This is a genomic window from Kitasatospora sp. NPDC048715 (genome assembly GCF_043198905.1).
In the GTDB taxonomy this organism is placed as follows: Bacteria; Actinomycetota; Actinomycetes; order Streptomycetales; family Streptomycetaceae; genus Kitasatospora; species Kitasatospora lactacystinica.
This window is the reverse complement of record NZ_JBICVH010000007.1, coordinates 1-55211: the sequence shown is the minus strand read 5'-3', so window position 1 is coordinate 55211 and position 55211 is coordinate 1. Positions and strand designations below refer to the sequence as shown.

General features: G+C 73.3%; 51 protein-coding genes and 1 pseudogene. 27 read left to right on the top strand and 25 right to left on the bottom strand.

The window, feature by feature from the left end; all coding sequences use genetic code 11:
- Positions 1-89 precede the first annotated feature (89 nt).
- On the top strand, positions 90-782 hold the full coding sequence (locus tag ACGFSC_RS15400) for a response regulator (RefSeq protein WP_380631003.1): 693 nt from the start codon (positions 90-92) through the stop codon (positions 780-782).
- A 112-nt stretch (positions 783-894) separates the two neighbouring features.
- Here ACGFSC_RS15400 and ACGFSC_RS15395 read toward each other — a convergent pair whose 3' ends face one another.
- Positions 895-2610 (bottom strand): acyl-CoA dehydrogenase family protein, encoded by a 1716-nt coding sequence (locus ACGFSC_RS15395; RefSeq protein ID WP_359900433.1) that lies wholly within the window; start codon positions 2608-2610, stop codon positions 895-897.
- 62 nt (positions 2611-2672) lie between these two features.
- The gene (locus ACGFSC_RS15390) at positions 2673-3248 is read right to left on the bottom strand and encodes a PadR family transcriptional regulator (RefSeq protein ID WP_359900435.1); all 576 of its coding nucleotides are present in this window, start codon (positions 3246-3248) and stop codon (positions 2673-2675) included.
- A gap of 185 nt (positions 3249-3433) precedes the next feature.
- Here ACGFSC_RS15390 and ACGFSC_RS15385 point away from each other — a divergent pair, with 185 nt between their 5' ends.
- The gene (locus tag ACGFSC_RS15385; RefSeq protein ID WP_359900437.1) at positions 3434-3907 is read left to right on the top strand and encodes an SPW repeat protein; all 474 of its coding nucleotides are present in this window, start codon (positions 3434-3436) and stop codon (positions 3905-3907) included.
- 185 nt (positions 3908-4092) lie between these two features.
- On the opposite strand, the gene ACGFSC_RS15380 is transcribed toward ACGFSC_RS15385, so the two are convergent.
- Positions 4093-5499 (bottom strand): class II fumarate hydratase, encoded by a 1407-nt coding sequence (locus ACGFSC_RS15380; RefSeq protein ID WP_359900439.1) that lies wholly within the window; start codon positions 5497-5499, stop codon positions 4093-4095.
- A 191-nt stretch (positions 5500-5690) separates the two neighbouring features.
- Positions 5691-6524: a carbon-nitrogen hydrolase family protein gene (locus ACGFSC_RS15375; protein ID WP_359900441.1), complete on the bottom strand. Its 834-nt coding sequence runs from the start codon at positions 6522-6524 to the stop codon at positions 5691-5693.
- 353 nt (positions 6525-6877) lie between these two features.
- On the opposite strand from ACGFSC_RS15375, the gene ACGFSC_RS15370 reads away from it, so the two are divergent.
- Positions 6878-8893 (top strand): cholesterol oxidase substrate-binding domain-containing protein, encoded by a 2016-nt coding sequence (locus ACGFSC_RS15370; protein ID WP_359900443.1) that lies wholly within the window; start codon positions 6878-6880, stop codon positions 8891-8893.
- A gap of 31 nt (positions 8894-8924) precedes the next feature.
- On the opposite strand, the gene ACGFSC_RS15365 is transcribed toward ACGFSC_RS15370, so the two are convergent.
- Entirely contained in the window at positions 8925-9602 is a 678-nt protein-coding gene (locus ACGFSC_RS15365; protein ID WP_359900445.1) for an XRE family transcriptional regulator, read from the bottom strand.
- 159 nt (positions 9603-9761) lie between these two features.
- Between ACGFSC_RS15365 and ACGFSC_RS15360 the strand changes: the two genes are divergently transcribed.
- Entirely contained in the window at positions 9762-10499 is a 738-nt protein-coding gene (locus ACGFSC_RS15360; RefSeq protein WP_359900447.1) for an AzlC family ABC transporter permease, read from the top strand.
- On the top strand, positions 10499-10807 hold the full coding sequence (locus ACGFSC_RS15355) for an AzlD domain-containing protein (protein WP_392863514.1): 309 nt from the start codon (positions 10499-10501) through the stop codon (positions 10805-10807). Before ACGFSC_RS15360 ends, ACGFSC_RS15355 begins: the two co-directional genes overlap by 1 nt.
- A gap of 121 nt (positions 10808-10928) precedes the next feature.
- Here ACGFSC_RS15355 and ACGFSC_RS15350 read toward each other — a convergent pair whose 3' ends face one another.
- Positions 10929-11255 carry a hypothetical protein gene (locus tag ACGFSC_RS15350; protein ID WP_359900450.1) on the bottom strand — a complete coding sequence of 109 codons (327 nt, stop codon included), beginning with the start codon at positions 11253-11255 and terminating at the stop codon, positions 10929-10931.
- A gap of 173 nt (positions 11256-11428) precedes the next feature.
- Here ACGFSC_RS15350 and ACGFSC_RS15345 point away from each other — a divergent pair, with 173 nt between their 5' ends.
- The 5 genes from ACGFSC_RS15345 to ACGFSC_RS15325 all read left to right on the top strand — a co-directional run bounded on the left by ACGFSC_RS15345 (position 11429) and on the right by ACGFSC_RS15325 (position 16893).
- On the top strand, positions 11429-12616 hold the full coding sequence (locus tag ACGFSC_RS15345; protein WP_359900452.1) for an acyl-CoA dehydrogenase family protein: 1188 nt from the start codon (positions 11429-11431) through the stop codon (positions 12614-12616).
- Positions 12617-12710: 94 nt separating this feature from the next.
- Positions 12711-13088 (top strand): ADP-ribosylation/crystallin J1, encoded by a 378-nt coding sequence (locus tag ACGFSC_RS15340; protein WP_359900454.1) that lies wholly within the window; start codon positions 12711-12713, stop codon positions 13086-13088.
- Positions 13089-13384: 296 nt separating this feature from the next.
- Positions 13385-14263: an alkaline phosphatase family protein gene (locus tag ACGFSC_RS15335; protein ID WP_359900456.1), complete on the top strand. Its 879-nt coding sequence runs from the start codon at positions 13385-13387 to the stop codon at positions 14261-14263.
- Positions 14264-14779: 516 nt separating this feature from the next.
- A complete protein-coding gene (locus ACGFSC_RS15330) occupies positions 14780-15262 on the top strand; it encodes a hypothetical protein (protein ID WP_359900458.1) in 483 nt (160 codons plus the stop codon).
- Positions 15263-15558: 296 nt separating this feature from the next.
- Entirely contained in the window at positions 15559-16893 is a 1335-nt protein-coding gene (locus ACGFSC_RS15325) for a multidrug effflux MFS transporter (RefSeq protein ID WP_359900460.1), read from the top strand.
- A 154-nt stretch (positions 16894-17047) separates the two neighbouring features.
- On the opposite strand, the gene ACGFSC_RS15320 is transcribed toward ACGFSC_RS15325, so the two are convergent.
- The 10 genes from ACGFSC_RS15320 to ACGFSC_RS15275 all read right to left on the bottom strand — a co-directional run bounded on the left by ACGFSC_RS15320 (position 17048) and on the right by ACGFSC_RS15275 (position 28993).
- Positions 17048-19105 (bottom strand): glycosyl hydrolase family 18 protein, encoded by a 2058-nt coding sequence (locus ACGFSC_RS15320; protein WP_359900462.1) that lies wholly within the window; start codon positions 19103-19105, stop codon positions 17048-17050.
- 554 nt (positions 19106-19659) lie between these two features.
- Positions 19660-20229, bottom strand: a complete 570-nt coding sequence (locus ACGFSC_RS15315) for a hypothetical protein (protein WP_359900464.1) — start codon at positions 20227-20229, stop codon at positions 19660-19662.
- A gap of 246 nt (positions 20230-20475) precedes the next feature.
- Positions 20476-21423 (bottom strand): ABC transporter substrate-binding protein, encoded by a 948-nt coding sequence (locus tag ACGFSC_RS15310; protein ID WP_359900466.1) that lies wholly within the window; start codon positions 21421-21423, stop codon positions 20476-20478.
- A 45-nt stretch (positions 21424-21468) separates the two neighbouring features.
- Positions 21469-22146 (bottom strand): ABC transporter permease, encoded by a 678-nt coding sequence (locus ACGFSC_RS15305; RefSeq protein WP_359900468.1) that lies wholly within the window; start codon positions 22144-22146, stop codon positions 21469-21471.
- Complete coding sequence (locus ACGFSC_RS15300; RefSeq protein ID WP_359900470.1) at positions 22143-22814, bottom strand: ABC transporter permease; 672 nt, start codon at positions 22812-22814, stop codon at positions 22143-22145. Before ACGFSC_RS15300 ends, ACGFSC_RS15305 begins: the two co-directional genes overlap by 4 nt.
- On the bottom strand, positions 22801-24006 hold the full coding sequence (locus tag ACGFSC_RS15295; protein ID WP_359900472.1) for an ATP-binding cassette domain-containing protein: 1206 nt from the start codon (positions 24004-24006) through the stop codon (positions 22801-22803). Before ACGFSC_RS15295 ends, ACGFSC_RS15300 begins: the two co-directional genes overlap by 14 nt.
- 214 nt (positions 24007-24220) lie before the next feature.
- Complete coding sequence (locus ACGFSC_RS15290) at positions 24221-24607, bottom strand: rhodanese-like domain-containing protein (protein ID WP_359900474.1); 387 nt, start codon at positions 24605-24607, stop codon at positions 24221-24223.
- Positions 24601-25311: a cysteine dioxygenase family protein gene (locus ACGFSC_RS15285; RefSeq protein ID WP_359900476.1), complete on the bottom strand. Its 711-nt coding sequence runs from the start codon at positions 25309-25311 to the stop codon at positions 24601-24603. Before ACGFSC_RS15285 ends, ACGFSC_RS15290 begins: the two co-directional genes overlap by 7 nt.
- 196 nt (positions 25312-25507) lie before the next feature.
- Positions 25508-25585, bottom strand: coding sequence for a putative leader peptide (locus ACGFSC_RS15280; RefSeq protein ID WP_107086570.1), 78 nt, complete (start codon positions 25583-25585; stop codon positions 25508-25510).
- Positions 25586-25747: 162 nt separating this feature from the next.
- Positions 25748-28993 (bottom strand): hypothetical protein, encoded by a 3246-nt coding sequence (locus ACGFSC_RS15275; protein ID WP_359900478.1) that lies wholly within the window; start codon positions 28991-28993, stop codon positions 25748-25750.
- A 432-nt stretch (positions 28994-29425) separates the two neighbouring features.
- Between ACGFSC_RS15275 and ACGFSC_RS15270 the strand changes: the two genes are divergently transcribed.
- The 4 genes from ACGFSC_RS15270 (at position 29426) to ACGFSC_RS15255 (ending at position 34678) form a co-directional block, all read left to right on the top strand.
- Positions 29426-30268 carry a nitrilase-related carbon-nitrogen hydrolase gene (locus ACGFSC_RS15270; protein ID WP_359900480.1) on the top strand — a complete coding sequence of 281 codons (843 nt, stop codon included), beginning with the start codon at positions 29426-29428 and terminating at the stop codon, positions 30266-30268.
- 11 nt (positions 30269-30279) lie between these two features.
- Complete coding sequence (hydA, locus tag ACGFSC_RS15265; protein WP_359900481.1) at positions 30280-31728, top strand: dihydropyrimidinase; 1449 nt, start codon at positions 30280-30282, stop codon at positions 31726-31728.
- A 170-nt stretch (positions 31729-31898) separates the two neighbouring features.
- Complete coding sequence (locus tag ACGFSC_RS15260; protein WP_359900483.1) at positions 31899-32912, top strand: TIGR03842 family LLM class F420-dependent oxidoreductase; 1014 nt, start codon at positions 31899-31901, stop codon at positions 32910-32912.
- A 209-nt stretch (positions 32913-33121) separates the two neighbouring features.
- On the top strand, positions 33122-34678 hold the full coding sequence (locus ACGFSC_RS15255) for an NCS1 family nucleobase:cation symporter-1 (protein ID WP_359900485.1): 1557 nt from the start codon (positions 33122-33124) through the stop codon (positions 34676-34678).
- Positions 34679-34809: 131 nt separating this feature from the next.
- On the opposite strand, the gene ACGFSC_RS15250 is transcribed toward ACGFSC_RS15255, so the two are convergent.
- Entirely contained in the window at positions 34810-36057 is a 1248-nt protein-coding gene (locus tag ACGFSC_RS15250; RefSeq protein ID WP_359900487.1) for a glycosyltransferase, read from the bottom strand.
- Positions 36058-36326: 269 nt separating this feature from the next.
- Between ACGFSC_RS15250 and ACGFSC_RS15245 the strand changes: the two genes are divergently transcribed.
- Both ACGFSC_RS15245 and ACGFSC_RS15240 read left to right on the top strand, forming a co-directional pair.
- Positions 36327-36593 (top strand): GlsB/YeaQ/YmgE family stress response membrane protein, encoded by a 267-nt coding sequence (locus tag ACGFSC_RS15245; RefSeq protein ID WP_359900489.1) that lies wholly within the window; start codon positions 36327-36329, stop codon positions 36591-36593.
- 206 nt (positions 36594-36799) lie between these two features.
- Positions 36800-37063: a GlsB/YeaQ/YmgE family stress response membrane protein gene (locus tag ACGFSC_RS15240; protein ID WP_359900491.1), complete on the top strand. Its 264-nt coding sequence runs from the start codon at positions 36800-36802 to the stop codon at positions 37061-37063.
- Here ACGFSC_RS15240 and ACGFSC_RS15235 read toward each other — a convergent pair.
- The 5 genes from ACGFSC_RS15235 to ACGFSC_RS15215 all read right to left on the bottom strand — a co-directional run bounded on the left by ACGFSC_RS15235 (position 37050) and on the right by ACGFSC_RS15215 (position 41231).
- Positions 37050-37994 (bottom strand): ADP-ribosylglycohydrolase family protein, encoded by a 945-nt coding sequence (locus ACGFSC_RS15235; protein WP_359900493.1) that lies wholly within the window; start codon positions 37992-37994, stop codon positions 37050-37052. The two genes, ACGFSC_RS15240 and ACGFSC_RS15235, sit on opposite strands and share 14 nt — an antisense overlap.
- Positions 37995-38101: 107 nt before the next feature.
- Positions 38102-38689, bottom strand: coding sequence for a TetR family transcriptional regulator (locus ACGFSC_RS15230; protein ID WP_359900495.1), 588 nt, complete (start codon positions 38687-38689; stop codon positions 38102-38104).
- 71 nt (positions 38690-38760) lie between these two features.
- Positions 38761-39696 carry an aldo/keto reductase gene (locus ACGFSC_RS15225; protein ID WP_380348452.1) on the bottom strand — a complete coding sequence of 312 codons (936 nt, stop codon included), beginning with the start codon at positions 39694-39696 and terminating at the stop codon, positions 38761-38763.
- A 296-nt stretch (positions 39697-39992) separates the two neighbouring features.
- A complete protein-coding gene (locus tag ACGFSC_RS15220; RefSeq protein WP_359900498.1) occupies positions 39993-40295 on the bottom strand; it encodes a GNAT family N-acetyltransferase in 303 nt (100 codons plus the stop codon).
- Positions 40296-40304: 9 nt separating this feature from the next.
- Entirely contained in the window at positions 40305-41231 is a 927-nt protein-coding gene (locus tag ACGFSC_RS15215) for a translation initiation factor IF-2 (protein WP_359900500.1), read from the bottom strand.
- Positions 41232-41428: 197 nt separating this feature from the next.
- On the opposite strand from ACGFSC_RS15215, the gene ACGFSC_RS15210 reads away from it, so the two are divergent.
- The 8 genes from ACGFSC_RS15210 to paaE all read left to right on the top strand — a co-directional run bounded on the left by ACGFSC_RS15210 (position 41429) and on the right by paaE (position 50425).
- Complete coding sequence (locus ACGFSC_RS15210) at positions 41429-42778, top strand: histidine kinase (RefSeq protein ID WP_359900502.1); 1350 nt, start codon at positions 41429-41431, stop codon at positions 42776-42778.
- Positions 42775-43434 (top strand): response regulator transcription factor, encoded by a 660-nt coding sequence (locus tag ACGFSC_RS15205; RefSeq protein WP_359900504.1) that lies wholly within the window; start codon positions 42775-42777, stop codon positions 43432-43434. The genes ACGFSC_RS15210 and ACGFSC_RS15205 overlap by 4 nt, the downstream gene beginning before the upstream one ends.
- An 817-nt stretch (positions 43435-44251) precedes the next feature.
- Positions 44252-45928, top strand: a complete 1677-nt coding sequence (locus ACGFSC_RS15200; protein WP_359900506.1) for a M20 family metallopeptidase — start codon at positions 44252-44254, stop codon at positions 45926-45928.
- Between the two features lie 193 nt (positions 45929-46121).
- A complete protein-coding gene (gene paaA / locus ACGFSC_RS15195; protein ID WP_380348310.1) occupies positions 46122-47279 on the top strand; it encodes a 1,2-phenylacetyl-CoA epoxidase subunit PaaA in 1158 nt (385 codons plus the stop codon).
- On the top strand, positions 47276-47593 hold the full coding sequence (gene paaB, locus ACGFSC_RS15190) for a 1,2-phenylacetyl-CoA epoxidase subunit PaaB (RefSeq protein WP_359900510.1): 318 nt from the start codon (positions 47276-47278) through the stop codon (positions 47591-47593). The genes paaA and paaB overlap by 4 nt, the downstream gene beginning before the upstream one ends.
- 13 nt (positions 47594-47606) lie before the next feature.
- Positions 47607-48545: a 1,2-phenylacetyl-CoA epoxidase subunit PaaC gene (gene paaC, locus ACGFSC_RS15185; protein ID WP_359900512.1), complete on the top strand. Its 939-nt coding sequence runs from the start codon at positions 47607-47609 to the stop codon at positions 48543-48545.
- Positions 48546-48625: 80 nt separating this feature from the next.
- The gene (gene paaD / locus ACGFSC_RS15180) at positions 48626-49201 is read left to right on the top strand and encodes a 1,2-phenylacetyl-CoA epoxidase subunit PaaD (RefSeq protein WP_359900527.1); all 576 of its coding nucleotides are present in this window, start codon (positions 48626-48628) and stop codon (positions 49199-49201) included.
- A complete protein-coding gene (paaE, locus tag ACGFSC_RS15175; RefSeq protein WP_359900514.1) occupies positions 49202-50425 on the top strand; it encodes a 1,2-phenylacetyl-CoA epoxidase subunit PaaE in 1224 nt (407 codons plus the stop codon).
- 6 nt (positions 50426-50431) lie between these two features.
- On the opposite strand, the gene ACGFSC_RS15170 is transcribed toward paaE, so the two are convergent.
- Together ACGFSC_RS15170 and ACGFSC_RS15165 are read right to left on the bottom strand one after the other, a co-directional pair.
- Positions 50432-51556, bottom strand: coding sequence for an NAD(P)-binding domain-containing protein (locus tag ACGFSC_RS15170; protein WP_359900516.1), 1125 nt, complete (start codon positions 51554-51556; stop codon positions 50432-50434).
- A 207-nt stretch (positions 51557-51763) separates the two neighbouring features.
- Entirely contained in the window at positions 51764-52135 is a 372-nt protein-coding gene (locus tag ACGFSC_RS15165; RefSeq protein WP_359900518.1) for a YbjQ family protein, read from the bottom strand.
- A gap of 124 nt (positions 52136-52259) precedes the next feature.
- Between ACGFSC_RS15165 and ACGFSC_RS15160 the strand changes: the two genes are divergently transcribed.
- From ACGFSC_RS15160 to ACGFSC_RS15150, 3 genes are all read left to right on the top strand, one after another.
- Entirely contained in the window at positions 52260-53189 is a 930-nt protein-coding gene (locus ACGFSC_RS15160) for a hypothetical protein (protein ID WP_359900520.1), read from the top strand.
- 94 nt (positions 53190-53283) lie between these two features.
- On the top strand, positions 53284-53481 hold the full coding sequence (locus ACGFSC_RS15155; protein WP_359900522.1) for a hypothetical protein: 198 nt from the start codon (positions 53284-53286) through the stop codon (positions 53479-53481).
- Positions 53482-53629: 148 nt separating this feature from the next.
- Complete coding sequence (locus ACGFSC_RS15150) at positions 53630-54400, top strand: peptidyl-tRNA hydrolase (RefSeq protein WP_359900524.1); 771 nt, start codon at positions 53630-53632, stop codon at positions 54398-54400.
- A 192-nt stretch (positions 54401-54592) separates the two neighbouring features.
- Here ACGFSC_RS15150 and ACGFSC_RS15145 read toward each other — a convergent pair.
- A pseudogene (locus tag ACGFSC_RS15145) lies at positions 54593-54868 on the bottom strand (DNA-binding response regulator); the annotation flags it as partial.
- Positions 54869-55211 lie beyond the last annotated feature (343 nt).

Here is a 55211-nt window from a genome sequence, read left to right as displayed (position 1 = left end):
CCCCGACACGCTGAGGACTTCACGAGCACGTCACGGAAAGTCACGCGATCGCCGCTGCTAGTGTCGACCGGGTGGATGAAGAACAGCCGTTGGCACCTGTGGGTCCGGGTGGCACTCCGGCCGTCCGTGTGCTGATCGTCGACGACCACCCCCTCTTCCGGGAGGGGCTCAAGGCGGCACTGGAGAGCGCCGAGGGTGTCCTCGTGGTGGCCGAGGCCGAGCGGGTCGCCGATGTCCCGGAGGCGGTCGCCCGGTACCGCCCGACCGTGGTGATCATGGACCTCTCGCTGCCCGACGGCTCCGGGCTGGAGGCCGTCCGGCAGCTCGCCACCCAGGAGGCGCCGCCGCCGGTGCTGATGCTGACCATGTCGGACGACGACGGAAACCTGCTCGCGGCCCTCCAGGCCGGCGCGCGCGGCTACCTGGTCAAGGGAGCGGGGCGGGAGGAGGTGCTGCACGCGGTGCGGACGGTCGCGGCGGGCGGCGCGGTGTTCGGCGGCGAGGTGGCGGGACGGATCACCGCCCTGCTGGCCGGGGCGAAGATGCGCGAGGCGGGACAGCTCTTCCCCGAACTCACCGCCCGCGAGGCCGAGGTGCTGGACCTGGTCGCGCGCGGGCTGGACAACCGGCGGATCGCCCGGGAGCTGGTGGTCGCGGAGAAGACCGTCCGCAACCACATCACCCACATCTTCGAGAAACTGCACGTCGCGACGCGCGCCGAGGCGGTCGCCCGGGCCCGCGACATGGGCCTCGGCGACGACCGGACCAACCCGGAGAGGTGAGCCGGGTGTCGCGAACCGGGTGTCGTGAGCGGGGAGCTGTGAACCGGGGGTGCCGGTCCGCCGACCGGCACCCCCGGAGTCCTGCCGTCCCCGCCCTACGGCTGCATCCCGCTCACGGCCGCATCTCGTACGCGCCGGAGAGCGACTCGACCTGCGTCCACACCCGCGCGTCCCGCGCCGGGTCGGCGACCGGGCGACGCACGTTCGCGAGTGCCCAGGCGGCCTGCTGCTCGGTGGCCGAGGCCTTGCCGTGCAGCTCGGTGGCGTGCGCGGAGAAGTCGCGGACCAGCGCGTCGAAGACCCGGTCCAGCACGTCGCCGCCGTGCTCGGAGGCGGCCAGGCCGGTCAGCTCGGCCTGCTCCAGCACCAGCTGGCCGTAGACGATCAGCGCGAACAGCTGGCCGATCTCAAGCAGGAAGTCCAGGTCGGCCTGCTGCTCCTTGCTCGGCGCGTTCTGGAGCAGCAACTCGCAGAAGCCGTCGGCCTGTTCGCGGAAGCGGGCGACATTGGGCAGCTCGGCGTGGCGGTCGTAAGCGGTGCGCCAGTCGTGGAAGCGGATCGCGCCGAGGCCGCGGGCCGGGCCCTGCCGGAACAGGAAGGCGTCGTCGGCGGCGTCCACGCGGCTCGGCACCGGGGCGTAGTCGGCCGGGGCGAACAGGTAGTTGCCCATGAACTTGAGGATCAGCGCCAGGTTGACGTGGACGGTGCCCTCCAGCTTCGGCAGGCCGCGGATGTCCTTCGCGGCCTTGTCGAAGTAGGTGTCCGCCTCGAAGCCCTTGGCGGCGATGACGTCCCACATCAGGTCGATGACCTTCTCGCCCTCGGTGGTGACCTTCATCTTGGTCATCGGGTTGAACAGCAGGTAGCGGCGGTCCTCGGGGGAGGCGCTGCGGAAGTAGTCCACCGCCCGGGCGCTGAACAGCTTCATCGCCACCAGGCGGACGTAGGCGTCGGTCAACTCCCGCTTGACGTGGGGGAAGTCGGTGACCCGCTTGCCGTACAGCACCCGGTTGTGGGCGTGCGTGACGGCCTCGTACATCGCGTGCTCGCAGATGCCGATCGAGGCGGTGCAGAGGTTGAACTTGCCGACGTTGACGGTGTTGAGCGCGGCGTCGAAGGCGGCCTGGCCGGTGTGCAGCACGTCCTCGGCGCGCACCGGGTAGTCCTCCAGGCGGAACTCGCTGACGTACATCTGCGCGTTCACCACGTTCTTGACCAGGTGGTACGCGTCGTGGCGGCTGTCGGCGGCGAAGAAGACGTAGCCCTCCGGGCCCTCGACGTCCGAGCGGCGGCCGAACACCGAGACCAGGCCGGCCACGTTGCCGTTGCCGATGTAGTACTTCGAGCCGGTCGCGGTGAAGCCGCCCTCGCCGTCCGGGGTGAGGATCATGTCGGTGGAGTAGATGTCGGCGCCGTGGGTGCGCTCGGAGAGGCCGAAGGCCATCACGTGGCCGTCCGCGAGGAGCTGGGCGGCGCGGGCGCGGACGGCCTCGTTCTCGCTCTGCCAGACCGGGCCGAGGCCCAGGATGGTGACCTGCCAGGTGTACCAGTAGCCGAGGCCGTAGAAGCCGAGGATCTCGTTCAGCTCGGCGATCCGCGCGGTGTCCCAGCGCTTGTCGGGGTCGGCCGCGGCGGGGGTCAGGAACTCCGCGAAGAGGCCCTCCTTCGCGGCGAAGTCCAGGAAGTCGGCGTACCAGCTGCGGTCGATGTAGGTGTCGATCAGCGCCTTCTTGCCGCGGGACTCGAACCAGTCCACCGTCGCGCGCAGCAGTCGGCGGGTCGGCTCGTCGAACTGTGCGGGGTCGTAGTTGCGCGGGTTGAAGAGCATCGAGGGGCTCCCGGGGGTCGAGGGTGTGAAGAGGGCGGGTGACAGGGTTCGGGTGACAGATTTCAAACTCTGTCAGTTGTCATCCGTCGGCCGCCGTCGGCGGAGAGGCGGCGCAGGGTGGCGAGTACGTCGTCGAGCCAGGCGAGGGTCATCCGCTCGTACTCGATGCCGCCGCGCAGCACCACGTGCTGCAGTTGCTCGTGCGCATCGAGTGCGGTGGTGTCGGGGAAGTCGCGCTGCTCGCCGTGCAGGTAGCGGGCGAGCAGGGCGGCATGGCTCTCGCGGTGCCGTTCCACCTCGGAGACCAGCGCGGCCGGGTCGTCGAAGGCGGCGGCCCGGATCTTGACCGCGAGTTCGTGCCGGACGGTCTCCGGCTCGACCGGTTCGCGCAGCCAGCCGGCCAGCGCGGCCCGTCCGGCCCCGGCAGCCGAGTAGACCTTCTTGTCCGGGCGCCCGTCCTGGGGGACCTCCTGCGCGGCCACCCAGTCGTCCGCCTCCATCCGCCGCAGCACCCGGTAGATCTGCTGGTGGGTGGCGGTCCAGAAGCGTCCGATCGAGCGGTCGAAGCGCCGGGCCAGCTCGTAGCCGGAGCCGGGCTGCTCCAGCAGCGAGACGAGGATCGCGTGCTCCAGTGCCATGGCCCGCATCCTGCTATGCAACGAGTTGCATAGGCAATGGCGGCCCGGACGGTTGAGACGCAGGTCACCGGCGTGACCGGATGGTTATCGGTCATTCCGGACTATCGGGTGCAAAACGTTGGATAAGCGCCAGAATGGGTACGGGGCAAGCGCCTTACCGGTTCCGACCACAGGAGGTGGTATCGGTGGCAACCCATATCCCGACGACGGGCATGGAGCACCATCCGGACATCGTCGAACTCCGCGAACGCTACGAGCGGGTCACCTCGACCCCCCGTGCCCAGGGCGTCGAAGCCCTGGCCGTCCTGGCCGGTCTCTTCCTGGCGGCATCGCCATGGATCGTCGGCTTCACCGCGTACAGCACCCTGACCGTGACCTGCCTGATCGTGGGTCTGGCCTACACGGCCCTGATGGCCGGCTACGGATCGGCCTACGAACGCACCCACGCCCGTGCCTGGGCGGCCGCTGCGCTCGGTGTCTGGACGATCATCTCCCCGTGGGTCGTCTCCGGGTCCGTCGCGCACGGCAAGAACATCGTGACCTGCATCATCGTGGGCGCCGTGATGTTCCTGCTCGGCCTCGCGGCGATCTCGATGGCGACCATGACGTCGAACGGGGCGTCGATGCGGCGCGGCCGGGCCGGCCGCGCGAAGGGCTGATCTTCCCCGCAGCCCGTGACCGGGGCGCGGAGGGCGCGAGTGCCCCCCGCGCCCCGGCGCGAGCCCGAGGCGCGCGCCCGAGGCGTGACCCGGGCGCGGGCCCGGTACGTTCCGGCCCGATCCCAACCCGGCTCCGGCCCGATCCCAACCCGGCTCCGACCCGATTTCGACCCGGCTCCGACCCGCTAGGGGTGGGTCATCCGCAGCACGTCCAGTGCCTCGTCCAGCTGCTCCTCGGTGAGCCTGCCCTGCTCGACGTAGCCGCGCTCCAGTACCACCTGACGGATCGTCTTGCGTTCGGCCAGCGACTGCTTGGCGACCTTCGCGGCCTCCTCGTATCCGATGTAGCGGTTCAGCGGGGTCACCACCGAGGGCGAGGACTCCGCGTACTCCCGGGCCCGGTCCACGTTGGCGGTGATGCCGTCCACCGTCCGGTCGGCCAGCAGCCGGGCACTGTTGGCGAGCAGCCGCACCGACTCCAGGACGTTGCGGGCGATCACCGGGAGCATCACGTTCAGCTCGAAGTTGCCGCTCGCGCCCGCCAGCGTGACCGTCGCGTCGTTGCCCACCACCTGGGCGGCGACCATCAGCACCACCTCGGGCAGCACCGGGTTCACCTTGCCCGGCATGATCGACGAACCGGGCTGGAGGTCCGGCAGGTTGATCTCGCCGAGCCCGGTGCGCGGACCGGAGCCCATCCACCGCAGGTCGTTCGCGATCTTCGTGAAGCCCACCGCCACCGTGCGCAGCTGACCGCTCAACTCGACCAGGGCGTCCCGCGCGCCCTGCGCCTCGAAGTGGTTCCTGGCCTCGGTCAACGGCAGGTCGGTGGCGCGGGCGACCTCCGCGATGACGGCCGCCGGGAAACCGGGCGGGGTGTTGATGCCGGTGCCCACCGCCGTCCCGCCGAGCGGGAGTTCGGCCACCCGGGGCAGGGTGGCCAGCAGCCGCTCCCGCCCGTGCCGCACCTGAGCCGCGTAGCCTCCGAACTCCTGGCCGAGCGTGACGGGCGTGGCGTCCATCAGGTGGGTGCGGCCCGATTTGACCACCCGGGCGAACTCGGCGGCCTTGCGCTCCAGCGACTCCGCGAGGTGCTCCAGCGCCGGGACCAGGTCATGGGTGACGGCGGCGGTCGCGGCGATGTGGATCGAGGACGGGAAGACGTCGTTGGACGACTGGCTGGCGTTGACGTGGTCGTTCGGATGGACCGGTCGGCCCAGCCGCTCCCCGGCCAGGGTGGCGATCACCTCGTTGGTGTTCATGTTGGACGAGGTGCCCGAGCCGGTCTGGAACACGTCCACCGGGAACTGGTCGTCCCAGCGCCCCTCCGCGACCTCCTCGGCGGCGGCCGCGATCGCCTCCGCCGTCTCCTCGTCCAGCACCCCGAGCCGGGCGTTCACCCGGGCCGCAGCGGCCTTGATCCGGGCCAGTGCGGCGATGTGCGCCCGCTCCAGCCGCTGGCCGGACACCGGGAAGTTCTCCACCGCCCGCTGCGTCTGCGCCTGCCACTTCGCGTCGGCCGGCACCCGGACCTCACCCATCGAGTCGTGCTCGATCCGGTACTCCTGCGCCTTCTCCTGCTCGCCACCCATCGCGCGCTGCACCTCCTGTACGGGCCCGACCGGCCCGGAACGGATCTTCGGTCAGCACAGCCGCGAACGAGGCCCGGGTATTTCCGGTCGGGGTGATCCGGTTCCGTTCCGCCCGTTCCGCCCGTTCCGTTTCGGTACGGGGCCGGGTGCCCGCGGCCGGTGCGGCCCGGTTCCCGGCCCCGGCTCGGCTCCTACCGGCGGGGCAGCTCGGCGCGGACCAGCTCGCCCGGGTCGGTACCGGCCTGGACGACGAGCTCGCCGCCCGGGGCCCAGACGCCGGAGCCGCCCGAGCTCTCCGGGTACTCGCCGGTCGCCCCGGCACAGGTCGCGAGCACGCACCACACCCCGTGGGCGGCGGCCCGGTCGCGGACGTGGCCGTCCCGGCGCTCCGCCTGGGCGGCGCCGGGCCCGTAGAGGGTGGAGGCGACGTAGGCGTCGATGCCGAGCGCGGCGGTCTCCTCGGCGTGCGCCGGGTCGGCGGCGTCCGCGCAGACGGCGAGGCCGAGCCGCAGGCCGTCCAGCTCCAGGACGACGGGCTTCCCGCCGGGGGCGAAGCGCTCGACCTCGGCGCCGTGCAGGCGCATCTTCCGGTAGGCGACCTCGGCGCCCTGCCCGGTGACCACCAGCGTGGCGATGGACTCGCGTCCGTCGGCCTCGGTGACGGGCGCCCCGACCAGGGCGACGGCGCCGGTCGCGGCGCAGGCGGCCACCAGCGGCGAGAGCCGGACGTCCGCCGGGTCGACGGCCGGTGCGGTCAGGTCGTAGCCGGTCAGCGACAACTCGGGGAACACCACCAGCCGGGTGCCCGCCTTCCGCACCGCCTCGGCGTGCAGGGCGACGTTCTCGGACACGGTGTCCGGACGGCCGGCGGCGGCGCAGACGGGCTGGGCGACGGCGACGGTCAGGGCTCCGCGGGCGGGCGGGTTCGCGGACGGGGCGGAGGCCGAGTCCGTAGCCGAGTCCGGCCGCGAGTCCGCGGGCGAGTCGGCGCGCGAGGACTCGGGTGAGGGCGTGGACGAGGGCATGGCGAAGCCTCCGGCGGGCGGGGTGGGGTGGGGCGATCGTGATCAACCGTGACCGTGATCAACCTATGCGCCCGTCGAGGACGTGGGCAACGGAGCCGGGACGAGGAGCGGTGCAGGTGGACGGGGCGCCCGGGGCCGATCGGGCCGATCTCACTCGAAGGAGTGAGATCCCCGGCGGGCGCTTCAAACTGCCGTGCGCCCCTTCATACGCTCCAGACCGGGCCGGGCGGACTCCGGCCGGACCCGGATCGGCGCAGCTCGGCCCGGGGGACCAGGACGAGGGGGCGGACGGACGGATGACCACAGGACACGGCCCGATGGGCGGAACGGGTGACGGAGCGGTACGGGAGGGGATGACCCCACTGAATGTCCCGGTGGAGGCCCCGACGGACGCCCCGACCGACGCTCCGGCGAAGACCTCGGCGAAGACCGCCCCCGGTGGCCTCACCCGGCGGCAGCTGCTGGGTGCGTCGGCGGCGCTCGGCGGCGCGGCCTGGCTGCTGCGCGGCACCATCGGCCCGGACAGCGCCGAGGCCGCCGCGCCGGTACCGCCCGCGCTGCCCCCCGGCACCGAGCTCTACCAGCGGGTCTTCCAGAACTGGTCCGGCGAGATCCGCACCGACCAGCTGTGGACCTGCGCGCCCCGCACCCCCGAGGAGGTCCCGGCCCTCGCCGACTGGGCGCACGCCAACGGCTGGCGGCTGCGCGCCTCCGGGTACCGGCACACCTGGGCACCGCTCACCGTCGCCGCCGGGACCCCGGAGAGCGCCAGGGTGCTGCTGGTGGACACCAGTCGGCACCTCACCGCCATCGGCGCCGACTCGCCCGACACCGTCCGGGTGCAGACCGGCGCCACCATGGAGGCCCTGCTCGCCCACCTCGCCGACCGCGGCCTCGGCCTGACCGCCTGCCCGGCCCCCGGCGAGATCACCGTAGGCGGTGTACTCGCCATCGGCGGCCACGGCACCGCCGTCCCGGCCGCAGGGGAGGTGCGACCGGAGGGGCACGGCTACGGATCGGTCAGCAACCAGGTCGTCCGGCTCACCGCCGTCGTCCTCGACCCGGCCACCGGCCGCTACACGCTGCGGACCTTCGACCGCTCCGAGGCCGACAGCGCCGCCTTCCTGGTGCACCTCGGCCGTGCCTTCCTGACCGAGGTGGTGCTGCGGGCCGGCGCCGACCGGCCGCTGCGCTGCGTCAGCCGACTCGACATCCCGGCGAGCGAGCTCTTCGCCCGCCCCGCGGCCGGAACGGGAACCGGAACAGGCGCCGGCAGCGGAACAGGCGCCGGCACCGGGGCCGGTGCGGGTACCGGCGGGGGCGGGGGTCTCGGCGGAGTGCTCGGGGGAGTGCTGGGCGGTGTCCTCGGCGGTGTCCTCGGGAGCGGAGGAGGCCCGCGCACCCTCGCCGACTTCGTGGAGCGCGACGGTCGGGTGGAGGCGATCTGGTTCGCCTACACCGAGTACCCCTGGCTCAAGACCTGGAGCGTCACCCCGAGCAAGCCGCTCGCCTCCCTGTCCGTCGACCACCCGTACAACTACCCGTTCTCGGACAGCCTTCCGGAACCGGTCGCCCGGCTCGCCGGCGAGATCGTCACCGGCGCCTGGGCCTCGGCCCCGCTGTTCGGCCAACTCCAGTACCTGGTCACGAAGGTGGGACTCACCGGTGACATCACCGAAGTCCTGCTCTCCGGCGCCCTGCTGCGCCGACTGCTCAGCGGCGAGGTGCTCACCCACCTGCTCGCGGGCGGACTGCGGTCCGACCTCTGGGGGCCCTCGCGCACCCTGCTCCAGTACGTCCGCCCGACCACCCTGCGGGTCACCGCCAACGGCTACGCGATCCTCCTCAAGCGTGCCGACCTCCAGTGGGCGGTAAGTGAATTCGCCGCTTACTACCGGGAGTTGATCGCCTCCTACCAGGCCCGGGGCGAGTTCCCGGTGAACGGCGCGGTGGAGATCCGGGTCACCGGCCTGGACGACCCGGCCTCCTCCGGCGTCCCCGGCGCCCGGCCCCCGCTGCTGTCCGCGCTGCGACCGCGCGCCGACCGCCCGGAGTGGGACACGGCCGTCTGGCTGGACGTCCTCGCCTTCCCCGGCACCCCCGGACTGGAGCGCTTCGCGCGGGAGTTGGAGCAGTGGCTGCTGCGCACCTTCGACGGCTCCCGGGCGGGCCTGCGGGTCGAGTGGTCCAAGGGCTGGGCGTACACCGACGCCGCCGCCTGGTCCGATCCGGACCTGCTCGGCCGGGTCGTTCCGGACAGTCTGCGGGCGGGCGGCGGGCCCGGCTGGGACGAGGCGGTCGCCGTCCTGGACCGCCACGACCCGCACCGGGTCTTCGGGAATCCCTTCCTGGACGGTCTGTTGAAGTAGGAGGTGCCCCCCTGTCGGAGCTGACGAGTTGTCAGATGTGCTCCATGACGATCACCGCGAGGGTGTCCGGAGCCAGGGCGCGGAACACGTGCGGAGTGTCGCCCGGGTAGCTCACGTAGTCACCCGGGCCCAGCTCCACCGGCGCCTCCGTCGGCCCGACCAGCGCCCGCCCGGCACCGATCAGCACGTGCTCGACGGTGCCGGGCATGTGCGGATCGGAGGCCCGGGCCTCACCCGGCTGCGCCTCGATCCGATAGATGTCGCGCCGGGCGTTGGGCGGGCAGGAGGAGAGTGCGGTGGCGGCGTAGTCGGCGCGCTCGGAGTGGGTCACCGGGCCCTCGCCGGCCCGGATCACCTTGACCACCGGGCGCGGCGGGTCGACGAGCCGGCTGAACGGCACGTTCAGTGCGACGCCGAGCGCCCAGAGCGTCTCCACGCTGGGGTTGCCCGCGCCGGACTCCAGCTGGGACAGCGTGGACTTGGCGATGCCCGCGCGCCGGGCCAGCTCGGCCATCGACAGCCCGCTGCGCTCGCGCTCGCGCCTGATCGAGGCGGCGATCTGGCCGATCAGCTCGCCGCCGTTGGCGCCGCTGCCGGCGCTGCCGCTGCTATCGCTGCTGCTGGAGCGGCCGAAGCCGTCGGAGTCGTCGGAGCCGCCGGAACCGTCGGAGCCGCCGGAGTCCGTGGCCGGGGTGCTCTGGTCACTCATGCTCGCCACTCACGCTTCCTCCTGGCCCCTTCCGTGGCCGCCGGTGCGGCCGATGCCGCCGTTCATGCTGCCATGGCCGGTCGCATCGGCCGCCGTTCGCCCGATCGGTCCAAGTGTTCGCCTTGACGAACGACGTCGAGTCGGTTCACTCTAATGAACATGCGTTCGCTACTTCGAACACTGGAGCGTGCCACCCTCCGGGACGTCGCCCTGGTCTGCCTGGCCGATGCCCTGGTCGGCGCGTCCTTCGGCGCGATCAGCGTCTCCGGGGGCCTGCCCCTCTGGGTGCCGATCGCCCTCTCCGTCCTGGTCTTCGCCGGCGGCTCCCAGTTCGCGGCGGTCGGCGTGGTGCTCTCCGGCGGCGGAGCCCTCGCCGCGGTCGCCACCGGACTGGTGCTCAACGCCCGACTGCTGCCCTTCGGCTTCACCGTGGCCGACGTGCCCGACGGTCCGTGGTGGCGGCGGCTGGTGGGAGCGCAACTGCTCACCGACGAGACCGCCGCCTTCGCCCTGCAGCAGAGCGATCCCCGTCGGCGCCGGGCCGTGTACTGGCTCTGCGGGGTCGCCCTGTTCGTGGTGTGGAACGTCTCGGTGCTGCTCGGCGCCCTCGCGGGCGGGCTGATCGGCGACACGGACGCGTTCGGCCTGGACGCGGCCTTCCCCGCGGTGCTGCTCGCGCTCGTCCTGCCCTCGCTCGCGGACCGCAGCACCCGTACGGCGGCGGTGGCGGGAGCGGCGGTCGCGGTCGCGGCTACCCCGTTCGTCCCCGCCGGGCTGCCGGTGCTGCTCGCCCTGGTCGGGCTGGTGTTCGCCGGTCGGCCGGCGGCGGGGGAGTCGGGTCGGAAGGCGGCGGACGGACCGAACGCCGCGGACGCGGAGAAGGAGAAGGTCCGATGATGCCGCTGTACGCCGTTCTGCTGCTCGCGGCCGGAACGTACGCCTTCCGACTGGCCGGGCCGTTGCTCGCCGGTCGGCTCGCCCTCTCGGCGCGGCTGCGGCACCTGCTGGCCGTCGCGGCGGCGGTGCTGCTGGTGGCCCTGGTCGCGACCGGCGCGCTGACCCAGGGGCACGGCTTCGCGGGGTGGGCCCGCCCGGCGGGCGTACTGGTCGCGGGAGTGCTCGCGCTGCGCCGGGCACCGTTCCCGCTGGTGGTCGTCGCGGGTGCGGCGACCACGGCGCTGCTGCGGCTCTGCGGGGCGGGGTGACAGCTGACAGAGTTTGAAATCTGTCAGCTGTTATCCGTTATCCGTTATCCGTCGGCTGTGATCCGTCGGCCGTGATCCGTGATCCGGTGCTCGTCGGCCGTCGGCCGTCGTCCGTTCGCCCTCAGCGGCCTTCCCCGGGCCCCTCGGCCAGTCGCTCCGCCTGCACCTCCGGCCGCTTGCTGTCCCACAGCAGCTCCCACACCTTGAACACGCAGTGGTAGTCGCGCATGCTCCCCTGGGCGATCAGCAGGTAGGTGTCCCCGTCGCGGAGCAGCGTCCGCCGTCGGCTGTTGAAGGGGTGCTCCGGGGTGTAGGAGGGGACGAGTCGCCTCAGCTCCTCGACGGCCTCCTCGCGGGTCCCCTCGACCTCGGCGAGCACCTTGCTCCCCCAGATCCGATCCTGGCCCATGCCCACCGTCTCCTCGACGACCAGCGCCCAACGTGCCATGTCCTGCCCCGCCCCTTCCCCTCCGGTTCGCTTCCGCTCGGCCGTACGCGCCCTCGGGCGCGCCGTCGGACGTGTCGCCATCCTCACTCGTTCACGGCCGCCCACCACCCGGCCGGGTGCGGAATACTCGCCGGTGTTCCGCCGGTGTCCCGCCGAGAGTACAAGGAGCTTCAGTGACGAAGCCGACCCGGATCGACCCGTCCGACCTGCTCGCCGTCGGCGATCTGCTCTCCGACGAGGAGCGGCTGATCCGCGACACCGTCCGCCGGTTCACCGAGGAGCGCATCCGCCCGCACATCGGCGAGTGGTTCGAGCGCGGGGTCTTCCCGGTCCGCGAACTCGCCCCCGAGCTCGGCGCCCTGGGCGTGCTCGGCATGCACCTCGACGGCTACGGCTGCGCCGGCGCCGACGCGGTGGCGTACGGGGTGGCCTGCATGGAGCTGGAGGCGGCCGACTCCGGGCTGCGCAGCTTCGTCTCCGTCCAGGGCTCGCTCGCCATGCGCTCGATCCACGCCTTCGGCTCCGAGGAGCAGAAGCAGCGCTGGCTGCCCGGCATGGCCGCCGGTGAGCTGATCGGCTGCTTCGGCCTCACCGAGCCGGACTTCGGCTCGGACCCGGCCAACATGCGCACCCGGGCGGTGCGCAAGGGCGGTGAGGGCGGCGACTGGGTGCTGTCCGGCAGCAAGATGTGGATCACCAACGGCAGCATCGCCGACGTCGCCGTGGTCTGGGCGCAGACCGAGGAGGGCGTGCGCGGCTTCCTGGTCGAGCGCGGCGCCCGCGGCCTGACCGCCACCGATGTGCACGGCAAGCTCTCGCTGCGCGCCTCCGTCACCAGCGAGTTGGCCTTCGACGACGTGGTGCTGCCCGCCGACGCCGTGCTGCCCGGGGTGGTCGGCCTGCGCGGACCGCTCTCCTCCCTCAACGAGGCCCGCTACGGGATCCTCTGGGGCACCGTCGGCGCCGCTCGCGACTGCTACACCTCCGCCCTGGACTACGCCAAGAGCCGGATCCAGTTCGACCGTCCGATCGCGGGCTTCCAGCTGACCCAGCAGAAGCTGGTCGAGATGATGCTGGAGGTCGAGAAGGCGTACCTGGTCGCCCTGCGGATCGGGCGGCTCAAGGAGCAGGGCGCCGCCCGCCCGCCGCACATCAGCTTCGGCAAGCTCAACAACGTCCGCACCGCCCTGGAGATCGCCCGCAGTGCCCGGACCGTCCTCGGGGCCAACGGCATCACCACCGAGTACCCGGTGCTGCGGCACGCCAACAACCTGGAATCGGTGCTCACCTACGAGGGCACCAGCGAGATCCACACCCTGGTGCTCGGCGAGGCCATCACCGGCGAGTCCGCCTACCGCTGACGGCCGCCCGTCCGCCCTCGCCGCATCTCGTCGCCCCTCGCGGCCCGGGAAATCCGGTGGTCGGGCCCGTCGTGGCCCGGCTACCGTCCCTGCCATGACCAGCCGTTTCGTCCCGACGCAGCCCCCGACCACCACCCTCTGGCGCCCCACCGGCCCCGAGGAGCTCGCCCTGGTCGAGGCCGCGGACCGGCGCGCCTGGCCGCCCCGCCTCCCCGAGCAGCCGATCTTCTACCCCGTCCTCAACGAGGACTACGCGATCCGGATCGCCCGGGACTGGAACGTGCCCGCCTCGGGCGTCGGCTACGTCACCCGCTTCGAGGTCGACACCGCCTTCCTCGCGCGCTACCCCGTTCAACGGGCAGGCGGCCGGACGATCCTCGAACTCTGGGTTCCCGCCGAGGAGTTGGACGAGTTCAACCGGCACATCGTCGGCCGCATCGAGGTCGTCCACGAGTTCCGCCCACAGCCGTGAGACGGCCGGCCGCCGACAAGTCGCTGCCGCCCGCGGTCTACCCGGACGGTTCCCGGCTGCCGCGCACCGGACCCTCCTGACCCGCTCCCGGACGGCAGTCCCGGACCCCCGTGCCCGCCCCCGGACGGCAGCGGCGGAACTCCGCCCGGGGCCTGGGAACGCCCGTCCGACACTTCGTGGACACCTGACGTTCGGCGGTGGGACGCCGACCGGTACGGCGGTCGGTGAACCATGGCGCGGTCGGCGGCGCCCTCGGCGGGCGCGGCCGGGTGCGCACGACCGAAAGGAACCCCCCCATGTCCGCTGCCCAGTGGCCCCGCCCCCGGGTGCTCGTCGTCGGGATCGACGGCGTCCGCCACGATTTCCTCGCACAGGTGCCGATGCCCCGCCTGCAGGAGGTCGCCGAGGCCGGGTTCCTGGTACCGGTCACCGTCGCGGACAGCACGCCCACCATGTCCGGGCCGTGCTGGGCCACCATCGTGACCGGCGTCGAGCCCGCCAAGCACGGGGTGTGGGGCAACCACCTGGGCGGCAACCGGCTCGACGTGTTCCCCGACTTCGCCACCCGCCTCGCCCGGGGCGACCGCCGCCGCACCTTCGTCGCGGCCGGCTGGGACCCGCTGATGATCAACGAGTCCGGCGGCCCGCTGTTCCGCGCCCCCGGCCGGCTCTCCTACGTGGCCCCCGCCGAGGACACCCCCGAGGCCTGGGAGGCGGTGGACGAGGAGGTCACCCGGGAGGCCGTCCACGTCCTCGGCACCGCCGACCCCGAGGCGTCCTTCGTGTACCTCGGCGCCGTCGACGAGACCGCCCACTTCCTGGGCTGCGGCGACGAGTACCGCGCGTCCATGCGCACCGCCGACGAGCGCCTCGGCCGCCTCCTCGACGCCGTCCGGGGCCGGGCGACCCACGCCGAGGAGCAGTGGACGGTCATCGTCGTCACCGACCACGGGCACGTGGACGCCGGCGGCCACGGAGGCCGTACGGCCGAGGAGCGGACGGCCTGGGTGGCCTGCGCCGGGCACGACATCCCGGCCGGCCCGCCCACCGGCGAGATCCGTCATCCGGACGTCGCCGCGCAGGTGTACGCCTCGCTGCTGCGTCCGATCGACCCGCACTGGACCCTCGACGGCCGCCCGTTCCCGGTCGCCCGTCCGGTACCGGCGGCGGTCTGAAACCGCGGCGGCCCGAAGCGGTGGTGGTCCGAAGCCGTGGTGGTCCGAAGTGGCGGCGGCGGGTGACCCGGCTGCAGCAGGCCGGGCTGCGGCGGCTCCGGGCCTGAGCGAGGCTCGATCGGGGCCCGGGCCGTTCTCGATCCGGGCGTGCCAACCTGAGCGCCGGAGCGGCACGGACCCGGCGACCGGCGGTGCCGGGGCCTGTGGCTCAGGGATCCGCAGGTCCGGGACCCGCGGGGCCGGAATTCGCAGGTCCGGAATCCGCGGGCCTCAGGGTCCCTGCCGGAGGACATACGCCTGAAGGTGGAGAAGGTACCCCGTGGGTCGGAGACAAGTTCGCGACCTGGTGGTGACGATCAGACGGGTCCGGACGGGCCACGATGGTTGCACCGGACGGCGGAGCACGCCGACCGGGTCGGTGACGCGGACCTGAGCGGCCGCCGACAGCGAAGACGAGCGGCAGCGGCACGAGCGGCAACGGCCGCATCGGTCACGACACGGAGAGGACAGTCGGGCATGAAGGGCATCGTGAGCAAGGTCGCGCTGGGAGTCGCGGGTACCGGCATGGCTGTCGCCGTGGCGGCTGTGGCAATCGGCCCGCGGGTGTCCGACTGGTACGACGAGCACCACCAGCAGCAGGGCGCGTACGAGACCGGCACCCAGGCCAAGGCGGACCGCCGTTCGATGCCGACCTGGCTGCCCGACGACGCCTCCGGGGTGAAGTACCTGATGTCCACCACGGGCGACGACCGCCTGCTGCGCGCCACCCTCCCGGAGGGCCGGCTGCCCGCCGGCTGCACCGCCGGGCTGCCGGGCAAGAGCGCGCACCCGGTGCCGCAGGCGCTCAAGGCCGGCTGGTTCCCCGAGAGCGTCGCGACCAAGGCCACCGGCACCTGCGGGCACTACAACGTGGCCCTGACCGGCAACCAGCTCTACGCCTGGCAGGACGGCGCCGCGGTGCAGGCGGCGCTGCGCGCCGAGCACGTCGCCAAGCGCTGAGTCCGGCGACCGGCCCCGGGGGGCCGCCCGCCGGCCGGGCGCCGGCCCTCCCGAGCACTGCCGAGGACTCCTCCCGGCCACCTCCGGCCCGGGGAGCGGAGCGGAACGGAACGGCCCGCCGGGCACCGGAAGGTGCGGGCGGGCCGTCGTCGTGTGCGGGCCGGGCCGGGCCGCGGGGCGACCGCCGGACGCACCCCCACGGCCGAACAGCGTCCACCCCCGCTGTCGGAACCGGCCCGGGCTGCGATAGGACGGAGCGCGAACGAACCCCGCGTCACCCGTCCGTAAGGAGAACCATGCCCGGCCCGACCGTCGGCCCCACCGACGACACGTCGACCGCTGCCGCTCCCGCACCCGCCACCACTCCCGACCCCGCGTCCCTTGCCGCCCCGGCTCCGGCCCCGGCCCCGGCCCCCGCCACCGGCCGGGCCCGGCCCGGCTGGGCCGTGATCGCCGCCCTCGGCGGGATCGCCGCGCTCGGCCCGCTCACCACCGACCTCTACCTCCCGGGCCTGCCCGCGATCGCCGACGACCTGGTCGCCCAGCCGGCCGCCGTCCAGCTCACCCTGACCTTCTCGATGCTCGGGGTCGCGGCCGGTCAGCTGCTCTTCGGGCCGCTCAGCGACCGCTACGGGCGCCGTCGGCCGCTGCTCGCGGGGCTCGTCCTCTACACCCTGGCCAGTGTGGCGTGCGTGTTCGCGCCGAACCTGACGGTGCTGATCGTCGGCCGCTTCGTCCAGGGCGCGGCCGGCTCCGCCGGGCTGGTGATCGGGCGCGCCGTCTCCCGGGACCGCTTCCAGGGCGTGGCACTGCTGCGCTTCCTCGCCTCGATCGCCCTGATATCCGGGCTGGCGCCGATCCTCGCCCCGATCATCGGTGCGCAGCTGATGCGGTTCACCTCGTGGCGCGGCACCTTCGGCGTGCTCACGGCCCTCGGACTGCTGCTCACCCTGGTCTCGTTCGGCGTGCTGCGGGAGACGCTGCCGCCGGAGACCCGGGACCGCGGCGGGGTCGGTGCGGCCCTGCGGACGATGGGGAGGCTGCTGCGCAACCTGCCGTTCCTCGGGCTGGCGCTGACCAGCTCCCTCGCCTTCGGGGCGCTCTTCGGCTACATCAGCGGATCGTCGACGGTCCTCCAGGACGTGTACCAGGTCTCGCCGCAGACCTACAGCCTGCTGTTCGGGCTGAACTCGTTCTCGATCGTGGTGATGACCCAGGTGAACGGACGGGTGCTGGCGCCGCGCTTCACCCAGCGGGCGCTGATGCTGGGCAGCCTCGCGGCGGCGGTCGCCGCCGGGGCGGCGCTGGTGCTGCTGACGACGGTGTGGGACTTCGGGCTGGCCGGGTTCTGCCCGCCGCTGTTCGTGATGATGGGCAGCCTCGGGGTACTGCTGCCGAACACCGCCGCCCAGGCGCTCGGCCTGGTCGAGCCGCAGGTGGCGGGCACGGCGTCGGCCCTGCTGGGGACGGGCAACTTCCTGTGCGGTGCGGTGGTCGCACCGCTGAGCAGCCTCGGCGGTCGGCCGTCCGCCGTGCTGCTGGCGCTGGTGGTCCTGGTCTGCGGGGTGCTGGCGACGGTGGCGTACCTGGCGCTGTGCCGGCCGGAGCGGATGCGGGCGGCGGGCGGCTGACGGGCGAACAGCGGCGAACGGACGCCGACGAACGGACGACAGGGAACAGATAACAGCGAACAGGTAACAGGGATCAGCGAACAGAAGACGGATGACAGCTGACAGAAAATGAAATCTGTCAGCTGTCATCCGTCATTCGTCACCCGAAGCGGACTCAGGCGATGGAGAAGTCGTCCCCGTACGCGTTGCCCTGGCCGTACCAGCCGTGCAGGTACACGGTGACGGTGCCGTTGGCGCCGGTGGTGAAGGGGACGGACAGCTTGGTCCAGCCGGAGGAGCTGGTCCAGGCGCTGGCGGTGGCGCCGCCGCTGACGCCGACGTAGGCGTAGTTGCCCTGCACCCAGCCGCTCAGGGTGTAGCTGGTGTTGGGCTTCAGGGTGACGGTCTGCGAGCACTCGCCGGTCTGGCCGGCGGTGGCCGCCGCCTGGAGCGCCTTGGCGCCGGAGTGGACCGGGGTGGAGACCACGGCGCCGCCGCTCTGGCAGGTCCACGGGGTCAGGCTGCCGCTCTCCAGGTCACCGTTGACCAGGCCGGTCGTCGGGCCGGCCCCGGTGATGGTCAGGGTGTAGGCCGCGGTGTGGCTGCCGGAGGGGCCGGTGGCGGTGACGCCGAGCTGGTAGGTGCCCGGAGTCGCGGCCGAGGTGGTGCTGATGTTGAGCGTCGCGCTGTTGCCGGTGGTGACGCTGCCAGGAGTGACGGTGGCGTTGATGCCGATGGTCGGGACGCTGATGACCGAGAAGTTGACGGTCTGCGCCGAGCCTGCGGTGGTCGCCGTCGTGATGGTGGCGGAGGTGGACGAACCGACCGCGACCGTACCGGAGTTCGGGTTCACGGCGACCGAGAAGTCGTTGCCGGGCTGGGTGCCGGTGACGTTCAGGGTGAAGGTGCCGGTGTGGCTGCCGGAGGCCGCCGAGCCGGTTACCGTGATCGGGTAACTCCCGGGCGTCACGCCGGAGATGGTGCTGATGTTGAGCGTGGCGCTGTTGCCGGCGGTGACGCTGCCGGGGGTGACGGTGGCGGTGACGCCGGCCGGGGCTCCGCTGACCGTGAGGTTGACGCTCTGCGCCGAGCCCGCCGTCACGGCCGTCGCGACGGTCGCCGAGGTGGACGAACCGGCGGCGACGGTGGCGGAGTTCGGGCTGACCGACACCGAGAAGTCGTTGTTCACCGTCGAGCCGCTGGTGAACGGCGCGAAGATGTGGCTGAAGTCCCAGGTGTTCTGGGTGATCCCGGAGCAGTTGTCGTTCCCGGCCGTTCCCGGGCAGCCGCCGTTGTCGCGCTGGAGCGCCCAGAAGGACAGCGTGTTGATGCCCTTGGCGACCGCCCAGTTGTACACGGTGTTGGCGTTGGCCAGGGTGAAGGTCTCGGCCGGGCCGAAGTCGTCGACACCGATCATCTCGATGATCCCGATCGAACCCCACAGCTGGGCGGGGGTCTTGGACGGGTAGAGCTTGGCGAGCTGGTTGTAGAGGCCCTGCGCGGAGGTCTGGGTGTCGGCCGCCATGTCGTGGGTGGCGTTGTCGTAGTAGTCGAAGGTCATCATGTTGACGACGTCGATCCGCGCGTTGTTGCTGACCGCGTTCCGCAGCACCGCGAGGCCGCTGTCGGCCAGTCCGGAGGGGGTGGTCGGCAGCGTGTAGGAGAACTGGATGGTCCGGCCCTTGGTGGCCGCCCAGTCCTGGACGAGCTTGATCGCCTTGTTGCGGCGGTCGATCCCGCCGCTGTTGGTGAGCGAGTTGTCCTCGATGTCGAGGTCGATCCGGCTGACGTCGTAGGTGGTGATCACGTTCTCGAAAGCGGCCGCGATCTGGTTGACGTCGGTGCAGCTGTCGGCCAGCTCGGTGCCGGTGTTGTCGGCGGTGTAGCCGCCGAAGGACGGGATCACGTCCCCGCCGTTGGCGCGGATGGTCGCGATGTCGGCGCCGAAGGTGGAGGAGGACACCGGCTTGGAGGTGTCGCCGTTCCAGTACGGCGTGCAGGAGCCCTTGGTGGCGGCCTGGAGGAACGCCATGGTCAGGTGCTTGGCGCCGGACTGGGCGGCCAGCTGGGCCGGGCTCTGGCCGGTCCAGGACTCGAAGTAGGGGGCGAAGACCCGGCTGGGGAGCGGGGTGGCGGCCTGGGCGGAGCTCGTCCCGGCGGCGACCAGGCCGGCCGAGGCGGCGAGTGTGGCGCAGGCCGTCAACACGGCCTGGACTGTTCTGCGAAGGCGCATGGATTCTCCAACAGACTTGGTGGGGCAGGACGTTGGGGAGGTGCGGTCGGTCCGGGCGGGGCGGCCGAGTGAGGTCGGCCGCGATCCCGGGACCGGGGCGGGTATCGGGAGTGCGGGCGTGCGGGCGTGCGAACGCCCACCGACTCGCGCGGACGCGGGCGGCGTGCGCATGCGTGCCGTACGGAGCGGGGGTGGAGTGGAGCATGGCAGGGCAGTGCCTCAGCCGCCGGTGGTCACACCCCCACAGTGCATCCCGGTCGGATCGACATGCTTATGTTTGGACTAGACCACTGGTCTGTCAAGAGACCTAACAGTTCGTCAGCACACGGTCCGCGTGATGAAAGGGGGTGGGAGGGGGCCGGTGCCGGTGCCGGTGCTGGGGTCGGTGCCGGTGTCGGCGAGAGGCCCCGTAACGAGAAGACCGTGGCCGCGCACCCGGAAGGGGGCGCGGCCACGGCAGCCCGGCGCTCAGGACACCGGGCGGTTCATGGTGTCGCGGATCCGTGGACCTGTCGGCCCGGATCGGTGGCTTGGACCAGGATCAGTGGCCGGAGTCAGCGGGACGGCGGGCAGAGCGTGGCGAGCAGCGCCTCGTTGATCTTCGCGGCGGTGTCCGGGCCGAAGCCCTGCGGGTGGTCGGCGGAGGTGAAGCGCTGGTTGGCCAGGTCGACCAGCTTCTGCTTGTCCTTGGGGAACTGGTACATCGACTGGCACTGGTTGCGCGCCCGGTCCACGGCCTGGTCCGGCTTGCCGCCGACGATCGCCGGGTCGATCGCGTCCAGCGCGGACACCAGCTTGGTCGCCAGGTCGGTGCCCGGCTTGGCGGGCAGCCCGGCGTCGGTGGGCGGGGCGGGCTTGGCCGGTGCGGGGGCTCCCGAGGCGCCGGCGTCGGGGGCGGGAGCGCCGGTGGCGCCGTCGGCCGTGGGGGTGGCCGAGCCGGGCGCGGGAGCCGCCGGTGTGGTGGCGGCGTCGGAGGGCGCGGGGGTCGATGCGGCGGAGGCGGTGGGGGAGCCGGCCGCGGAGGTGGCCTTGTCCGAGCCCGAGCCCGATCCGGAGCTGGAGCAGGCTGCGAGGCTCACCGCGGCGAGTGCCGTGAGGGTGGCGGCGAGGAGACGAGTGCGCATGGCGCCCAGAGTGTCATGTTCGCGGCATGGAAGGGAAGGTGTCTCCGGTGGCTCAGGAGGATCGCCGGAACGGCGGGCGGCGGCCCGGAGGAAACTCCTCCGGGCCGCCGCGTTCATGATCCGCGGGCGTCCGCGGGCGTCCGCGGGCGTCCGCAGGTATCCGCGGGCGTCTGCGGGCGTCAGCAGGTATCCACGAGCGTCCGCGGGCATGCACGGGCGTCCGGGGGCGTCCGTGCCGGACCGCCGTCAGCCGAGCCCGTTGGACTTCAGCCAATCCTTGGCGACCGCCGACGGGTCCTCCTTGTCCACCGAAACGCGCTTCATCAGAGCCACCAGCCCGGCGGTGTCGAGCTTGGCCGACACCGCGTTGAGCGCCGCCGTCGCGGTCGCGTCCACGCCCGCCTTGTAGACCAGCGGGGTGACGTTCTGCGCGCCGAAGATGTTCTTCGGATCGGCCAGCGGGACGAGCTTGTACTGAGCGATCTTCGGGTCGGTGGTGAACACGTTGCCGACCTGGATGTTGCCGTCCTTGAGCGCGTTCGCGGTGGTGTCGGCGGTGGGCTTCCACTCCTTGAAGGTCAGTCCGTAGACGTCCTTGAGCTGCTGCTCGCGACGGTTCTTGAACTCCGGCGGCCCGCCGATGGTGAACTCGCCGGCCTTGGCGGCGAGGTCGGCGATGCTCTTGAGGTTGTCCTTGTCGGCCGTCTCCTGGGTGACGCTGAGCGAGTCCTTGTCCTCGGCCGGGGACGATTCGAGGAGGCCCAGCGAGGCGGGCAGCGTCGTGGTGAGCGCCGTGTTCACGTCCTGGGTGGTGGCGGCGGTGGACTTGGGGTCCAGGTAGGCGAGCAGCGAGCCGTTGTACTCCGGCAGGACGGTCAGGTTGCCGCTCTGCAGCTGTCCGTAGAGCACCTCGCGGCTGCCGATGTTGAACTTCTCCTGGACCTTGACGCCCTTGGCCTTGAGCGCCTGCGAGTAGATCGACCCGAGCAGGACGTTCTCCGGGAAGTTGGCCGAGCCGACCACGACCGTCGACCCTGAGCCGCCTGAGCCACCCGAGCCGCCTGCCGGGGCCGAGGCGCTCGACCCCCCGCCGAGCGGGTCCCCGCCGGAGGATCCGCAGGCGGTGGCGCCGAGGGCGAGCGCGGCGAGGGTGCCGAGGACGACGGCGCGACGGCTTCGGTTGATTGTCGACATGATGACAAATGTCCTTCCGGAACGGGAGGTGAGGGGAGACGGACGTCAGTGGGGCCGCTGCTGGGCGCGCACCCCGGGCGGGAGCGCGAACCGGGCGAGCAGGGCGAAGAACAGCTGGGCGGCGACCGCGAGCAGCACCACCAGCAGCGCGCCGCCCACGGTCACGGCGTACTGGCGGGTCGCCAGCCCGTCGATGACGTAGCGGCCGAGGCCGCCCAGACCGACGTAGGCGGCCACCGTGGCGGTCGCGATCACCTGCACGGTCGCCGTGCGGAAGCCGGCCAGTAGGGTCGGCGCGGCCGAGGGCAGGCAGACCTGCCGCAGCACCTGGGGGTGGGTCAGCCCGATGCCGCGGGCGGCGTCCCGGACGTCCGGGTCGGTGCCGCGCACCCCCTCGACGGCGGCCACCAGCAACGGCGGCGCGGCGAGGGCGACCAGCGGGATCAGCACGGCGGTGTCGCCGACCCCGGCGAGCAGCACGGCCAGCGTCACCAGGCCGAGGGTGGGCAGGGCGCGGGCGGCGCCCGCGAACGCGGTCACCACGGTGACGCCGCGCCCGGTGTAGCCGATCAACAGCCCGAGCGGGACGGCGAGCAGCGTCGCGCACAGCAGGGCCTCGCCGGAGAGCAGCAGGTGCTCGGCGACCCGGTGCGCGATCGAGTCCGGCCCGCTGAGGTGGTCCGGGGCGGTGAAGAAGTCGCCCAGCCAGTTCAGCCAGTTCACGAGCCGGCTCCCTTCTCCCGGACGGCCCAGGGCGCGAGCAGCCGCCGGGCGGTGACCAGCAGCAGGTCGACGGCCAGTGCCAGGACGGCGATCAGCGCGATGCCGGCCACGATCGGGGTCGGGAAGGTGCGCTGGAAGCCGTCGACGAACAGGTAGCCGAGCCCGCCGCGGCCGACCAGCGCACCCACGCTCGCCAGCGAGATGCTGGACACCGCGGCGACCCGCAGTCCGGCGATCAGGTACGGCACGGCGGCGGGCAGCTCGACCGAGGTCAGCCGGTGCCACGGCCCGTACCCCATCGCGGTCGCGGCCTGCCGGACGGCGTCCGGGACGGCGCGCAGTCCGTCCACGGTGGTCGGCAGCAGCACGGCGAGGGCGTAGAAGGTCAGCGGGATCATCACGGTCGCCTGGGTGGCGAGGCCGGTGTACGGGATCAGCACCACGAACACGGCCAGCGAGGGCAGCGCGTAGACGATGTTGAACACGGCGGACAGCGGCTGGTACAGCCGGGGGTAGCGGGCGCAGGCCAGGCCGAGCGGGACGGCCAGCAGCAGGCCGATGAGCACGGGGACGAGGGCGATCACGGCGTGGTCGGCGAGCAGGTGGCCGAGGTAGCCGAGGTGATCGCCGATCCAGTACCAGCGGACGATCGGTTCATCGTCCACCATCGGCTCCGTCCGTGCCGTCCGTGCCGTCCGTGAGGCCGGTGCCACTCGTGCCGCCCGTGCCGCCCGTGCCGCCCGTGCCGCCCGTGTCGCTCGCGTGGCTTCCGGCGATCGGGGACTTGTCGATGCGGACGGGGGCATCGGCGGGCGGCGAGCCGGAGGCGTCGGGCCGCAGCGCGGCGAGGACGGCCTCGCGGCTCGCGGTGCCGGTGACCCGGCCGTCGGCGTCCAGCGCCACGGCGACCCCGGCGGGGGAGAGGACGGCGGCGTCCAGCGCGGTGCGCAGGGTGTCGGTGTCCGGGTGGAAGCCGGCCGTCGGCTGGAGTTCGGCGACGACGGCGTCGCGGTCGATCCAGCCGATCGGACGGCGCTCGTCGTCCAGGGCCAACTCCCAGCCCCCGTAGCGGAGTCCGTCGCCCACCGGGCGGAGCTCGACGGCCCGGGCGGAGCGCAGGCCGAGGCCGCGCAGGCCCCGGTCGCGTCCGAGGAAGGCGGCCACGCCCTCGTCGGCGGGGGTGGTGAGCAGGGTGTGCGGGTCGGCCAGCTGGGCGATCCGTCCGCGCTCGCGGAGCACCACCACCTGGTCGCCGAGCCGGACGGCCTCCTCGATGTCATGGGTGACGAACAGCACCGTCTTGTGCAGCTCGGACTGGAGCCGCAGCAACTCCTCCTGGAGCCCGGCCCGTACCACCGGGTCGACCGCGCTGAACGGTTCGTCCATCAGCAGCACCGGCGGGTCGGCGGCCAGCGCCCGCGCCACGCCGACCCGCTGCTGCTGGCCGCCGGACAGCTGGAACGGGTACCGCTTGGCGGTCTCCGGTGCGAGTCCGACCAGTTCGAGCAGTTCGGCGGCGCGGGCGCGGGCCTTCTTGCGGTCCCAGCCGAGCAGGTAGGGGACGGTGGCGATGTTGTCGATCACCTTGCGGTGCGGGAAGAGCCCGGCCTGCTGGATCACGTACCCGATGCCACGGCGCAGCTTGGCGGGTTCCAGCTTCGCGACGTCCGTGTCGTCCAGCAGGACCCGGCCCGAGGTGGGCTCGACCATTCGGTTGACCATGCGCAGCAGGGTGGTCTTTCCGCAGCCGGACGGGCCGACCAGGACGGTTATCCGACCGGTCGGGACCTCCAGGTCCAGGCCCTCGACCGCGACGGTGCCGTCGGGGTGGCGCTTTCCGGCGCCCTCGAATCTGATCACGTGGGAGTTTCCTCGTCAGGGCGCCCCGGGGAGGCGGCGCCTGGGTCGTTCGGTCGTTCGGTCGGGTCGTTCGGTGACGGCGGTTTCAAGCGCCCGGGCGTACTTCCGCCCGCGTGGCTGCCCAGCTTTGGACCGGCGGAAACTCTGATCAGACTATGACCTGCATCATCTCCTGTCCTTGATTTACCGCCCGGCACGCGGTGTGACCGCGACCTCAGCCGCCCTGACGGGTCGGCAGACCGGAGGCCGCCCAGCCCACGAAACCGCCGTCCAGGTCGGTCGCCCGGTGCAGCCCCAGCTCGCGCAGGGAAGCGGCGGCCAGGCTGGAGGCGTAGCCCTCGGAGCAGACCACGATCACCTCGACGTCGTAGCCCGAGGCCTCGGGGATCCGGTGACTGCCCGTCGGATCGAGCCGCCACTCCAGCACATTGCGCTCGATGATCAGCGAGCCGGGGATCTCCCCCTCGGCCGCCCGCTGCGCCGCCGGACGGATGTCCACCAGCAGCGCGCCGTCCAACTGGGCCTGGTAGGCCTCGCGGGCGCGCGGCCGGTGCACGCCCTGCCGGGCCCGCTCCACCAGGTCGTCGATCGTGGTCACCATTGTTCCGGTCCTTCCTCGGAGGTGCGGACGAGCCCGCCGGCCCGCAGGTCGTAGTGCGCCATCGAGCTCAGCGGCGGCGAGTAGGCGTGCAGGGTGACGGCAGGGCCGACGGCGGTGTTGCGCACGTCGTGCACGTACTCGGGGCCGAAGGCGCGGGCGGTGCCGGCCGGGATCCGCCGGATCAGCAGGCCCTGCTCCGGGCCGCCGAGGGACAGCTCCTCCAACTCGCCGAGGGCGACGGTGAAGGCGCCGCGCGAGCCGCCGTGGTCGTGGAAGCCGGTGGACTGGCCGGGCAGCCAACTGATCAGCCACACCTCGTGGTCCTCGTCGGCCGCCAGGCGGCGGTACCAGCGCTCCTCGGTGGAGAGGCGGACGTGGTGGATCCACTCGTCGGGCCGCTCGGCCAGCTCGCGGACGATGGTCCGCAGGGTGCTGGGGGTGAGCGGCGCGGGGGTGTCCCCGGCGGGCGGCGGCGGTGGTGGTGGCTCGGGGGCGCTCGCCGGGCTCGCGGAGCCGCCGGCGGTGGTTGTGCCGACGGTGTCGGCGGTGGTGATGCCGGCGGTGGTGATGGCAACGGCGTCGGCGTCGGTGCCGGTGCCGGTGCCGGTGCCGGTGGCGGTGCGGGTGTCGGAGCCGGTGTCGATGTCGGCTTCGGGGCCGGTGGTCGGGCGGGTGCGGCGGCTGATGCTCGGGCTCGGGCTCATGGGGCGTCCTCGGGTGCGGCGGGAACGTCGGCGGGAAGCGCCCGGCGTCCGGTGGCGTCGGACGGGCGCGGGCCGACGGAGCGGCTCGGCACGAACGGGTGCGCCGGGGCGGGGCAGGAGTCAGAACTGCGGGTGCGGGTGCGCGGCGCGGGACCTGGCGGACGTCACAGGGCGGGACCGGCGGGGGAGAGCAAGGTCAACAGGCACAGATGGAACTCGCCTGGCGTCGCAGATCGACGTGCAGGCGGCAGACCAGAGTGGCGCCGGAGTCCATGCGCCGGATCTTTCCCGAGCGAACCGGACGAAGTCAAGCCGAGCCGACGGCCCGCCGCCGTCCGTTGCCGGTGCCGGGCGGACCCGTCGGCCGCCGGTCGGACCGTCCTTCGAGCACTTCTCGACCGTCCTTCTCGACCGTCCCTCGTCCACTCCTCGGCCTCTATTCCTCGACCAGGTGGCGCGGAACCGGTGGACCCGTGGCGGGCGGCGCCGACGCGGTGTCGCCCGTCGGTTGCGCGGGCACCGACCCGCCGGCGCCCGGCGCCGGTCCGGCCAGTGCCTGTTCGACCAGGGGCGCGGCCTGCTCGCCCAGGTGGCGGCCGAGTGCCTGGTAGGCGTCGAACTGCTGGTGGTCGAACCACTGGTCGCTGGTGCGGTCGTTCGGGAAGGCCCGGTTCGCCATCGCGTAGGCGTGCAGCTCGTACGGCATGTCGGGGGTCAGCACCGCCTGGAGGAGGACCAGCCGACCGTGCCGGACTGCCCCGGGCCCCTCGTCCAGGTCCGGGTAGTGGATGTCCCCGGTGATCACGGCCCGGGCCGAGAGCCGGGCGGACAGCTGTGCCGCGAGCCCGCGCAAGGGAGGCCGGCGGCCCGCGCGGCCGTTCGTGCGGTCCTTCGCGCCGTCGTCCGCGCGATGGTCCGCGCGATGGTCCGCGCCGTCGTCCGCACCGCCGCCCCCGGCGGGTCGGTCGGTGGGCCGGTCGGCGGCGCTGCCGGGGATCAGCAGTTCGGGCTCGTGCAGGGTGATGACGACGCCCAGCTCCTCGCGGGCCAGGGTGATCGCGGCGGCCAGCTTGACGGCGTAGCCCGCGTCCCCGCTGGCGTCGATGCAGACCGCCGTGCCCACCCGGTGCCGCAGCAGCTCGACCAGCCCGAGGTTCTCGTAGTGGCCGCCGTCGGTGGTGAGCAGGAAGCGGTCGTCGGCCGGGAACCGCCCGATCAGCTCCCGCAGTTGGTACGGGAGGCGGCGGACGGCCGGCTGCGCGGGGCGGCGCCAGTCCGGTGGGCCGGACCAGTCCGGGCCGAGCACCGCCGGGTTGGGCAGCCATGTGCCGAGGCGGGCGTTGGTCACCGCGAAGAGCCGCTGGTGGACCCGGGATTCCCGTCCCATCGCGGAGGAGAAGGCGGCGCCGGACACGGCCATCGCCGACTGCACGGTGAGGTCCCGGGCGATGTGCGGACGGGTGCGCCGCTCCAGCAGGTCGGTGCGCGCGTACCCGATGTCCGGACCGCCCACGTAGTCGTACGAGAGCGAGAAGGAGACTGCCGGACGACCCGGTGGCGTACGGGAGTTGCCCGACAGGTTGGCCGCCGCCGAGAAGATCACCTGGGGGAAGTCGGGGCGCCGGGCGCCGTAGTGGCTCAGCCAGGTCTGCTCCCGGAAGAAGTGGTACGGGCGGGCCACCGACCCGCCGCTCTCGGTGGCGCGCCGGACCGCGAACGCCGAGGCCAGTCGCAACCGGTAGAACGGGTGCAGGCTCATCCAGGTCTGGTCGAGGTTCAGCCCGACCGCGCCGAGCAGCAGCGGCAGCAGCACCTGGACGGCGGTCGGCCAGGCGTACCCGGTGGCGACCGCCCAGCCGAGGGCCAGCAGCGCACCGGCCGTCAGCGCCAGGAGGGCGGACCACACCACGAGGGTCCGGGGCAGGCCGGCGGCACGACCGTCGCGGGGACGGCCCGCGCCGTGACCGGTGCCGCCGTCCGCCGTGCCCGCCGTGCCCGGTGGGGTGGCACCCCGGCCGGGCGACCGGCGGTCGCGCCAGAGTATGCCGAGCAGCAGCGCCAGGTAGCTGAGCGCCACGGTCAGGCCGAGACCCGCGCCGGTCAGCTGCGGCCCGGCCGCCAGCGCCTGCTGCAGCCGCACCGCGCCCCAGGCCAGCTCCGGCACCGCCAGCACCCCGACGGCCAGCAGGGCGGCCAGCCCGAGGAGGCCGAGGTTGGCCCGGCGCAGGGCGCGCGGCAGCAGCGTCTGCCAGCCGAGCGACGGGAAGGCCAGCAGCCAGAGCAGCCAGCACCCGGCGGCCGTGGCCAGCAGCACGCCGAGGGCGGCGAGCGCGGGCACCCGGAACTCCAACGGGCCGGGTACGGCATCGGTGTGGCGCAGCCCGGCGGCCGCCAGCTGGCTCAGGTCGGTGAGCGGCACGGCCCGGTAGCAGCGGCTGAGCCCGAGGCCGAGCGTCAGGACGGCGGCCAGCAGCAGGGTGAGCGCGGACAGGACGCCACGCAGCAGCGTCCCGAGGGCGACCAGCCACTCGCCGGCGCCGTCGGCGACGTACTTGCCGTGCCGGCGGAGGTGGTCCTCCTCGGGGGAGCCGGGTTCCATCACGGTGTCGGCCGTCAGGCCCGAGGCGGCGTGCACGGGACTGCCGGGTGCCGAGTCGCTGAGCGCGAGCTGGAGCGCGCCGACGGTGTAGCCACCGCCCGAGACGGAGACGAGGTAGCGGGCCCGTTTCAGCCAGGGCCGCAGCGACTGGAGCGCGCCGAGGGTGACGCAGGCCGAGCGGATGCCGCCGCCGGAGGCGCAGAAGCCGAGTTCGGCGGGTTCGCGGCCGGGCGGCACCCGGGCGGCGTCGCGCCAGCGGGCGTGCCGGACCGGGGTGTCCCGGGCGCCCGGCGGGCCGTGGGCGTCCGGAGACGCGGCGGCGGCCGGTGGGGCGCCGTGCCGGGTGGCGATCGGCCAGGGCGGGATCAGCGCCGGGCGCTCGGGGGAGTCGGTGCCGTGGGCCTTCGCGCTCGCCCGCGCCGGTCGGAGCCCGCGTACGGCGCGGGTGGCGGTCACCACCAGGAGTCCTGCCGCGACCGCCCCGGCGGGCAGGAGCAGCAGCCATTTGACGGTGGCGAGCGCGGTGGCGGCGGCGAAGGGGGTGTCGGAGGGGGTGCCGGAGCCGCCCGCGCCGGGGCGGAGGCCGTCGAGCCCCGCGCGCAGCAACGCGTCCTCGCCGAGGTCGCAGCAGGCCGCCAGCAGTCCGGCGCCGCCGACCGCGAGCGCCGGCAGCCGTCGGCGTGCCGGTCCGAGCAGGTACCCACCGAGCAGTGCGGTGGCGAGCAGCGTCAGCGCGTAGCCGCCGATCAGCCAGCCGTCGGCGCGCAGTGCGGCCAGGTGGTCCGCGACGCGTCCCCCGACCACCGCCTCGGCGGCCGCACGGGAACCGGCCAGTTGGAGGGCGACGTCCTGTACCTGCGGTGCCAGGTGCCGGAACAGCAGCCCGCCGAGGACGACCGGGACCAGTGCGCCGAGGGCGAGCAGCAGGCCGGCCCAGGCGGGCAGTGCGGGCGACCGAGCCGCGGGGCTTCCGCCCGCCGCCGTACCGGCCGGAACCGTGCCTCCGGCCGCGCCTCCCGCCTCGCCTCCCGCGGTGCCTGCTGCTCCCGCACTTTCCGCCGTTTCCGCCGCGGAATTCCGCACCACCGTCATCGTCACCCCCGCTCGGTCGCCTCGATCCCCCGTGACCGAGCCGTCGAACTCGTATGAAACCAGCGAGGACTGACGGTCCATCGCGATCCACAGCGAAGTTCACGCGGCTCTTACCCGGCCATCGCCATGTGCGCACCCCGGGCGTTCGGTTTCACTCGAACGAGTAAGGAGGCGACTCTCGGGGTAGATCGTCTTTTCATCGCACCCGGGACCACCCGCGTGTCCGCGCAACAAGATCTCCCCAGACGCGTTTCCGTCAACGTATTGTCAGGCCACCGAGGCCGGGCCTACCGTCTACAGATCGCTTTCTACGCACGTAGACCCTGTGGTTCCCCGAGCGGAACCGCGGGTCAGACCCGCCCCGTCAACCCTCAGACCGCGGGCCCGACCGCACGGCCGGACCGCGGAGTTGCGGAGGTACCCATGTCGCAGATCGTCCGTGCCGCGCTCGTCCAGACCCGCTGGACCGGCGACCAGGAGAGCATGATCGCGCTCCACGAGCGGTACGCCCGCGAGGCCGCCGCCCAGGGCGCGAAGATCATCGGCTTTCAGGAGGTCTTCAACTCCCCGTACTTCTGTCAGGTCCAGGAGGCCGAGCACTACCGCTGGGCCGAGGCCGTTCCCGACGGCCCGACCGTGCGTCGGATGCGGGAACTCGCCCGCGAACTCGGGCTGGTGATGGTCGTCCCGGTCTACGAGGAGGAGCAGCCCGGCGTCTACTACAACACCGCCGCCGTCATCGACGCCGACGGCAGTTACCTCGGCAAGTACCGCAAGCACCACATCCCGCAGGTCAAGGGCTTCTGGGAGAAGTACTACTTCAAGCCCGGCAACCTCGGTTGGCCCGTGTTCGACACCGCCGTCGGCAAGGTCGGCGTGTACATCTGCTACGACCGCCACTTCCCCGAGGGCTGGCGCGCCCTGGGCCTGGCCGGCGCGCAGATCGTCTACAACCCCTCGGCCACCAGCCGCGGCCTGTCCGCCTACCTCTGGCAGCTCGAACAGCCCGCCGCCGCCGTCGCCAACGAGTACTTCGTCGCCGCGATCAACCGCGTCGGCACCGAGGAGTACGGCGACAACGACTTCTACGGCACCTCCTACTTCGTGGACCCGCGCGGCCAGTTCGTCGGCGACGTCGCCTCCGACAAGGAGGAGGAACTCGTCGTCCGCGACCTCGACCTCGGCCTGATCGAGCAGGTCCGCCAGCAGTGGGCGTTCTACCGCGACCGCAGGCCCGACGCCTACGGACCGCTCGCCGAGGCGTGAGGAGCAGCGCGATGACCACCAACGACGTGCGGGCCGCCCGCGACCCGCACCAGCGCACCGTCGTCCGCGGCGGCCTCGTCATCACCGCGACCGAGGAGGTCCACGCCGACGTCCTGATCGAGGGCGAGCGCATCGCCGCCCTCGCCGCCACCGGCAGCTCCGCCGCCGGGGCCTGGACCGCCGACACCGTCATCGACGCCACCGGCCACTACGTCATCCCGGGGGGCGTCGACGCCCACACCCACATGGAACTGCCGTTCGGCGGCACCGCGGCCTCCGACACCTTCGAGACCGGCACCCGGGCCGCCGCCTGGGGCGGCACCACCACCATCGTGGACTTCGCCGTCCAGCCGGTCGGCGGCTCGCTGCGCGAGGGCCTGGACGCCTGGCACGCCAAGGCCGAGGGCAACTGCGCGATCGACTACGCCTTCCACACCATCGTCTCCGACGTCAACGACGCCGTGCTGAAGGAGATGGACGCCCTCGTGGACTCCGGCGAGTCCACCTCCTTCAAGCTCTTCATGGCCTACCCCGGCGTCTTCTACAGCGACGACGGCCGCATCCTGCGCGCCATGCAGCGCGGCGCCGCCAACGGCGGGCTGATCATGATGCACGCGGAGAACGGCATCGCCATCGACGTCCTGGTCGAGCAGGCGCTCGCCGCCGGGAGGACCGCCCCCCGCTACCACGGCGAGGTCCGCCGCGAACTGCTGGAGGCGGAGGCCACCCACCGGGCGATCAAGCTCGCCCAGGTGGCCGGCAGCCCGCTCTACGTGGTGCACGTCTCCGCCGCCGCCGCGCTCGCCGAAATCGCCCAGGCCAGGGACACCGGCCTCAACGTCTTCGGCGAGACCTGCCCGCAGTACCTCTTCCTCTCCACCGACAACCTCGCCGAGGAGGGCGCCGACGGCTTCGAGGGCGCCAAGTACGTGTGCAGCACGCCGCTCAGGCCGCGCGAACACCAGGAGGCGCTCTGGCGCGGGCTGCGCACCAACGACCTCCAGGTGGTCTCCACCGACCACTGCCCGTTCTGCTTCGTCGGCCAGAAGGAGCTGGGCCGGGGCGACTTCTCGAAGATCCCCAACGGCCTGCCCGGCGTCGAGAACCGGATGGACCTGCTCCACCAGGCCGTGGTGGACGGGCACATCAGCCGGCGCCGCTGGGTCGAGATCGCCTGCACCACCCCGGCCCGGATGTTCGGCCTGCACCCGCGCAAGGGCACGATCGCCCCGGGCGCCGACGCCGACCTGGTGGTCTACGACCCCACCGCGGTGCAGACCGTCTCCGCCGCGACCCACCACATGAACGTGGACTACTCGGCCTACGAGGGCCGCCGACTCACCGGCCGGGCAAGGACGGTGATGTCGCGCGGCACCGTCGTGCTGGACGACGGCGCCTGGCTCGGCCGGGCCGGCCACGGCGCCTTCCTGCGCCGGGACACCTGCCAGTACCTGGTCTGAGCCCTCTCCCGCTTCCCGCCCCTCCCGCCGTGCGGCGTCACCTGGCGCCGCCTGCTCGCCGTTCCGCTGCTCGCCGTTCCACCGCTCGCCGTCCGACCGCTGTCCGCCCGCCGCTCCGATCCGGTCGGTGGCCGGTCGGCGGCGGGCAGAACCCTTACCTGGAGCCCTCCATGGACATCGGCCTCGTCCTTCAGACCGACCCGCCCGCCCGGCTGCTCATCGACCGGATGATCCGCGCCGAGCAGGCCGGTTTCAGCCACGGCTGGACCTTCGACTCCTGCGTGCTGTGGCAGGAGCCCTTCGTCATCTACAGCCGGATCCTCGCCGAGACCGAGCGGATGACCGTCGGCCCGATGGTCACCAACCCCGGAACCCGCACCTGGGAGGTGACCGCCTCCACCTTCGCCACGCTCAACGACATGTACGGCAACCGGACCGTCTGCGGCATCGGCCGCGGCGACTCCGCCATGCGGGTCGCCGGACGACGCCCCGCCACCCTCGCCCGGCTCTCCGAAGCCATGCACGCCATCAAGGAGTTGGCCGAGGGGCGCACCGCCGAGGTGGACGGAACCGAGATGCACCTGCCGTGGGTTCGCTCCGGCGCGTCGCTGCCGATCTGGATGGGGGCTTACGGCCCGAAGGCGCTGAATCTGACAGGCCGTCAGGCCGACGGTTTCATCCTGCAGCTGGCCGATCCGTACCTCACCGAGTTCATGATCAAGGCGGTACGGGCCGCCGCCGTCGAGGCCGGCCGGGATCCGGACTCGGTCACCGTCTGCGTCGCCGCCCCGGCCTACGTCACCGCCGACGACTCGCCCGAGGCGCTCGCCCACGCCCGGGAGCAGTGCCGCTGGTTCGGCGGGATGGTGGGCAACCACGTGGCCGACCTGGTCAGCCACTACGGCGAGCACTCCGACCTGGTGCCGGAGGCGCTCACCGACTACATCAAGGACCGGCAGGGCTACGACTACAGCCACCACGGGCGGGTCGGGAACCCGGACACGGCCTTCGTCCCGGACGAGATCGTCGACCGCTTCTGCCTGATCGGCCCGGCGGACGCGCACCGGGCCCGGCTGGCGGAGCTCCGCTCGCTCGGCGTCGACCAGTTCGCCGTCTACGCCATGCACGACGCCATCGAGGCCACCATCGACGCGTACGGGACGGACGTCATCCCGCACCTGTGACACCGGCCCGCGCAGTTCCGTGTGAAGTCCTGCCCGTGCCGTCGATCGTGATCATCCTGTGCGCCTGTCTGTGAACCCGGCCGTGAAGCCGACCGTGTACCTGCCTGTGAACCCGGCCGTGTACCTGCCCGTGAAGCTGCCTGTGAACCCGCCCCTGACCCCAACCTGAGCCCGGCCGCTGATTCGGCCGCGGCGGACGGGAGTTGTCCGTGTCCGGAACCGAAACCAGTGGCAGCAGACAGCTGCACCACTCCGACGGCCGGGTCGAACTCGGCCCGGCCGACGGACAGTTGCCCCCCAACGGATTCACCAGCGACGACCTGCGGCCGGTCCCGGTGGCGCGGCGCACCTGGACCACGTACAACTTCCTCGCGCTCTGGGTCGGCATGGCCCACAACATCCCGTCCTGGACCCTGGCTTCGGGCCTGGTCGCGCTCGGCATGGACTGGAAGCAGGCGGTGCTGACCATCGCACTCGCCAACCTCGTCGTGCTGGTCCCGATGCTGCTCACCGGGCACGCCGGCACCAAGTACGGCATCCCGTTCCCGGTCTTCGCCCGCGCCTCGTTCGGGCTGCGCGGCGCCAACCTGCCGGCCCTGCTGCGGGCGGCGGTGGCCTGCGCCTGGTTCGGCATCCAGACCTGGATCGGCGGCGAGGGCATCTTCCTGCTGGCCGGCAAACTGCTCGGTGAATCCTGGCGCACCGCGGGTGAGTTCGGCGGACACCCGTGGACCCAGTGGCTCTCGTTCCTGCTGTTCTGGCTGATCGAGATGGCCATCATCGCGCGGGGGATGGAGGCCCTGCGGCGGTTCGAGAACTGGGCGGCGCCGTTCGTCATCGTCGGCGCGCTCGCGCTGCTGGTGTGGATCACCGTCAAGGCGGGCGGGCTCGGACCGCTGCTCGACCAGCCGTCCAGGCTGGGGTGGGGCGGCGGCTTCTGGAAGGTCTTCTTCCCGGCGCTGATGGGCATGATCGGGTTCTGGTCCACGCTCGCGCTGAACATCCCCGACTTCACCCGCTTCGGCGGCAGCCAGCGCGCCCAGATACGCGGGCAGGCGCTCGGCCTGCCGACCACGATGACGCTCTTCGCGTTCCTGTCCGTGCTGGTCACCTCTGGCTCCGAGGCGGTCTACGGGGTGCCGGTGTGGGATCCGATCCAGCTGGCCGCCAAGATGGAGAACCCGGTCGGCATCCTGTTCGCGCTGCTGACCGTGCTGGTCGCGACGCTGTCGGTGAACATCGCCGCCAACGTCGTGTCGCCCGCCTACGACCTCGCCAACCTGCTGCCCCGCCTCGTCGGCTTCCGGACCGGGGCGCTGATCACGGGGGTGGTCGGGATCGCGATCCTCCCGTGGCGGCTGATCTCCGACCCGCACGTGTACATCTTCACCTGGCTGGGCGTGGTCGGCGGCCTGCTCGGCACCGTCGGCGGAGTGCTGATCGCCGACTACTGGGTGCTGCGTCGCACCCGCCTCCGGCTCGCCGAGCTGTACCGGCCGGGCGGGGCGTACTGGTACGCGGCCGGTTGGAACTGGAGGGCCGTCACGGCGCTCCTGGTGGGTGGCGTGCTGGCGGTCGGTGGCTCGTACTCCACCCTTGACGCCGATGGGGCGAAGCAGGGTCCGTTCCCGGCGGACGGCCTGATCCCCGTCCTCAAGCCGCTCGCCGATTACGGCTGGGCCGTTGGGCTCGCGGCGGCGGCCGTGGTGTACCTGGGGCTGAGCGGGCTGTTCGGGAGGGGAGTTGCGCGGGCGGGGGAGGGCTGACGGATGACGGCGAACAGCTGACAGATTTTGAAATCTGTCAGCTGTTGGTTGTCGGCTGTTCGTCGTTCGTCGTCGCCTGTCGCCTGTCGCCTGTCGCCTGCCGCCCGTCGCCCGCTGCCGCCGGTCGCTCCTCACCCGGCCGCTGCCGCCGCCCGGTCGACGGCGGCGAGGACTTTCGCGGTGCCGTCCTCGACGGCCAGGGCCGTCGCGACGGCCCTGGCGCGGGTGCGGTAGCGGGGGTCGTCGAGGGTCAGGCGGAGGGCGGTGGCGAGGCGGGCCGGGGTCAGGGTGCGCAGCGGGACGGGACCGGGGGAGACGCCGAGCAGGGCCAGCCGGGCGGACCAGAACGGTGCGTCGAGCTGGGCGGGTACGGGGACGGTGGGTCTCCCGGAGCGGAGGGCGGCCGCCGTTGTTCCGGCGCCCGCGTGGTGGACCACGACGGCGGTGCGGGGGAAGAGCCAGTCGTGCGGGGTGTCGCCGATGGTCAGGACGGAGTCCGAGTCCTCGGCGGCCAGTTCGCTCCAGCCGGACTGGAGGAGGAGGCGCACCCGGGCGGCGCGGGCGGCGGCGAGGACGGTGGCGGTGAGCCGCTCGGGGTCGGGGACGACCAGGCTGCCGAAGCCGACGAAGACCGGCGGCGGTCCGGCGGCGAGGAAGTCGAGCAGCCGGTCCGGGGGTGTCCAGTCCGGCCGCTCGGGCGGCCACCAGTAGCCCGCCACGTCCAGCCGGGGGTGCCAGTCGGCGGGCCGGGGCACCACCAGCGGCGAGAAGCCGTGCAGGACGGGGTGGTTGCGACGGGCCCGGGCGACGCCGAGCGGCGGCAGGCCGAGCCGCTGCCGCAGCCCGCGGACGGCCGGCCCGAAGAGCTGGTCCGTCGCGGCCTGGACGGCGTGCCCCGCCAGCAGGTTGCCGGACCGGCCGAGCGACCGGGTGCCGGTGACGGCGGGCGCGAACTCCCGGGTGGGGGAGAGGGGCTGGAGGTACAGCCCGATGCTGGGGATGCCGGCCGCCTCGGCGGCGACCTGGCCGAGCGCGCTGGTGGTGCTGGTGGTCAGCAGCAGATCGGTGCCGAGCGCCGTGGCATCGGCGATGCCCTCGCCGAGTGCGGGCATGAACCTCCTGGCGAGCCGCAGGAGTTGCAGGATTCCACTCGGTCCGCTGCTGGCCCGCAGCAGGCGCCGGCCGTCGGCGGAGGCGAGTTCGGCGCGCGGGTCGACCGGTAGCGGGCGGAACTCCAGCCCGGCGGCCCGTACGGGCCCGGCGAAGGTGTCGTGGGTCGCGACGGCCACCTGATGTCCGGCCGCCCGCAGGCGGACGCCGAGCCCGGTGAAGGGGGCCACGTCGCCCCGGGAGCCGGCGGTGGCGATCAGGATGCGCATGGTCGCAGTATTTCGGCGTCGGCGGCGGGCAGGAAGGGCGCCACGCGCAGGGGTGGCCCGGCCCCGCCGACCGGTATCGAACGCCGGCCTGCAGGTGGCGGGCGCCGTGGCTGACCACGTGGCGGAACCCGTGGCTGACCCCGTCCGATCCCTGCGGCGGGCCGGGCGGCCGAACCGGGCGGCGGAACCGGGTGGCGGGCGGAGGCGTCCTTCCGGGCAGAGCGCACGGGACGGGGCCCGGGGCGCCGCGGACGGGAGGGGATGTCGGAATGAGCATCGTCGCGTGGATCGTGCTGGGCCTGCTGGCGGGTGCGCTGGCCAAGCTGCTGCTGCCGGGGAAGGACCCGGGCGGCCTGATCGTGACCACCCTGATCGGCATCGCCGGATCGTTCGTCGGCGGCTGGATCGCGTCGCACTTCCTGCACCGCTCGGTCACCGCGCACTTCTTCGACGCCGCGACCTGGATGTCGGCGATCGGCGGCGCCCTGGTGCTGCTGATCGTCTACCGGCTGCTGTTCGGCAACTCGCGCCGCTGACGGCCGGGTTCGTTCCGTCACCGGTACCCGGGAGGCCATGGGGCGGCCTGCCGAGAGGGGGTTCGCCGCCCGGAGCGGCCGCGCCCGGATGGCCGGTTCGCACCGGTCCTTCCGGGCGCTGGAACGGTGCGGGGCTCTCGTACGTCCTTCCGGTCGGACCCGGGGGCTCGACGGGGTCGTCACACCGATGACGCAAGGGGCGGCGGATGAGCTGGATGGCGTGGATCGTGCTGGGCCTGGTGTCGGGGACGCTGGCCAGGATGGCGATGTCGAGGGGTGAGCGCGGCCTGATCGGCAGCACCCTGATCGGGATCACCGGCTCCTACATCGGCACCTGGATCGTCTCGAACTGGATGCACGGGGCGGTGAAGGTGAGCTTCCTCGACATCACGACCTGGGTGTCGGCGATCGGCGGCGCGATGGTCCTGCTCCTCGCCTACAAGGTGTTCCGCTTCATCACCCGCCGCTGACCACCGGACCGCGGCCGGCGGCCCCGGACGCCTCGGTGACCCAGTCCGGGAGCGGCTCGCGGGCGGCGAGCCAGCCGGGCGGCACGTCCGCGAGTCCGGTCCGGGCGGCGACCACGCCGGCGGCGATGGCGCAGGTGGTGTCCTTGTCGCCCCAGCCCTCCAGGGTGTGCCAGACGGCCTCGGACAGCGAGTCCAGGTGCCCGGCCGCGGACCAGAGGGCGAACGGCACGGTGTCCGGGGCGGAGATCAGCGCCCCCGAGCCGAGCACGGTGGCGGCGTGCCGGACGCTGGTGTGCCCGGGCAACCGGGCGGCGATCCGCAGCCCGGAGCGGACCTCGCAGTCCGGCAGCCGTCCGGCGACCTCGGTCAGCAACTCGGCCCGGCCGGGCGGGCTTCCGCCCCGGCTCCGGACCGCCAGCGCCGCCGCGAGGGCGACCGCCACCGCGCCGGCGACCGCCTCCGGGTGGAAGTGGGTGGTGAGCGCCTGCAGTTCGGCCTGCCGGACCACCGTGTCGAGGTCGTCGGCGAACCAGGCCCCCAGCGGGGCGACCCGCATCGCGGCGCCGTTCCCGTGCGAGCCGTGACCCTCGAACTGGCCCGCGGTGATGGCGCGCCAGTCCCCGCCGGCGCCGATCCCGCGCAGGACCCGGTGCATCGACGGGCCGTACTTGCGGCCGTACTCACGGGCGTACTCGGCGGCGAACTCCCGGGCGAGCGCGTCCGGCCGGACCTCTCCCGCAGCGAGCAGGTGGCGGACCAGCACGAGTGCCATGGCGGTGTCGTCGGTCCAGTGCCAGGGCGCGCGCCGGACCAGGCGGGCGGCCAGCGCGGCGGGTGCCTCGTCCGGCGGGACCGAGAACCAGCGGTCGCCGAAGGCATCGCCGAGGGCGAGTCCCTCCAGGCTGTCCAGGACCGGGCGGGCCGCACGCATGTCATCCTCCGAGTGAGATCAACTGTGCGCGGCAGTCTGCCGGACGGGCGGGGCGCCGGCGAACGGATTTCCCGCCGCTCGCCGGCGCCCCGGGTGCTGACGTGCCGTCACTTCGCCTTCAGGCCGCCGAGGACGAGCTTCCAGACGGCCTCGAACCGGTCGTCGACCCCGGGCGTGGACCAGGTGGACGCGTAGGCCGGGTCGTGGAAGGGGCCGGTGGCGTCGAAGACGGCGCGGGCGGTGTTGCGGATGTGGGCGAGCTTGAACTCCTTGCGCTCCGTGCCGTCCGTGACGATCTGCGCGATCTGGTCGACCAGGGTGTCGACATGGGCGTTCACCAGGCCGCTGTTCTCCTCGACCAGCACCATGTAGGTGGCGAACAGCTCCGGGTCGTCCAGCGCCTTCTTCCGCTTGGCCGTGAACAGCGTCCTCAGCCAGCGGTGCAGTCGCTCGGAGGCGGGGCCGCCCTCGTTGGAGACGGTCGCCAGCTCGTGGTGCGCCTGGTCCAGCCAGCGCTGGGTGACCGCCTCGCGCAGCGCGGCCTTGCTGGGGAAGTGGCGGTAGACGCTGCTGTGGCTGACGCCGAGGATGCGGGCGACGTCCACGACGGTGGCCTTGGCCGGGCCGAACCGCCGGAGGACGTCCTCCGCCGCGATCAGGATCTGCTCGGCGGTGAGTGTGGTGTCCGTGGTCACGGGGAGGTCCGTCCTTTGGATCGTGCGGTCGGGTCGTGCGGTTGGGTCGTGCGGCGGCGCCGGTGGTGCGGTCAGTGCTCGCTGTCCAGGTGGGCCATCTGTGCGGCAGCGTACCGGTCGCCTGCGGCGGCGCCGGCGGGTACGGCGGCCTCGACGGCGGCGAGGTCGGGCCCGGTCAGCGTGACGTCGAGCGCGCCGAGGGCCTCGGTCAGACGGTCCCGGCGGCGGGCGCCGACCAGCGGGACGACGTCCTGCCCGCGCGAGGCGACCCAGGCGATGGCGACCTGGGCGACGGTCGCGCCCCGCGCGGCGGCGATCTCGCGCAGGGCCTCGACCAGCGCCAGGTTGTGGGCCAGGTTCTCGCCCTGGAAGCGCGGACTGTGGCTGCGGAAGTCGGTGCCGGCGAGGGCGCGTTCCCGGTCCCAGTGGCCGCTGAGCAGGCCGCGGGAGAGCACGCCGTACGCGGTGATGCCGATGCCGAGCTCGCGGGCGGTGGGCAGGACGGCGGCCTCGATCGAGCGGGAGAGCAGCGAGTACTCGATCTGGAGGTCGCTGATCGGGTGGACGGCGGCGGCCCGGCGCAGGGTGTCGGCGCCGACCTCGGAGAGCCCGATGTGGCGGACGTAGCCGGCCTTCACCAGGTCGGCGATGGCGCCGACGGTCTCCTCGATCGGGACGTCCGGGTCCAGACGGGCCGGGCGGTAGACGTCGATGTGGTCGGTGCGCAGGCGGCGCAGGGTGTAGGAGAGCGCGGTCTTGGTGGCGGCGGGGCTCGTGCTGTAGCCGAGCCACTGGCCGTCGGGGCCGCGCTGGGCGCCGAACTTCACGCTGATCTGCACGCTCTCGCGGTCGCGGCCGCGCAGCGCTTCGTGGATCAGCAACTCGTTGTGGCCCATGCCGTAGAAGTCGCCGGTGTCGAGGAGGGTGATTCCGGCGTCGAGGGCCGCGTGGATGGTGGCGATGCTCTCGGCCTCGTCGGCCGGGCCGTACAGGTCGGACATGCCCATGCAGCCGAGGCCGAGGGCCGAGGTGACCGGCCCGGTGGTGCCGAGGGTGCGCTGGGCGGGGCGGGTGTGCGGGGACACGGGGACTCCAAGGGGCGGGTGCGGCGCCGGGAGGCGGGGGCAGGGTGGCCCGGATCCCACTGTGGCACGACAGCGAACAGATTTCAAAATCTGTTCGCTGTCGTCTGTTATCTGAAAGTTGAACTCTGTCTGTTGTCATTTGTTCGGACGAACGCCCCTGGATCAGCCACCCCCGCCGCAGCTGCCCGGACGGTCGCGGCACGGCTGCCCGCCGGCCGTCAGCGGGCGACCCGGCTGCGGTTCTCGTACGCGAAATCGGTGAACTCGGGGTGGCGGAGCATCCACCCCTTGATGAAGGGGCAGGTCGCCAGCACGGCCAGGCCGCGGGCGCGGGCGTCGTCCAGGGCTGCGCGGGCCAGCGCACTGCCGATGCCCCGGCCCTCGAAGGCGGGCTCGACCACGGTGTGCGGATAGACCACCAGCTGGTCGCCGCGCAGGTACTCGGCGAAGCCCGTCGGCCGGTCGTCCTCCCAGGCCTCGAAGCGGTTGCGGGCTTCCACGTCACGTACCGAGAGGGCCATCGAGCCTCCTCACCGCCGGAGAGTCGCGGTCGGGCCCGGCCCCGGTCCGTCATCGGGCGACCGGGGCCGCCCCGCCCGTCGATCGCCGGTCGTCCCCGTGCCCGTCCCCGTCCCCTCCGTCTCCGCCCGCTCCGTCCACGTCTTCTTGGCGGCGGCCGTCGGCTCACCGGCCGCGCCCCCGACCGGCGCCCAGGCCTCGCGTCCGCCCGGCGCCCGCAGCAGGTAGGCGCGGGCGGGCGGCACGTTGCGCCACACCGTGCGCTCGCCCAGGCCGTACGCCGCCTCGAACCCCCGCAGCAGCCGCACCACCGCCCGGTGGCGGGCGCCCCGACGGGGGCCCGAGGTGAGGATGCGCGCCGTCGTCGTGCCGAGGTACCCGAAGTACGTCAGCTCGCCACCGGGCGCCAGCAGCCGCAGGTAGAGGTCGAGGATGTCGCGCACCCGCGCGGGCTCGAAGTTGGTGAACGGCAGCCCGGACACGATCGCGTCGTACCGCTGCGCGCAGTCCTCCGGCCGGGCCCCCTCCGGTTCCGCCGCACGGGACTCCGGAAGCTCCTCGACCCGGCAGGCCGACATCCGCAGCCCGATGCCGGGATGGCGCGCGGCCAGGACGGGGTCCTCCCGGAGCCGCTCGGCGAACCGCGGGTTGGCCTCGACGACGTGCAACCGGTCGCCGGGGCGCAGCACTCGGGCGAGCCGGCGGGTCACCACGCCCGTTCCGGCGCCGACCTCCAGCACCGAGATCGGACGGTTCGGGCGGCTGGTGACCGGTACCACCAGCGCGTTCACCAGCTCAGGGCCGCTCGGGGCCAGCGCGCCGGTGTCGTGGAAGGTGCGCAGGGCCTCGGCGAGGAACAGCAGGCGGTCCCCGCCGACGGACGAACCGTACCGGGGGGAAAGGGACTTGGGGCCGTGGTGGAGCCGTTCACTGGTCATGCCGTCGACGCTAGGCAGCACGGGGCCGCCGCGAATCGGCCGGTCAGTGGCGCCGACCCCCGACGAAAGTCGAGGGTGCGGTTACCCGGAAGACAGAGGTGTTCCACGGTCGAGCGCCCCTAGCATCGAGCCCGAGGTACCGAACACCGAACGTGCGGAAGGCTTTCGGGGCAGGGGGAGAGGAAGGGAGGAGCGTCATGCGCAGGAGTGTGCTCGGCTGGTACGGGCCGGACCACCGGGCCGGGACCGATACCTTGTTGCTGCTCGGAGTGCTCGGCCTGGGCATCGAGGAGGCGTTGGTCCAGTGGACGCACTCCGACGGTCCACTGCGCCTGCCGCGTACGGTCGTTGCCGCACTCGCCGCGCTCTCGCTCGTCTTCGCCCGCCGCTACCCGGTGGCCTCGGCCGTACTGCCGGTGCTCACCGGCGGGTCGTTCAACCGGGCCTTCCCCGGCCTGTTCAGCGTCTTCCACCTCGCCTACCTGGGCCGGACCGGCCCGGCGGTGGCGGGCGGCGCGGCCATCGTGGTGGGCAGTGCGGCGGGTGCGGATTCGCTGATCGGCTGGGCCGGCACCGCCGGGTCCCAACTCCTCGTCCAGGCCGCCGTCCTGGCGGTCGCCCTGTGGCTGCACGGCAGACGGGTGCTGATCCGCACCCTGCACGAGCAGGTCGACGCGCTGCGCCGCGAGCGCGAGCTGCGTGCCGACCAGGCCCGAGCCGCCGAACGCGCCCGGATCGCCCGGGAGATGCACGACGTGCTGGCCCACCGGCTCAGCCTCCTGGTGCTGCACGCCGGGGTGCTGCGCGACCAGGCCAGGGCCGGCACCGTCGCCGCGGACACCGACCGCCTCACCCACCGACTCGAACTGCTGCGCACCACCGCCGCCCGATCGCTCGACGATCTGCGCGACGTCCTGGGCGCGCTGCGGGCCGACCCTCCGGCCCCGCACGCCGCGGGAGACGATCCGCCCGTGCCGGCCGAGGCCGGGAGCGTCCCGGCGCCCGCCCTGCGCGACCTCACCGAACTCGTCGGCGAGGCGAACCTGGCCGGCCAACGGGTCGAACTCGCCCTCTCGGGAGACCCGGAGACCATCCCGACCACCCACCGGCTGGCCGTGCACCGACTGGTCCAGGAGGCGCTGACCAACGCCCGCAAGTACGCGCACGCCGCGCCCGTCACCGTCCGGGTCGGCTACGGGGCGCCGGCGACGACGGTCGAGGTCCGCAACGGCCCGGGCGAGGCGATGCCGGACGGGCCGGGTGCCGGCGGCGGGTACGGGCTGGTCGGGCTGGCCGAACGGGTCGAGGCCCTCGGCGGCCACCTCGACGCCGGTCCGGAGGGTGGCGGCGGCTTCCGGCTCTCCGCCCGGTTGCCCGCGCCGGACCGCCCGCCGCAGCTGGTGCCCGACCCGGCTCCCGCCCCGGGCGAGGGTTCGCCGCCGCCACCGGGGCGCGCGCCGTCGGACCCGGCGCGGGCGTCTCCGGGACCGGAGCGTTCGATGGAACCGGAGCAGGAACCGAAGCAGCAGCCGAAGGGTGCCGCATGATCCGAACAATGGTGGTCGACGACGACGCGCTGGTTCGCCTTGGCCTGGTCGACCTCCTGGCCCAGGACCCGGCACTCACCGTGGTCGCCGAGGCCGCCGACGGGCTGCAAGCCGTCGAAATCGCCGGCAGCCGGCGGATCGACGTCGCGCTGATGGACATCCGGATGCCCCGGCTCGACGGGATCGCCGCCACTCGGCGGCTGCGCGAACTCCCGGACGGCCCAAGGGTCATCGCCCTCACCACCTTCGATCTGGACGAGTACGTGTACCAGGCGCTCGCGGCCGGGGCGGACGGTTTCCTGCTCAAGGACACCCCGCCCGCGGAGATCGCCCGGGCTGTCCACGTCGTCGCGGGCGGTCAGGGGATGCTGCACCCGGCGGCCGCGCGGCGGCTGATCGACCGCTACCACCGGGTCGGGGCACCCCGGTCGGTGGCCGCCCGTCACCGGGTCGCCGGGCTCACCCCGCGGGAGACCGACGTGCTGCGCGAACTCGCCGACGGCCTCTCCAACGCCGAGATCGCGGGCGTGCTCGGAATGCGCGAGAGCACCGTCAAGGCGCATGTCAGCCGGATCCTGACCGGGCTCGGTGTCGGCAACCGGGTCCAGGCGGCGCTGCTCGCACGCGACGCCGGGCTGGTGGGCGACGGTGGCTGAGGACGAACGGCGGAGAGCGACTGCGGCCGGGACCGCGCACCGGGGTTCCGGTCGTTCGCGCACGCTCGCACACATTCGTGCACGTCCGTACCGGGCCTGCTCCCGCCGTGCAGGGGTGCCGCCCTGTCGTGTCCGGGAGGGCAACCGAGGCACGTCGAGGCTCGGAGGGGCACACCGGGGCACGGCACCGGCCGGTGTTCACGCGGGTGTTCCCCGGACGTTCCCCCGGAGTCGGGGTGGGCGGGGCAGCGGGCTTCCCTGAGCCGCCGCGTGCTCCCGGTTCGTATCGCATGCTGAGCCGCTGTCACCCATCCGGCGTGGAATTGCCGTGCCTTGGCCGTTTGCGCTGCCGAACTCGGGCGGCGGGTCCATGGTGGAGATGGGCGCGATCCGGCGACCGCGTCCGCGCGCCGATCCAGGCCCGCGCGCCGAGCGCCCGCGCCGATCGTGGACGGGCGGCCTCCGAAGCGGGGCCCGGTACCGGCACGCTGGGAGCGGGGCCACCTCGCAGGAAACCGAACGGTTCTTCTAGGCTCACATCTCGGCTTCCCTGCGGCGGTCCGGCCATTGCGCCCGCTGCCAGGAGGCCACCGTCCACGGGGGCTCCGGGCGGACCGGGGCCCCCGGATCGAGCGAGGAGGACGCACATGCCAAGCACGCCGCCCAGCCGTTCCACCGTACTTGGGCCAGACGGGCCGATCCGGTGGGCCGCCCATCACACCGGTCGACCGGTGCGGTCCGGCCGGGCCTGGTACCCGGGTGGGAGCGGTCGGCCGGTACGGCCGCTGTATACCGGCGGTGGTCGCGGAGGCGAGCGTTGAGTCCCCAGATCGTCGGGGCGCCCGCCGTGCCGGGCGCCGCCGTGGAACCCGACCCGACGCCGGTCACCGTCCCGGCCGCCACCGACGGCGAGGCCCTCGCCGCGACCACCGCGACCACCACCACTGCCGCCACCACCGTCGGTGCCACCGGCACCGCCACCGCTGCGGGCGCCACCACCGGCACCGCAACTGCCGCTGCGGCTCAGGCCACTGCGGTTCCGGCCGCCTCGGCTCAGGCCGCCGCGGTAGCGACCGGCGCGGCGAAGACCGCCGTGACCACGGCAGCCGTCGCCAAGACCGCGGCAACCAGGACCGCAGCGGCCAAGACCACGGCAGCCAAGACCGCGGTGGCCAAGTCCGCCCTCACGAAGTCGTCCCTCGCCAAGGCGGTCGTCGCGAAGAACGCGGTGGCGACGACCGCGGTGCCGAGGAACACGGCCGGAAAGCCCACGGCGGGCCCGGCCGCCACCGCCACCCCCGGGGCCTCCACCGTCATCACGGCGCTTCCCGGTGTGCCGCAGGCGCTCAGCGCCCGGGCCCGTACCCTCGCCGGAGCAGTCCGGCGGCGCTGTGCCGATCTGGCGCGGATCGAGTCCCCCAGCGGGGACGCGCCCAGACTCGACGCCCTCGCCGAGGAGTTGGCGGCCGGCTTCCGTGCCACCGGTGCCACCGCCCGGCGTGAGCCCGGACCGGCCGGGGACCACCTCGTGCTGGAGTGGGAGGGCCGGGACGAGTCCCTGCCGCACCTGCTGATCGTCGGGCACCACGACACCGTCTGGCCGGTCGGCACCCTCGCGGACTGGCCGGTGACCGAGCAGGACGGTCGGCTCACCGGCCCCGGCGTGGTCGACATGAAGGGTGGACTCGCCGTCCTGGAGAGCGCGTTGTCGCTGCTCGCGGACCTGGGCGAGCGCCCGCACCGGACCGTCCGCCTGGTCGTGGTCTCCGACGAGGAGGTGGGCAGCCCGGACGGGCGGCGCCTGGTCGAGCGCCAGTTGCGCGGCGCCGCGGCGGTCCTGGGGCTCGAACCACCGCACCCCGACGGTCGGTTGAAGACCGCGCGGCGCGGCAGCACCCGGGTGCGGCTCACCGTGACCGGCCGCGAGGCGCATGCGGGCAACGACGCCCACGACGGGGTGTCCGCGGTCGACGAGCTGGTGGACCAGCTCGTGGTGGTGCGGGACCTCGCCGGCCAGCCCGGCACCGAACTGAACGCCGGTCGGATCAGTGGTGGTTCGCGTGCCAACGTGGTCGCCGGCCGGGCCGAGGCCGAGCTGGGGCTGCGCTTCGCCACTGTCGAGGCGCAGCGCCGCACGCTCGACGACCTCGCCCGGCTCGCCCCGTTGCGTCCGGGTGCCCGGGTTCGTACGGAGGTGCTGTCCAGTCGTCCGGCCTGGCCCGAGCGGACCGGCAACCCGCTGCTGCGGCACGTGCGTTCGCTCGCCGCGGTGCTCGGTCAGCAGCTGGACGGCGGTCCGGCGGGCGGGGCGGGGGACACCAACCTGCCGGGCTCGCGCGGGCTTCCGACCCTGGACGGCTTCGGGGCGGTCGGTGCCGGGGCCCATGCCCGGCACGAATACATCCGGCTCGACCAGATCGCCCCCCGGATCGCGCTGCTGGCGGCGCTGCTCGCCGTTCCGCTGCCGCGACTGCGTGACCGCGCGGAGGGGTGAGGCGTTGCGGTGAGCCGCTGACGGTCGGCAGCTGTCAGCTGACAGCTGACAGCTAACAGCCGGAAGCAGACAGCGGACGGCCGACAGGCGCCGGCGAACAGATGACAGCCGACAGATAACAGCTGACAGATTCTGAAATCTGTCAGCTGTTATCTGTTTCGCACCTTGCCATCCCTCCGCCCCGCTGCGCAGAATGGTACCGACCGAACGGTCAGTCGGTTGGTTGATCGGGTACTCCGGCAGCCGACCGGGCAGGACGGGCAGGACACGAGAGGGGACTGTGGTGACAGCAGAGGTGGCCGAGGCGGTCCCCGCGCAGACGCCGGAGGACCGGTTCGAGGCGGTCGTCGTCGCCGAGCAGCGGATCGAGCCCAGGGACTGGATGCCCGACGCCTACCGGGCCACCCTGATCCGCCAGATCGCCCAGCACGCACACTCCGAGATCATCGGCATGCAGCCCGAGGGCAACTGGCTGACCCGGGCGCCGTCCCTGCGCCGCAAGGCCATCCTGCTCGCCAAGGCCCAGGACGAGGCCGGTCACGGCCTCTACCTCTACGCCGCCGCCGAGACCCTCGGCGTCGACCGCGCCGAGCTCACCGAGAAGCTGATCTCCGGCCGCCAGAAGTACTCCTCGATCTTCAACTACCCGACCCTCACCTTCGCCGACGTCGGGGTGATCGGCTGGCTGGTGGACGGCGCCGCGATCTGCAACCAGGTCCCGCTCTGCCGGTGCAGCTACGGCCCGTACGCCCGCGCGATGGTGCGGATCTGCAAGGAGGAGTCCTTCCACCAGCGCCAGGGCTACGAGCTCCTGATGACGCTGATGCGCGGAACCGAGGCCCAGCGCCGGATGGTCCAGGACGCGGTGGACCGCTGGTGGTGGCCGTCGCTGATGATGTTCGGCCCCTCGGACTCCGACTCGCCGAACAGCGCCCGCTCGATGGCCTGGCGGATCAAGCGGCACAGCAACGACGAGCTGCGCCGGCGGTTCGTCGACATGACCGTCCCGCAGGCCGAGCACCTGGGGGTCACGCTCCCGGACCCGGAGCTGCGCTGGAACGAGGAGCGCGGCGGCTGGGACTTCGGCGAGCCGGACTGGTCCGAGCTGACCAGGGTCATCCACGGCCAGGGCCCCTGCAACGCCCAGCGGATCGAACGTCGCCGTGCCGCCCACGAGGACGGCGCCTGGGTGCGCGAGGCCGCCGTCGCCTACGCGGCCAAGCGCGCCGCCGAGGCTGCCCGAGCCGTTGAGGCCACCGGGGCTGCCGAAACCGCCGGAGCCGTCGACGCCCCCGGAGCCGACCAAGCCCCCGGACTCACCGAAGCCACCGAACAGGAGAACGGAAAGTGACCGAGCCCCAGGTTGGCTCCCCGGCCGGGTCCAAGGCCGGCTGGCCGCTGTACGAGGTGTTCGTGCGCCCCCGGCGGGGGCTGAACCACGTCCACGTCGGTTCGCTGCACGCCGCCGACGACCGGATGGCGCTGCTCGCCGCCCGCGACCTGTACACCCGGCGCAACGAGGGCGTGAGCCTCTGGGTGGTCCGCTCGGACGCGATCACCGCCTCCACCCCGGACGAGCGCGACCCGTTCTTCGATCCCAGCGGCGACAAGGTCTACCGCCACCCGACCTTCTACGACATCCCCGAGGATGTCCCGCACATCTGACGGGGGAGCCACCGTGCACGACCACACCACCTCCACCACCGGAACCACCACCGGCGCCGGCCCGGGCGCCGGCCAGGACGACCACGTCTACCTCAGCCTCGCCGACGCCGCCCCCGGACCCGAGGGCGAGGGCCGCTGGGCGTACGGGACGGGCTTCGCCGACCCGCTGCTCGGCGTGGACACCACGCTGCCCGCCGGTCTGGACGGCGCCGACCTCGCCGCCTACTGCCAGATGCTGGGCGACGACGCCCTGGTCCTCGCGCAGCGGCTGATCGAGTGGTGCACCCGGGCGCCCGAGCTGGAGGAGGAGGTCGCGCTCGCCAACCTGGGCCTCGACCTGCTCGGCCAGGCCCGCCTGCTGCTCACCCGGGCCGGGCAGGCGGACGGCACCGGCCGCACCGAGGACGACCTGGCGTACTGGCGCGAGGAGCACGAGTTCCGCAACGTCCGCCTGGTGGAGACGTCGAACGGCGACTTCGCGTACTCGATCGCCCGGCTGTTGCTGTTCGCCACCGCGCGCGGCGCCCTGTACGAGGCGCTGAGCGCGCACCCCGATCCGGTGCTGGCCGCGGTCGCGACCCGGGGTGTCAAGGAGCTCGCCTACCACCGGGAGTACGCGACCGCCTGGACGCTTCGTCTCGGCGACGGCACGCCGTACTCGGCCGAGCGGATGCAGGCCGGGCTGGACGCGGTCTGGCCGCTGCTGGAGGAGCTGTTCACGGCGCACCCGGTGGAGCTGCGGGCGGGTGTCGACCCGGCGACCCTGCGCGAACCGGTGCTGCGCTCGCTCACCGCCGTCCTCGCCGAGGCCGGTCTGACCCTGCCGGACGCGCCGCCGCTGGCCACCGTCCTCGGCCGGGCCGGCCGGGACGGCGTGCACACCGAGGCGCTGGGCCCGCTGCTCGCCGAGCTCCAGGTGCTGGCCCGAGCCCACCCGGGGGCGACATGGTGACCAACGACATGGTGACCGACGAGGTGGCGACCCACGACGTGGCGACCGACGGCATCGTGACCGACGAGGTCGCGACGGGCATGGCGGGCACGACGGGCGCGGCGGAACCGACGACCCGCGACGTGGCCTGGGCCGTCGCCGCAGCCGTCCCGGACCCGGAGCTTCCCATGCTCACCCTGGCCGACCTGGGCGTCCTGGCCGGGGTCGAGGTGGACGGCGGCAGCGGTACCGTCACCGCCTGGCTGACCCCGACCTACTCGGGCTGCCCCGCCGTCGCCGAGATGGCCGCCGACGTGGACCGCCGGCTGCGCGCGGCCGGCTACCCGGACGTCCGGGTGCGGCTGCGGCTGGACCCGCCGTGGTCCACCGACCTGATCACCGCCGAGGGCCGCCGCAAGCTCGCCGAGGCGGGCATCGCCCCACCGCGCCCGACCGCCGCCGTCGCGGCCGCGGCCGGACCGGTGGCGCTCACGCTGGGCCCGACCCGCTCCGGAGCCCCGACCACGGCCGGGCCGGGCACCGTTCCCCCCGTGCCGTGCCCGCAGTGCGGCGGGACCGACACGGAGGAGCTGTCCCGCTTCGGTTCCACCGCCTGCAAGGCGCTCTGGCGCTGCCGGGCCTGCCGCGAGCCGTTCGAACGCGTCAAGGAGATCTGAATGCCCGCCGCTTCCGCCGCCGCCGGCTCCGCCGTTCCCGCCGCCGCTGTTCCCGCGTCCGTCGACACCGGGTCCGTCGACACCGGGTCCGTGGTCTCCGCGTCCGTCGACGCCGGGTCCGCGACCGGCATCCGCCCCGCCCGCCGTCCGACCTTCCACCGGTTGCGGATCGACCGGGTCGAGCGGCTCTGCGAGGACGCCGTCGCGGTGACCTTCGCGGTGCCGGACGGGCTGGCGGGGGAGTACGCCTTCCGCCCCGGGCAGACGCTGACCCTGCGCAAGCTGGTGGACGGCGCCGACGAGCGCCGCTCGTACTCGATCTGCGCCCCGGTCGGCGGGCCGCTGCGGATCGCCGTCCGGGAGGTGCCCGGCGGGTTGTTCTCGCGCTGGCTGGTGCGCGAGGCGAAGCCCGGCGAGGAGGTGGAGGTGCTGACGCCGTCCGGCCTGTTCACCCCCGAACTCGGGGTCCCGGCCGACCACGTGCTGCTCGCGGCGGGCTCCGGCATCACCCCGATGCTGTCGATCGCCGCCTCCGTGCTGGCCGCCGACCTCAGCTCCACCGTCACCCTGCTCTACGGCAACCGGCGCAGCGACACCGTGATGTTCGCGGACGAGCTGGCCGACCTCAAGGACCGCTACCTCGGCCGCTTCCAGCTGGTCCACGTGCTCTCCCGGGAGACCAGGGACGCCGAGCTGCTCAGCGGCCGGCTGGACCCGGAGCGGGTACGCGCGCTGCTGGCGGCGCTGGTGGACGTCGGGAGCGTCGGGCACTGGTGGCTGTGCGGCCCGTTCGGCATGGTCACCGGGGCCAAGGACCTGCTCGCGGAACTGGACGTGCCGGGCGAGCGGGTGCACCAGGAGCTGTTCCACGCCGAGGACGAGCCGCTCCCGGAGCGCGACGAGGACTGGGACCGGACGGACGCCTCGGCCGACGGCGGGTCGGGCCCGCAGAGCGAGGTGACCGTCGTGCTCGACGGCCGCGGCAGCACGCTCTGCCTCCCGCGCGACCGCTCGATCCTGGACGGCGCCCAGCGCTCCCGGCCGGACCTGCCGTTCGCCTGCAAGGGCGGAGTCTGCGGCACCTGCCGCGCCCTGGTCACCGAGGGCGAGGTGGAGATGCGCCGCAACTTCGCCCTGGAGGAGAAGGAGCTGGCCGCCGGGTACGTCCTGACCTGCCAGGCCCGCCCGCTCACCGACCGGGTGACCGTCGACTACGACCGCTGAGCGAGCTCAGACGGCGGCGGGTTCCGCGACCCGGTCCGCGAGCGCCGGGCTCCCGCCGGTCGGTGCCGCGAGCGCCGGGTCCCCGAGGAGCTTGACCAGGTCGTTGACGGCCGCGCGGCCGGCCCGGTTGGCGCCGACGGTGCTGGCGGACGGACCGTAGCCGACCAGGTGGACGCGCGGGTCTGCGGTGGCGCGGGTGCCGGTGAGGGCGATCCCGCCGCCGGGGGAGCGCAGCCCGAGCGGGGCGAGGTGCCCGACCTCGGGCCGGAATCCGGTGGCCCAGACGATCGCGTCCACCGGCAGCTCCTCGTCGCCCCAGGCGACCCCGTGCTCGGTCAGGCGGTCGAACATCGGGCGGCGGCGCAGCGCGCCCAGCTCCTGGGCGCGCCGGAGGGCGACGGACGGGCCGAGCCCGGTCACGCTGACCACGCTGCGCACCGGCAGGCCCTGCCGGACCCGCTCCTCGACCTTGGCGACCACCGCGCGCCCGTACTCCGGGGTGAACGGTCCGTCGTGGTAGAGGGGTTCGGAGCGGGTGACCCACACCGTCTCGCCGACGGCGGCAACCTCCGACAGCACCTGGACCGCCGAGGCGCCGCCACCGACCACCAGCACGCGCCGGCCCGCGAACTCCTCGGGACCGCGGTACTCGGCGTAGTGCAGCTGGCGGCCCGCGAAGTGACCGGGGTAGTGCGGGAGGAAGGGCCGGGTCCAGGTGCCGGTGGCGTTGATCAGTGCGCGGGTGGACCAGACACCGTGGTCGGTCTCGACCAGCAGCCGGGCATCCGGTCGTTCGGACTCGGCGCGTACGGCACGCACCGCGACCGGGCGTACGACCGGGAGCGCGTGCCGGGCCTCGTACGCTGCGAAGTACTCCGGCACCACCTCGCGCGCGCGGGCCCCGGGGTCCGGCGGCGGGAGTTCGGCGTCGGGGAGGTCGTGGACGCCGTGCACGGTGGCCATCCGCAAGGACGGCGAGCGGTGCGCCCAGGCGCCCCCGGGGACGGCGTTGGCGTCGAGGACGACGAAACCGCCGTCGACGCCCGCCCGGTACGGGGCGAAACCACGGCGGCCCAGGTGGTAGGCGGCGGAAAGGCCTGCCTGCCCGGCACCCACCACCAGGACGTCCACGCGTTCCGGAACGCTGTTCGTTGCACCGTAAACAGTCACGCCGCTGAAACATCGGGGGGTCGACGGCTGTTCCCGTCGTTCCGCCGGGGCTCCGTCGGCGTCCGTGGAGGAGCGAACGGTGGTCGCGAACGGGAGTGCGCGGGCGGATGCGCGAAGGCGCGAAGGCGCGGATGCGCGGACGTGGAGGAGCAGAGGCGCGGAGGAGCGTCAGGAGAGCGGGGAGATGACCGCGGCGGTGCCGTAGGCGCAGACCTCGGTGCCGACGTCGGCCGCCTCCGTGACGTCGAAGCGCATCATCAGGACGGCGTTGCCGCCGCGCGCCTTGGTCTGCTCGACCAGCCGCTGCATGGCCTCGTTGCGGCTCTCGACCAGGGTCTTCGTCAGACCGCGCAGCTCGCCGCCGATCAGCGACTTCAGACCGGCACCGATCTGGCTCCCGAGGTGGCGGCTGCGCACGGTCAGCCCGAAGACCTCGCCGATCACGTGGTCGACCCGGAAGCCGGGGATGTCGTTGGTGGTCACGACCAGGACGTCGGCGTTCGGGCCCTGCCCGCCGCCGTACTCGTTGATGTCAGCCATGGGACGCATCCTGCCAGTTCCTGCGTCCGAGTGACCGAGGCGTGGCCGGGCGGTGGCCGAGAACGCTTCCGGAAGCTGGTCCCGACCGGTGATCGGGGGGCCGAAAGGCCGTACCGTTAGCCCCATGGGCGAGCGAAGCGATCATCCACAGGGGCCGGGCGCGGCGGAGGACTCCGGCGCGCAGGAGATCGAGGCGACGGTGGTGCTGGGCCTGCGGATCACCGACTGGCCGGCCCTGCGCGCGGCCGCGATCAGGGCCGTCGAGGAACTGGACTTCGACGGCATCGACCCGGCCGGCCAGCGTCGCGAACTGCTGCGCGAGGTCGCCGAGGACGCCAACGCGGCGCTCGGCGCGCTGCTGCATCCGGACCGGCTGGTGGCCGCCATCCCCGGGGTCGAGGCGATGGGCGGGACGCTGGAGATCAGCGTCACGGAGGACTTCACACCGGACTTCGCCGACCTGTTCCCGCTGGAGGGCGACGAGGAGGACGGCGGCGCGGGCGCGGACTGGACGCTCACCCCGCGCACCGCCTGCCTGCTCCACGCCCAGCTGATAGGCCTGGCCGACGCCGCGTACGACGACTTCGACGAGCACGGGGACGAGGCGATCGTCGACGGCGAGGACGCGGACTGGACGGTGTTCACCCGGCTCCCCGAACGCACCTGGCGGATGCACCGGAGCTGGCGCCGCGCGATGGCCCGGGCCTTCGACGACCTCGCCGACGACCTCGCGCTCGGCGAGTGGCCGCTGCCACGCTGCCTGGCCGAGGACGTGGCGCTGCGGATGGCCCTGGTGGATGCCCGGACGCTGCTCGGCGCCCAGCCCGAGTCGGTCGCGGACATGATGGGCGACCTCCCGGCCGACCTGTACGACTACGACTGGGACGGCTGCCACGACGAACTGTTCGGGGTCTACGGGCCGGACGACGGCGATCCGGAACTGGGGGCGGAGCAGCGCACGGAGGTGCTGCTGGCGGCCACCCACCCGGAGGGCTGGTTCCTGATGTACGAGGACGCCGAGGAGCGGGACCCTCAGCGCGGCTACCGGCGCTGACGGGCCGCTGCGCCGTAGGGCGGGCGTCGGCGTCGGGCGCCGGGCATCGGACGCCGGGTATCGGGCACCCGGGGCGTACGAGTCGGCCCTCCAGGTGCGCGCCTTCTACCCCTCGCTGCACCTCAACCTGGCCTCGGACCACCTCGAGCTCGGCGAGCCGGACCTCGCCCGTGAGCAGCTCGAACGCGCCGTGCGCAGTCTGGACGCGCTGTCGGAGGACGCGCTGCCGGGGGACGCGTACAGCGAGAGCATCCGGACGGCGGTGGACGAGCTGCGGCAGCGGCTGCGGTGAGCGTGGAGGTGGACGCTGCGGCGGTCGGGCCGGGCCGAGTCGTCCGGAGCGGGGCTGGCATCCTGGACGGGTGACTGATCCTTCCGATGCCCCGACCCCCACTGCCCCGACCTCCACTGCTTCGACCTCCACCGCTCCGACTCCGGCCGTGGTTCCTCCGGCTCCGGTCTCCGAGCCCCCGGCCCCTGCGGCCGACCCCGGCGAGGCCCCGGAGCGAGAGGACCGCGAGGACCGCGACGAGCGGCCGCAGTACGTGCTGCCCCTGGTCGTCCGGATGGAGCGGGCCACTCCGCCGAGCCGGACGGACGCGCTGGAGACCTCGGCCCGGGCGGTGCTCACCCTGCTGTCCGACCCCCGGGTGACCGGGGCGGACGGCGAGTGGGCGGAGCGGGTCGCGGCCTGGGAGGACGCCCGGATCCGCAAGGTGGTCCGGCGGGCCCGGGGCGGGGAGTGGCGCCGGGCGGGCGAGCTGCCGGGCCTCACGGTGCACGGCCGGGAGGCCGAGGTGCGGGTGTTCCCGCCGGTCCCGCTGGACGGGTGGCCGAAGGACCTCGCCAAGCTCCAGGTGTCCGGGACGGACCTTGAGGAGACGGCCGAGGTCACGGCGCCCGAGCCGGGGCTGCCGGTGCTGTGGCTCAACCCCGAGCTGGAGATGAGCGCGGGCAAGACGATGGCGCAGACCGGGCACGCCGCCCAGCTCGGGTGGTGGCGGCTGGACGAGGCGCAGCGCAAGGAGTGGGCCGAGGCCGGTTTCGCGCTCGCGGTCCGAACGGCCTCGCCGCAGGCGTGGGAGGAACTCGTCCGCAGCGGGCTGCCGGTGGTCCAGGACGCGGGCTTCACCGAGATCGCCCCCGGGCCGACTGTTGTCCTCGAAGGAGGCACGCGCTACTGCCCCACCCCGCGCCTTCGGCGCCCGTGAACGCACCAAGCTGACCCCGAAACAGCAACGTGGCAGGTGAGGCGCGTACGTTCCCGGCAGTCGCATGTCTCCGGCGGGTCTTCTCGGAGCGGGCCGGGGATGGCGCTCCCGCCAACGGGCAGGACGGGTAGGCATCGCGAAGGCCGCGGCCTGTTCGTCGGCGAACTGTCTGGCCGTTCGATGCCGGACCCGTTCGGCGACCGCGCTCAGCACATCCACCTCCCGGGTGGTCAGGGTCACCGGAGCTGGTTGCCGCATGCGGGCAACCAGCCGCTCCGCGACCCTCGGGGTCAGGACGGTCTCGCCGCGGGAGGCGGATCGGATGGCGTCGACGAGCTGATCGCGCGTGGTGTCCTTGAGCAGGTAGCCGATCGCGCGCTCGATCTCCGCGTTGCCGAGGTCGATCGTGCGGATGCCGGCCGCGGTTGCAGTAGTGGTGGTGATCGCCGTCCTGGCCTGCACGGACCTGGCCGCCGGCCGCAGGATGTGAGCCGGCCTCGGAGCCCGAGCTCGGAGGTGGCCGGTCGGGCTGGTGCGGAAGGAAGGAAAGAATGAATTAATCCGTGCCGGCTCAGTCGTCGTTCGTAATGGCTGCGAAGGTCAGGTCCGGGGTCGGTCAGTCCTCGGGCGGGGCTGTCAGGGCGCGGGGCTCTCCGCGCCCTCGACGTCGGCGAGCAGTTTGCGCAGGAGCCCGTCCAGGGTGGCCCGTTCCTCCTCCGAGAGGGCGGAGAGCAGCGCGGTCTCGTTGGCCGCGTGGTCGGTGAAGGCGGCGTCCACGAGGGTGCGTCCGGCCGCGGTGAGGGCGATGCGG

Bases quoted from the DNA above. Each gene is read 5' to 3' on its own strand.
- ACGFSC_RS15210 (WP_359900502.1), top strand. From the start codon at position 41,429: ATGCGCAGGAGTGTGCTCGGCTGGTACGGGCCGGACCACCGGGCCGGG.
- ACGFSC_RS15285 (WP_359900476.1), bottom strand. From the start codon at position 25,311: ATGAGCCCGAGCCCGAGCATCAGCCGCCGCACCCGCCCGACCACCGGC.
- ACGFSC_RS15215 (WP_359900500.1), bottom strand. From the start codon at position 41,231: ATGACCAGTGAACGGCTCCACCACGGCCCCAAGTCCCTTTCCCCCCGG.
- ACGFSC_RS15160 (WP_359900520.1), top strand. From the start codon at position 52,260: ATGGGCGAGCGAAGCGATCATCCACAGGGGCCGGGCGCGGCGGAGGAC.
- paaD (WP_359900527.1), top strand. From the start codon at position 48,626: ATGGCGGGCACGACGGGCGCGGCGGAACCGACGACCCGCGACGTGGCC.
- ACGFSC_RS15290 (WP_359900474.1), bottom strand. From the start codon at position 24,607: ATGGTGACCACGATCGACGACCTGGTGGAGCGGGCCCGGCAGGGCGTG.
- ACGFSC_RS15325 (WP_359900460.1), top strand. From the start codon at position 15,559: ATGCCCGGCCCGACCGTCGGCCCCACCGACGACACGTCGACCGCTGCC.
- ACGFSC_RS15270 (WP_359900480.1), top strand. From the start codon at position 29,426: ATGTCGCAGATCGTCCGTGCCGCGCTCGTCCAGACCCGCTGGACCGGC.
- ACGFSC_RS15360 (WP_359900447.1), top strand. From the start codon at position 9,762: ATGCGTTCGCTACTTCGAACACTGGAGCGTGCCACCCTCCGGGACGTC.
- ACGFSC_RS15375 (WP_359900441.1), bottom strand. From the start codon at position 6,524: ATGCCCTCGTCCACGCCCTCACCCGAGTCCTCGCGCGCCGACTCGCCC.
- ACGFSC_RS15250 (WP_359900487.1), bottom strand. From the start codon at position 36,057: ATGCGCATCCTGATCGCCACCGCCGGCTCCCGGGGCGACGTGGCCCCC.
- ACGFSC_RS15380 (WP_359900439.1), bottom strand. From the start codon at position 5,499: ATGGGTGGCGAGCAGGAGAAGGCGCAGGAGTACCGGATCGAGCACGAC.
- paaA (WP_380348310.1), top strand. From the start codon at position 46,122: ATGGTACCGACCGAACGGTCAGTCGGTTGGTTGATCGGGTACTCCGGC.
- ACGFSC_RS15260 (WP_359900483.1), top strand. From the start codon at position 31,899: ATGGACATCGGCCTCGTCCTTCAGACCGACCCGCCCGCCCGGCTGCTC.
- ACGFSC_RS15395 (WP_359900433.1), bottom strand. From the start codon at position 2,610: ATGCTCTTCAACCCGCGCAACTACGACCCCGCACAGTTCGACGAGCCG.
- ACGFSC_RS15245 (WP_359900489.1), top strand. From the start codon at position 36,327: ATGAGCATCGTCGCGTGGATCGTGCTGGGCCTGCTGGCGGGTGCGCTG.
- paaE (WP_359900514.1), top strand. From the start codon at position 49,202: ATGCCCGCCGCTTCCGCCGCCGCCGGCTCCGCCGTTCCCGCCGCCGCT.
- ACGFSC_RS15205 (WP_359900504.1), top strand. From the start codon at position 42,775: ATGATCCGAACAATGGTGGTCGACGACGACGCGCTGGTTCGCCTTGGC.
- ACGFSC_RS15220 (WP_359900498.1), bottom strand. From the start codon at position 40,295: ATGGCCCTCTCGGTACGTGACGTGGAAGCCCGCAACCGCTTCGAGGCC.
- ACGFSC_RS15355 (WP_392863514.1), top strand. From the start codon at position 10,499: ATGCCGCTGTACGCCGTTCTGCTGCTCGCGGCCGGAACGTACGCCTTC.
- ACGFSC_RS15330 (WP_359900458.1), top strand. From the start codon at position 14,780: ATGAAGGGCATCGTGAGCAAGGTCGCGCTGGGAGTCGCGGGTACCGGC.
- ACGFSC_RS15240 (WP_359900491.1), top strand. From the start codon at position 36,800: ATGAGCTGGATGGCGTGGATCGTGCTGGGCCTGGTGTCGGGGACGCTG.
- ACGFSC_RS15300 (WP_359900470.1), bottom strand. From the start codon at position 22,814: ATGGTGGACGATGAACCGATCGTCCGCTGGTACTGGATCGGCGATCAC.
- ACGFSC_RS15335 (WP_359900456.1), top strand. From the start codon at position 13,385: ATGTCCGCTGCCCAGTGGCCCCGCCCCCGGGTGCTCGTCGTCGGGATC.
- ACGFSC_RS15320 (WP_359900462.1), bottom strand. From the start codon at position 19,105: ATGCGCCTTCGCAGAACAGTCCAGGCCGTGTTGACGGCCTGCGCCACA.
- ACGFSC_RS15165 (WP_359900518.1), bottom strand. From the start codon at position 52,135: ATGGCTGACATCAACGAGTACGGCGGCGGGCAGGGCCCGAACGCCGAC.
- ACGFSC_RS15350 (WP_359900450.1), bottom strand. From the start codon at position 11,255: ATGGCACGTTGGGCGCTGGTCGTCGAGGAGACGGTGGGCATGGGCCAG.
- ACGFSC_RS15310 (WP_359900466.1), bottom strand. From the start codon at position 21,423: ATGTCGACAATCAACCGAAGCCGTCGCGCCGTCGTCCTCGGCACCCTC.
- ACGFSC_RS15340 (WP_359900454.1), top strand. From the start codon at position 12,711: ATGACCAGCCGTTTCGTCCCGACGCAGCCCCCGACCACCACCCTCTGG.
- ACGFSC_RS15390 (WP_359900435.1), bottom strand. From the start codon at position 3,248: ATGGCACTGGAGCACGCGATCCTCGTCTCGCTGCTGGAGCAGCCCGGC.
- ACGFSC_RS15280 (WP_107086570.1), bottom strand. From the start codon at position 25,585: ATGGACTCCGGCGCCACTCTGGTCTGCCGCCTGCACGTCGATCTGCGA.
- ACGFSC_RS15370 (WP_359900443.1), top strand. From the start codon at position 6,878: ATGACCCCACTGAATGTCCCGGTGGAGGCCCCGACGGACGCCCCGACC.
- ACGFSC_RS15235 (WP_359900493.1), bottom strand. From the start codon at position 37,994: ATGCGTGCGGCCCGCCCGGTCCTGGACAGCCTGGAGGGACTCGCCCTC.
- ACGFSC_RS15225 (WP_380348452.1), bottom strand. From the start codon at position 39,696: ATGGGCATGTCCGACCTGTACGGCCCGGCCGACGAGGCCGAGAGCATC.
- ACGFSC_RS15315 (WP_359900464.1), bottom strand. From the start codon at position 20,229: ATGCGCACTCGTCTCCTCGCCGCCACCCTCACGGCACTCGCCGCGGTG.
- ACGFSC_RS15365 (WP_359900445.1), bottom strand. From the start codon at position 9,602: ATGAGTGACCAGAGCACCCCGGCCACGGACTCCGGCGGCTCCGACGGT.
- hydA (WP_359900481.1), top strand. From the start codon at position 30,280: ATGACCACCAACGACGTGCGGGCCGCCCGCGACCCGCACCAGCGCACC.